55 protein-coding genes (1 of these 55 running past the window's edge) are annotated in these 54695 nt (G+C 63.5%); 30 read left to right on the plus strand and 25 right to left on the minus strand.

All coding sequences use genetic code 11. The annotated features are described in order from the left end of the window. Nucleotides 1-343: 343 nt before the first annotated feature. Nucleotides 344-1006 (minus strand): haloacid dehalogenase type II, encoded by a 663-nt coding sequence (locus NKI06_RS20870; protein WP_023673689.1) that lies wholly within the window; start codon nucleotides 1004-1006, stop codon nucleotides 344-346. 168 nt (nucleotides 1007-1174) lie between these two features. Here NKI06_RS20870 and NKI06_RS20875 point away from each other — a divergent pair, with 168 nt between their 5' ends. From NKI06_RS20875 to NKI06_RS20890, 4 genes are all read left to right on the plus strand, one after another. Continuing rightward, nucleotides 1175-2053 (plus strand): branched-chain amino acid aminotransferase, encoded by an 879-nt coding sequence (locus NKI06_RS20875; RefSeq protein WP_023732041.1) that lies wholly within the window; start codon nucleotides 1175-1177, stop codon nucleotides 2051-2053. Nucleotides 2054-2158: 105 nt separating this feature from the next. Then, nucleotides 2159-2761, plus strand: a complete 603-nt coding sequence (locus NKI06_RS20880; RefSeq protein ID WP_023673687.1) for a superoxide dismutase — start codon at nucleotides 2159-2161, stop codon at nucleotides 2759-2761. A 159-nt stretch (nucleotides 2762-2920) separates the two neighbouring features. Beyond that, complete coding sequence (locus tag NKI06_RS20885) at nucleotides 2921-3358, plus strand: c-type cytochrome (RefSeq protein WP_023684552.1); 438 nt, start codon at nucleotides 2921-2923, stop codon at nucleotides 3356-3358. A gap of 9 nt (nucleotides 3359-3367) precedes the next feature. Then, entirely contained in the window at nucleotides 3368-4318 is a 951-nt protein-coding gene (locus NKI06_RS20890) for a cytochrome c (RefSeq protein WP_352986931.1), read from the plus strand. Between the two features lie 6 nt (nucleotides 4319-4324). Here the strand turns inward: NKI06_RS20890 and NKI06_RS20895 are convergent, their stop codons facing one another. The 3 genes from NKI06_RS20895 to NKI06_RS20905 all read right to left on the minus strand — a co-directional run bounded on the left by NKI06_RS20895 (nucleotide 4325) and on the right by NKI06_RS20905 (nucleotide 7630). Further along, on the minus strand, nucleotides 4325-4714 hold the full coding sequence (locus tag NKI06_RS20895; protein ID WP_023673684.1) for an SET domain-containing protein: 390 nt from the start codon (nucleotides 4712-4714) through the stop codon (nucleotides 4325-4327). 145 nt (nucleotides 4715-4859) lie between these two features. Continuing rightward, nucleotides 4860-5486, minus strand: coding sequence for a LysE family translocator (locus NKI06_RS20900; protein ID WP_352986932.1), 627 nt, complete (start codon nucleotides 5484-5486; stop codon nucleotides 4860-4862). Beyond that, entirely contained in the window at nucleotides 5483-7630 is a 2148-nt protein-coding gene (locus tag NKI06_RS20905) for a S9 family peptidase (protein WP_352986933.1), read from the minus strand. The genes NKI06_RS20900 and NKI06_RS20905 overlap by 4 nt, the downstream gene beginning before the upstream one ends. 117 nt (nucleotides 7631-7747) lie before the next feature. On the opposite strand from NKI06_RS20905, the gene NKI06_RS20910 reads away from it, so the two are divergent. Together NKI06_RS20910 and NKI06_RS20915 are read left to right on the plus strand one after the other, a co-directional pair. Beyond that, nucleotides 7748-8119 carry a hypothetical protein gene (locus tag NKI06_RS20910; RefSeq protein ID WP_081732468.1) on the plus strand — a complete coding sequence of 124 codons (372 nt, stop codon included), beginning with the start codon at nucleotides 7748-7750 and terminating at the stop codon, nucleotides 8117-8119. Nucleotides 8120-8531: 412 nt separating this feature from the next. Beyond that, complete coding sequence (locus tag NKI06_RS20915; protein ID WP_023673680.1) at nucleotides 8532-8957, plus strand: Ros/MucR family transcriptional regulator; 426 nt, start codon at nucleotides 8532-8534, stop codon at nucleotides 8955-8957. A gap of 127 nt (nucleotides 8958-9084) precedes the next feature. Here NKI06_RS20915 and NKI06_RS20920 read toward each other — a convergent pair whose 3' ends face one another. Then, on the minus strand, nucleotides 9085-9513 hold the full coding sequence (locus NKI06_RS20920) for a SufE family protein (RefSeq protein WP_023673679.1): 429 nt from the start codon (nucleotides 9511-9513) through the stop codon (nucleotides 9085-9087). A gap of 116 nt (nucleotides 9514-9629) precedes the next feature. Continuing rightward, complete coding sequence (locus tag NKI06_RS20925; protein WP_023684546.1) at nucleotides 9630-9998, minus strand: DUF5330 domain-containing protein; 369 nt, start codon at nucleotides 9996-9998, stop codon at nucleotides 9630-9632. A 531-nt stretch (nucleotides 9999-10529) separates the two neighbouring features. On the opposite strand from NKI06_RS20925, the gene NKI06_RS20930 reads away from it, so the two are divergent. The 3 genes from NKI06_RS20930 to NKI06_RS20940 all read left to right on the plus strand — a co-directional run bounded on the left by NKI06_RS20930 (nucleotide 10530) and on the right by NKI06_RS20940 (nucleotide 13459). Further along, nucleotides 10530-12275 carry a sensor histidine kinase gene (locus NKI06_RS20930; RefSeq protein ID WP_352986959.1) on the plus strand — a complete coding sequence of 582 codons (1746 nt, stop codon included), beginning with the start codon at nucleotides 10530-10532 and terminating at the stop codon, nucleotides 12273-12275. Further along, nucleotides 12250-13038: a peptidoglycan-binding domain-containing protein gene (locus tag NKI06_RS20935; protein ID WP_023727647.1), complete on the plus strand. Its 789-nt coding sequence runs from the start codon at nucleotides 12250-12252 to the stop codon at nucleotides 13036-13038. The genes NKI06_RS20930 and NKI06_RS20935 overlap by 26 nt, the downstream gene beginning before the upstream one ends. Before the next feature lie 73 nt (nucleotides 13039-13111). Beyond that, on the plus strand, nucleotides 13112-13459 hold the full coding sequence (locus tag NKI06_RS20940; protein ID WP_023698568.1) for a DUF1491 family protein: 348 nt from the start codon (nucleotides 13112-13114) through the stop codon (nucleotides 13457-13459). Here the strand turns inward: NKI06_RS20940 and NKI06_RS20945 are convergent. From NKI06_RS20945 to NKI06_RS20960, 4 genes are all read right to left on the minus strand, one after another. Further along, nucleotides 13446-14456, minus strand: coding sequence for a DUF2336 domain-containing protein (locus tag NKI06_RS20945; RefSeq protein ID WP_023687233.1), 1011 nt, complete (start codon nucleotides 14454-14456; stop codon nucleotides 13446-13448). The two genes, NKI06_RS20940 and NKI06_RS20945, sit on opposite strands and share 14 nt — an antisense overlap. 396 nt (nucleotides 14457-14852) lie before the next feature. Then, the gene (locus NKI06_RS20950; RefSeq protein WP_023705443.1) at nucleotides 14853-15401 is read right to left on the minus strand and encodes a DUF1254 domain-containing protein; all 549 of its coding nucleotides are present in this window, start codon (nucleotides 15399-15401) and stop codon (nucleotides 14853-14855) included. Beyond that, nucleotides 15394-15978, minus strand: coding sequence for a DUF1214 domain-containing protein (locus tag NKI06_RS20955; RefSeq protein ID WP_352986934.1), 585 nt, complete (start codon nucleotides 15976-15978; stop codon nucleotides 15394-15396). Before NKI06_RS20955 ends, NKI06_RS20950 begins: the two co-directional genes overlap by 8 nt. 73 nt (nucleotides 15979-16051) lie before the next feature. Continuing rightward, nucleotides 16052-18211 (minus strand): transglycosylase domain-containing protein, encoded by a 2160-nt coding sequence (locus NKI06_RS20960; RefSeq protein WP_352986935.1) that lies wholly within the window; start codon nucleotides 18209-18211, stop codon nucleotides 16052-16054. Nucleotides 18212-18338: 127 nt separating this feature from the next. Between NKI06_RS20960 and NKI06_RS20965 the strand changes: the two genes are divergently transcribed. After that, nucleotides 18339-18644 (plus strand): glycine cleavage T C-terminal barrel domain-containing protein, encoded by a 306-nt coding sequence (locus tag NKI06_RS20965; protein ID WP_023727644.1) that lies wholly within the window; start codon nucleotides 18339-18341, stop codon nucleotides 18642-18644. Further along, entirely contained in the window at nucleotides 18626-20179 is a 1554-nt protein-coding gene (locus NKI06_RS20970; RefSeq protein ID WP_352512368.1) for a trimethylamine methyltransferase family protein, read from the plus strand. The genes NKI06_RS20965 and NKI06_RS20970 overlap by 19 nt, the downstream gene beginning before the upstream one ends. Nucleotides 20180-20191: 12 nt before the next feature. Here NKI06_RS20970 and NKI06_RS20975 read toward each other — a convergent pair whose 3' ends face one another. The 3 genes from NKI06_RS20975 to NKI06_RS20985 form a co-directional block, all read right to left on the minus strand. Beyond that, nucleotides 20192-20356 carry a hypothetical protein gene (locus NKI06_RS20975; protein ID WP_023705441.1) on the minus strand — a complete coding sequence of 55 codons (165 nt, stop codon included), beginning with the start codon at nucleotides 20354-20356 and terminating at the stop codon, nucleotides 20192-20194. A gap of 135 nt (nucleotides 20357-20491) precedes the next feature. After that, nucleotides 20492-22120: a chaperonin GroEL gene (gene groL / locus NKI06_RS20980; protein ID WP_023687238.1), complete on the minus strand. Its 1629-nt coding sequence runs from the start codon at nucleotides 22118-22120 to the stop codon at nucleotides 20492-20494. A gap of 64 nt (nucleotides 22121-22184) precedes the next feature. Beyond that, nucleotides 22185-22547, minus strand: coding sequence for a co-chaperone GroES (locus NKI06_RS20985; RefSeq protein WP_023698577.1), 363 nt, complete (start codon nucleotides 22545-22547; stop codon nucleotides 22185-22187). A 246-nt stretch (nucleotides 22548-22793) separates the two neighbouring features. Between NKI06_RS20985 and NKI06_RS20990 the strand changes: the two genes are divergently transcribed. Both NKI06_RS20990 and NKI06_RS20995 read left to right on the plus strand, forming a co-directional pair. Then, entirely contained in the window at nucleotides 22794-23057 is a 264-nt protein-coding gene (locus tag NKI06_RS20990) for a hypothetical protein (protein ID WP_023670169.1), read from the plus strand. After that, a complete protein-coding gene (locus NKI06_RS20995) occupies nucleotides 23054-23320 on the plus strand; it encodes a DUF1488 family protein (RefSeq protein ID WP_023698579.1) in 267 nt (88 codons plus the stop codon). The genes NKI06_RS20990 and NKI06_RS20995 overlap by 4 nt, the downstream gene beginning before the upstream one ends. Nucleotides 23321-23362: 42 nt before the next feature. Here NKI06_RS20995 and NKI06_RS21000 read toward each other — a convergent pair whose 3' ends face one another. Both NKI06_RS21000 and NKI06_RS21005 read right to left on the minus strand, forming a co-directional pair. Next, entirely contained in the window at nucleotides 23363-23554 is a 192-nt protein-coding gene (locus tag NKI06_RS21000; protein WP_023670171.1) for a hypothetical protein, read from the minus strand. A 7-nt stretch (nucleotides 23555-23561) separates the two neighbouring features. Continuing rightward, entirely contained in the window at nucleotides 23562-23771 is a 210-nt protein-coding gene (locus NKI06_RS21005; protein WP_023692810.1) for a hypothetical protein, read from the minus strand. 217 nt (nucleotides 23772-23988) lie between these two features. Here NKI06_RS21005 and NKI06_RS21010 point away from each other — a divergent pair, with 217 nt between their 5' ends. Beyond that, nucleotides 23989-24396, plus strand: coding sequence for a DUF3168 domain-containing protein (locus tag NKI06_RS21010; RefSeq protein ID WP_023670173.1), 408 nt, complete (start codon nucleotides 23989-23991; stop codon nucleotides 24394-24396). Between the two features lie 6 nt (nucleotides 24397-24402). Here NKI06_RS21010 and NKI06_RS21015 read toward each other — a convergent pair whose 3' ends face one another. After that, complete coding sequence (locus NKI06_RS21015) at nucleotides 24403-24789, minus strand: ester cyclase (protein ID WP_023684533.1); 387 nt, start codon at nucleotides 24787-24789, stop codon at nucleotides 24403-24405. Nucleotides 24790-25068: 279 nt separating this feature from the next. Here NKI06_RS21015 and NKI06_RS21020 point away from each other — a divergent pair, with 279 nt between their 5' ends. From NKI06_RS21020 to NKI06_RS21055, 8 genes are all read left to right on the plus strand, one after another. After that, complete coding sequence (locus NKI06_RS21020) at nucleotides 25069-25329, plus strand: hypothetical protein (protein ID WP_023670174.1); 261 nt, start codon at nucleotides 25069-25071, stop codon at nucleotides 25327-25329. An 82-nt stretch (nucleotides 25330-25411) separates the two neighbouring features. Next, nucleotides 25412-26077 (plus strand): response regulator transcription factor, encoded by a 666-nt coding sequence (locus NKI06_RS21025; protein WP_023670175.1) that lies wholly within the window; start codon nucleotides 25412-25414, stop codon nucleotides 26075-26077. Next, the gene (locus NKI06_RS21030) at nucleotides 26061-27479 is read left to right on the plus strand and encodes an ATP-binding protein (protein ID WP_023702189.1); all 1419 of its coding nucleotides are present in this window, start codon (nucleotides 26061-26063) and stop codon (nucleotides 27477-27479) included. The genes NKI06_RS21025 and NKI06_RS21030 overlap by 17 nt, the downstream gene beginning before the upstream one ends. Nucleotides 27480-27653: 174 nt before the next feature. Further along, nucleotides 27654-28097, plus strand: a complete 444-nt coding sequence (locus tag NKI06_RS21035) for an RT0821/Lpp0805 family surface protein (RefSeq protein WP_023687241.1) — start codon at nucleotides 27654-27656, stop codon at nucleotides 28095-28097. Between the two features lie 85 nt (nucleotides 28098-28182). Continuing rightward, nucleotides 28183-29334: a c-type cytochrome biogenesis protein CcmI gene (gene ccmI / locus NKI06_RS21040; protein WP_352986937.1), complete on the plus strand. Its 1152-nt coding sequence runs from the start codon at nucleotides 28183-28185 to the stop codon at nucleotides 29332-29334. Between the two features lie 3 nt (nucleotides 29335-29337). After that, nucleotides 29338-29781, plus strand: a complete 444-nt coding sequence (gene ccmE / locus NKI06_RS21045; protein ID WP_023670179.1) for a cytochrome c maturation protein CcmE — start codon at nucleotides 29338-29340, stop codon at nucleotides 29779-29781. Beyond that, nucleotides 29781-31772, plus strand: a complete 1992-nt coding sequence (locus NKI06_RS21050) for a heme lyase CcmF/NrfE family subunit (RefSeq protein WP_023742649.1) — start codon at nucleotides 29781-29783, stop codon at nucleotides 31770-31772. Before ccmE ends, NKI06_RS21050 begins: the two co-directional genes overlap by 1 nt. Further along, the gene (locus tag NKI06_RS21055) at nucleotides 31769-32233 is read left to right on the plus strand and encodes a cytochrome c-type biogenesis protein (protein ID WP_352861056.1); all 465 of its coding nucleotides are present in this window, start codon (nucleotides 31769-31771) and stop codon (nucleotides 32231-32233) included. The genes NKI06_RS21050 and NKI06_RS21055 overlap by 4 nt, the downstream gene beginning before the upstream one ends. On the opposite strand, the gene NKI06_RS21060 is transcribed toward NKI06_RS21055, so the two are convergent. Both NKI06_RS21060 and NKI06_RS21065 read right to left on the minus strand, forming a co-directional pair. Further along, nucleotides 32230-32538, minus strand: coding sequence for a type II toxin-antitoxin system RelE/ParE family toxin (locus tag NKI06_RS21060; RefSeq protein ID WP_023742647.1), 309 nt, complete (start codon nucleotides 32536-32538; stop codon nucleotides 32230-32232). The genes NKI06_RS21055 and NKI06_RS21060 overlap by 4 nt on opposite strands. After that, the gene (locus tag NKI06_RS21065) at nucleotides 32535-32804 is read right to left on the minus strand and encodes a CopG family ribbon-helix-helix protein (RefSeq protein ID WP_023684527.1); all 270 of its coding nucleotides are present in this window, start codon (nucleotides 32802-32804) and stop codon (nucleotides 32535-32537) included. The genes NKI06_RS21060 and NKI06_RS21065 overlap by 4 nt, the downstream gene beginning before the upstream one ends. Nucleotides 32805-32995: 191 nt before the next feature. On the opposite strand from NKI06_RS21065, the gene NKI06_RS21070 reads away from it, so the two are divergent. From NKI06_RS21070 to NKI06_RS21090, 5 genes are all read left to right on the plus strand, one after another. Then, the gene (locus NKI06_RS21070; protein WP_023754800.1) at nucleotides 32996-34549 is read left to right on the plus strand and encodes a Do family serine endopeptidase; all 1554 of its coding nucleotides are present in this window, start codon (nucleotides 32996-32998) and stop codon (nucleotides 34547-34549) included. Between the two features lie 254 nt (nucleotides 34550-34803). Beyond that, entirely contained in the window at nucleotides 34804-35478 is a 675-nt protein-coding gene (locus NKI06_RS21075; RefSeq protein ID WP_352986939.1) for a response regulator transcription factor, read from the plus strand. 107 nt (nucleotides 35479-35585) lie between these two features. After that, nucleotides 35586-37061: a sensor histidine kinase gene (locus tag NKI06_RS21080; RefSeq protein WP_352986941.1), complete on the plus strand. Its 1476-nt coding sequence runs from the start codon at nucleotides 35586-35588 to the stop codon at nucleotides 37059-37061. A gap of 11 nt (nucleotides 37062-37072) precedes the next feature. Then, nucleotides 37073-40027, plus strand: a complete 2955-nt coding sequence (locus NKI06_RS21085) for a bifunctional [glutamine synthetase] adenylyltransferase/[glutamine synthetase]-adenylyl-L-tyrosine phosphorylase (protein WP_502900604.1) — start codon at nucleotides 37073-37075, stop codon at nucleotides 40025-40027. Between the two features lie 64 nt (nucleotides 40028-40091). Next, complete coding sequence (locus NKI06_RS21090; RefSeq protein WP_023732018.1) at nucleotides 40092-40565, plus strand: EF-hand domain-containing protein; 474 nt, start codon at nucleotides 40092-40094, stop codon at nucleotides 40563-40565. 104 nt (nucleotides 40566-40669) lie between these two features. Here NKI06_RS21090 and NKI06_RS21095 read toward each other — a convergent pair whose 3' ends face one another. Continuing rightward, nucleotides 40670-42991 (minus strand): PAS domain-containing sensor histidine kinase, encoded by a 2322-nt coding sequence (locus tag NKI06_RS21095; RefSeq protein ID WP_352986944.1) that lies wholly within the window; start codon nucleotides 42989-42991, stop codon nucleotides 40670-40672. A 311-nt stretch (nucleotides 42992-43302) separates the two neighbouring features. After that, entirely contained in the window at nucleotides 43303-45942 is a 2640-nt protein-coding gene (pepN, locus tag NKI06_RS21100) for an aminopeptidase N (RefSeq protein WP_352986945.1), read from the minus strand. Between the two features lie 419 nt (nucleotides 45943-46361). On the opposite strand from pepN, the gene NKI06_RS21105 reads away from it, so the two are divergent. Next, a complete protein-coding gene (locus NKI06_RS21105; protein ID WP_023687251.1) occupies nucleotides 46362-47264 on the plus strand; it encodes a DMT family transporter in 903 nt (300 codons plus the stop codon). 19 nt (nucleotides 47265-47283) lie between these two features. Here NKI06_RS21105 and NKI06_RS21110 read toward each other — a convergent pair whose 3' ends face one another. The 3 genes from NKI06_RS21110 to NKI06_RS21120 form a co-directional block, all read right to left on the minus strand. Next, nucleotides 47284-48096: a helix-turn-helix domain-containing protein gene (locus NKI06_RS21110; RefSeq protein ID WP_352986946.1), complete on the minus strand. Its 813-nt coding sequence runs from the start codon at nucleotides 48094-48096 to the stop codon at nucleotides 47284-47286. A 232-nt stretch (nucleotides 48097-48328) separates the two neighbouring features. Beyond that, a complete protein-coding gene (locus tag NKI06_RS21115; RefSeq protein WP_352986948.1) occupies nucleotides 48329-49207 on the minus strand; it encodes a uracil-DNA glycosylase in 879 nt (292 codons plus the stop codon). Between the two features lie 141 nt (nucleotides 49208-49348). Next, the gene (locus NKI06_RS21120) at nucleotides 49349-49903 is read right to left on the minus strand and encodes a hypothetical protein (RefSeq protein WP_023698594.1); all 555 of its coding nucleotides are present in this window, start codon (nucleotides 49901-49903) and stop codon (nucleotides 49349-49351) included. 302 nt (nucleotides 49904-50205) lie between these two features. On the opposite strand from NKI06_RS21120, the gene NKI06_RS21125 reads away from it, so the two are divergent. After that, nucleotides 50206-51885, plus strand: a complete 1680-nt coding sequence (locus NKI06_RS21125) for an electron transfer flavoprotein-ubiquinone oxidoreductase (protein WP_023805715.1) — start codon at nucleotides 50206-50208, stop codon at nucleotides 51883-51885. Continuing rightward, nucleotides 51882-52628: a DUF922 domain-containing protein gene (locus tag NKI06_RS21130; RefSeq protein WP_348524362.1), complete on the plus strand. Its 747-nt coding sequence runs from the start codon at nucleotides 51882-51884 to the stop codon at nucleotides 52626-52628. Before NKI06_RS21125 ends, NKI06_RS21130 begins: the two co-directional genes overlap by 4 nt. A gap of 25 nt (nucleotides 52629-52653) precedes the next feature. Here the strand turns inward: NKI06_RS21130 and NKI06_RS21135 are convergent, their stop codons facing one another. After that, nucleotides 52654-53667, minus strand: coding sequence for an endonuclease/exonuclease/phosphatase family protein (locus NKI06_RS21135; RefSeq protein WP_155922474.1), 1014 nt, complete (start codon nucleotides 53665-53667; stop codon nucleotides 52654-52656). Nucleotides 53668-53807: 140 nt separating this feature from the next. Then, a protein-coding gene (locus NKI06_RS21140; protein WP_023731828.1) for an AMP nucleosidase crosses the window boundary here: on the minus strand, nucleotides 53808-54695 show its 3' portion. The gene runs 573 nt beyond the window's last position; only the last 888 of its 1461 coding nucleotides appear in the window; its start codon lies off the right edge, out of view; it ends in the stop codon at nucleotides 53808-53810.

The following is a 54695-nucleotide window of genomic DNA, read 5'->3' on the forward strand; positions in this document are numbered from 1 at the left end:
GGTTCCTCCGCCGCCCGCCGGCGCGCGCCCGCCCCCCCCGCCGGTCCGGTGGTGGTGCAGGCGGAGACCGCAATCGAAGCGGCGCCAAGGGCTGCAGCATTCAGAAAGCCGCGACGGCTCAGGCGATAGGGGTCGATTTCGGTCTTCAACATGGTTGCCTTTTTTAATGGTTGCCTTTTTTAAGTCTCGAATCGCAAGAAAGCGTGAATGCCTTCAAGCGGCGCAGTGGTCGGCCTCCCCCAATGCCTGACGCGATAGGCGGTTCCGATTCTGGCCTGAGGGTGGACAAACAAAGGCGAAGCTGTGACCGCCCTGCCACTGTTGCTCGAAGGCAACAGAGTGATCAGCCGCCGGTCAGCAGGCCTTCAAGCGACGGCAGGATCAGCGCCGGCGGGAAATCCCGGTATTCCTCGGGCTGGTTGGCGCGGTTGATCCATACGGTGCGAAAGCCGAATTTGGTGGCGCCGGCGACGTCCCAGCGGTTGGACGACTGGAACGAGACGGCGCCCGGATAGAGTCGCCAGCCCGTCGCCACCATGTCGTAGGTCGACGGGTCGGTCTTGAAGCGCCTGACGGCGTCGACCGAAAAGATATCGTCCAGCACCTGGTCGAGGGCGGCCGACTTGACCGCCGCTTCCAGCATCTCGGGCGAGCCGTTGGACAGGATTGCGAGCTTGGCGCCGGATGCTTTCAGCGCCTTGAGCACGGCCGGCACTTCCGGATAGCAGTCGAGCCGCCAATAGGCTTCGAGCAGCTTGGCCTTCAGTCCCTTGTCGGCGGAGGGAACCTTGAGCAGGGCGAAATCGAGCGCCTGTTCGGTGAGCTGCCAGAAATCGGCATAGCCGCCCATCAGCGTGCGCACCCAGGAATATTCCAGCTGCTTGGCGCGCCAGATTTCCGAAAGCAGCGGGCCGTCGGGGCCGATCTCGCCGTCATGACGGCGCACGGCTGCGTGCACGTCGAACAACGTGCCATAGGCGTCGAAAACGTAAGCCGCGTAATGCATGGCGACAGTTTTGAGGGCAGGCGGCGCAAGGTGCAAGCATCGATTGTAGTCTTGATCGCTTTCTTGGGGCGCTCTGGCCTCAACAAAAACCGCTCCATGCCGGTTGACGGCGCCGGTCAAAGCATCTTCCAATGCTTGGCACAGGCAGCTTTGAAGCGGAACCGAACAATGACACTGGCGACTGCGGCGCTATCGGCGACATGGACCTTCGTCGACGGCGACTGGTACGAAGGCAACGTCGCCATCCTTGGGCCGCGCAGCCACGCCATGTGGCTCGGCACCAGCGTCTTCGACGGCGCCCGCTGGTTCGAAGGCGTCGCCCCCGATCTCGAACTGCATGCCGCCAGAGTGAACGCCTCGGCGATCGCGCTCGGCCTCACGCCATCGATGAACGTCGACCAGATCGTCGGCCTGACCTGGGACGGGCTGAAGAAGTTCGACGGCAAGACAGCGGTCTACATCAGGCCGATGTACTGGGCCGAGCATGGCGGCTATATGGGCGTGCCGGCCGATCCGGCCTCGACCCGTTTCTGCCTCTGCCTTTACGAATCGCCGATGATCTCGCCGACCGGCTTTTCGATCACCGTGTCGCCGTTCCGGCGGCCGACCATCGAGACCATGCCGACCAATGCCAAGGCCGGCTGCCTCTATCCCAACAATGGCCGCGCCATTCTCGAAGCCAAGGGACGCGGCTTCGACAATGCGCTGGTGCTGGACATGCTGGGCAATGTCGCCGAGACCGGAACCTCGAACATCTTCCTGGTCAAGGACAGCCACGTGTTGACGCCGGCGCCCAACGGCACCTTCCTGTCCGGCATCACCCGCTCGCGCACCATGACGCTGCTTGGCGATTACGGCTTCAAGACCACGGAGAAGATGCTGTCGGTGCGCGACTTTCTCGAAGCCGATGAGATCTTTTCGACCGGAAATCATTCCAAGGTCGTGCCGATCACCCGCATCGAGGACCGCGATCTGCAGCCCGGGCCGGTGGCCAAGAAAGCGCGCGACCTTTATTGGGAATGGGCGCATTCGACTTCCGCCGGTTGAGCCGCTAAAAGGCAATTGGCGCTTCATTCCGGAGTTGTTCCAGATCAATGCAGCCCTATCTTAATCCGGTATCCGCACCGGATTTTTCCATGAGGAGTATGACCGATGGCTTTTGAATTGCCCGCCTTGCCCTACGACTACGAGGCCTTGCAGCCTTACATGTCGAAGGAGACGCTGGAGTATCACCACGACAAGCACCACAAGGCCTATGTCGACAACGGCAACAAGCTGGCCGCCGAAGCGGGCCTTGGCGATCTGTCGGTCGAAGAGGTGGTCAAACAGTCGTTCGGCAAGAATGCCGGCCTCTTCAACAACGCAGCCCAGCACTACAACCACATCCATTTCTGGAAGTGGATGAAGAAGGGCGGCGGCGGCAACAAGCTTCCGGGCGCCCTGCAGAAGGCTTTCGACGCCGACCTCGGCGGCTACGACAAGTTCAAGGCGGACTTCATCGCCGCCGGCACCACGCAGTTCGGTTCGGGCTGGGCCTGGGTCTCGGTCAAGGACGGCAAGCTGGCGATATCCAAGACGCCGAACGGCGAGAACCCGCTCGTCCATGGCGCATCGCCGATCCTCGGCGTCGATGTCTGGGAACATTCCTATTACATCGACTACCGCAACGCGCGGCCGAAATATCTCGAGGCCTTCGTCGACAGCCTCATCAACTGGGACCATGTCCTTGAAATGTACGAAGAGGCGAAAGCCTGATCGACCCAGAGAAGCCCCGGTACTCCGGGGCTTTTCTTTCTCAGCTGAAGCAGCAGGCACACAAAATTCGGCAGAATCCGGCCGGCGGACAGGGAATAATCCCGGCCCGCGCTCCGTTAACGTTAGGTCGCGACCCCTCATCATCCTGGAGCCAATTGAATGAGAAAGCTTGTTATCGCCATCTCTATGCTCAGCCTCGCCGCCTCGGCGGCTTTTGCCGACCCGATCCTCGACCGACAGGGACTGATGAAGGAACGAGGCAAGATCGTCGGCGGCCTGTCAAAAATCGCCAAGGGCGAGGCAGACTTCGATGCCGCCGCCGTGCTGACGGCGCTGCAGGCGCTGCAAGTCAATGCCGAGAAGTTCGATGTCGACACGCTGTTCCCGGCCGGCAGCGACAGCGGTGATACCACCGCCTCGCCCAAAATCTGGAAAGACATGGCGGGCTTCAAATCGACCGAAGACAAGTACCTCGCCGACGTCAAGGCCGCAGTCGCCGCCGCACCCGCCGATGTCGATGCGCTGAAGGCGCAGATCGATACGCTCGGCAGTGATTGCGGCACCTGCCACAAGACCTATCGGGTGAAGAAGAGCTGATCCCGGGCAATGCCCTTGTGGAAAAAATTTGTCGGCGTCGCCCTTGTCCTGGGCGTCGTCGGTGCGGGCGCCGGCTGGCTGTTGTCGGCGCCGGTCAAGCTCGACACTGGCACCCTGGCGCAGCTCGGCCCCGGCGACGCCGCCAGGGGCAAGCGCATTTTCAATGCCGGCGGCTGCACCTCCTGTCACGCCAAGTCGGGCTCGCAAGGCGACGCCCGTTTGCAACTGGTCGGCGGCCTCGAGCTCAAGACGCCGTTCGGCACCTTCGTGCCGCCCAACATCTCGCAGGATCCCAAGGACGGCATCGGCGCCTGGACGGTCGAGGACCTTGCCAACGCCATGCTGAAGGGCGTGTCGCCGTCGGGCGAGCATTTCTATCCGGCCTTTCCCTACGTGTCCTACGCCCGCATGAAGCCGGCTGATATTGCCGATCTCTATGCGTTCCTGAAGACGCTGCCGGCGGTCGCCGGCAAGGCGCCCGACAATTCCCTGACTTTCCCCTTCAACATCCGCCGCGGCCTCGGCCTGTGGAAGCGGCTCTATCTCAGCAAAGAGCCGGTGATTGCCTTTGCCGATGGCACGCCTGATCCGGTACTCGCCGGCCGCTATCTGGTCGAGGGGCCCGGCCATTGCGGCGAATGCCACACGCCGCGCGATGTCACCGGCGGCACCAGGAAGAGCCAGTGGCTGGCTGGCGCGGCGGCCGCCGAAGGCAGCGGCATCGTGCCGAACATCACATCGGGCGAAGGCGGGCTCGGTGACTGGTCGGAAGCCGACATCGCCAACTATCTCGAAACCGGTTTTACCCCTGATTTCGATTCGGTCGGCGGCGCCATGGTCGACGTGCAGCGCAACATGGCCGAACTGCCGCCGGAAGATCGCGCGGCAATAGCCGCCTATCTCAAGGCGGTGCCGCCGCATCCCAACGGCTACCCGGTGCGCAGCAAGCCGGCCAAGTGATCCCGGCTACAGGTGGCGATCGCCGAGGAAGTCGAAGCCCGTCTCGAAGAAATGGCTGTAATTGCAGGTCAGTTCCTCGCCGGGTGCGATGTCGCGCAAGGCATAGGTTTCCTCGGGCGAGGAGACATCGCAATTCGGTTCGTCGTCATGGTTCATGTAGCGGGCGTCGTCGGCTTCGAAGACGATGTAGTTCGGATCCCGGCGGTCTGGATAGGAATAACGGTCGAGATAGTTCTTCACCGGGCCGCTCTCGCCTTCATAGGTCTCGACGTCGATGATCCGGTCGAATCTGGGGTCGAGCTTCCAGACCAGCGTGCCCTTGGCAATGTGGTTCCTGGCGAAAACCCCGATGCCCTGGATCGGTGATTTCTCGAGATAGGTGTCGACGAGCAACATAGTGGCCCCTTTGCGTATGTCATGGTCTGGAAGTGGCGCGCATTGGGTAGCGCGCAGCCATTGCAAATGCGAGTGAAAATGAGCAGCCTGGAATTCAAAAAGTGACGACCGGCGCGCCTCGACGGGCGCGCCTTTCGCATCGACATCAGCGCTGCTGCAAGGCCAGACGGACGCCTAACGCGCAGTAGATGCCGCCAACCACCTTGCCTTGCCATTTCACCACCGACGGATTGCGGCGCAGGAACGTGCCGAGCCGGCCCGCACTCACGGCAAAGACGACTGTGCTGAAAAGGCCGAGCAGAACAAAGATTATGCCCAGCGTCATCAGCTGGAGCATCACCGATCCGTTTTCAGGCCGCACGAACTGGGGCAGGAAGGCGAGGAAGAAAAGCGCCGTCTTTGGATTAAGCACTTCGGTCAGGACAGCTTGACGAAACGCCTTGCTGGCGGAGAGCGCGAGTGCGCCGGCAGTAGGGTCGGCCGGTATTCTCTCGATGATTGCGCGGATGCCGAGGTAAACGAGATACGCCGCGCCGATGTATTTTAAGACGCTGAACAGCGTTGCCGAAGTGGCGATGATCGCCGAAATGCCGACCATCGCCATGATGGTATGGAACACATCGCCAGCCGCGACGCCCGCGCCCGTCGCGACGCCAACCCTGGTTCCGGAACTCGTCGCTCGCGCGACCGTCAAAAGCGTGGCTGGGCCTGGAATAAACACAAAGCCAAGCACAACCGCTATGTAAGCCGTCAAGGTGGATAGATCGATCATTGCGACGCCTCCGTTGCATTCTCAGCCTTGCCCGTAACCTCGGGTTCGGGCTTGGCCGTAACCTTGAGCGCGAAGGAGTAGGTATAGGCGATCTCCTCCAGCCTTGAAAAGCGGCCGGAGGCGCCGGCATGGCCGGAATCCATGTTGATCTTGAACAGCACCGGATTGTCGCCGCTCTTGCGCTCGCGCAGCCGCGCCACCCATTTGGCCGGCTCCCAATAGGTGACGCGCGGATCGGTGAGGCCGGCCAGCGCCAGTATCGGCGGGTAGTCGTGATCGGCGACATTGTCATAGGGTGAGTAGGCGGCGATCGTTTGGTAATCTTCCGCCGACGCGATCGGGTTGCCCCATTCCGGCCACTCCGGCGGCGTCAGCGGCAAGCTTGCGTCGAGCATCGTGGTCAGCACGTCGACAAAGGGGACCTCGGCAACGATGGCGCCGAAATTTTGCGGCGCCATGTTGGCGATCGCACCCATCAGCATGCCGCCGGCCGAGCCGCCTTGCGCGACGATGCGGTCGTGGTGGGTGTAACGCTCGGCGACGAGATGCTGCGCGACGGCGATGAAATCGGTGAACGTGTTCATCTTGTGCGCCCGCTTGCCGTCGTCATACCAGCCATAGCCCTTGTCCTTGCCGCCGCGGACATGGGCGATGGCAAAGACAAAGCCACGGTCGACCAGCGAGAACCAGTTGGTGTTGAACGCCGCCGGGATGGCAATGCCGTAAGAGCCGTAGCCGTAAAGCAGGCACGGTGCGGAGCCATCGAGCGGCGTGTCGCGGTGATGCAGCAGCGAGACCGGCACCAGTTCGCCATCGGCGGCCGGCGCCATCAGCCGGCGCGTGACATAATGATCCGGATTGTGACCGGACGGCACTTCCTGGGTCTTCAGCAGCACACGCTCGCGGCTGCGCATATTGTAGTCGAAGACCTGCGCCGGGGTCGTCATCGACGAATAGGTGAAGCGCATGATCTCGGTGTCGTATTCATAGGACCCCGACAGGCCGAGCGAGAACGCCTCTTCGTCGAACGAGATCAGATGCTCCTCGCCGCTGCGGCGATCGCGCACGACGATGCGCGGCAGCCCTTCCTTGCGTTCGAGCCTGACCATATGATCCCTGAAGCCGACCACCGACAGGATCAGCCGGCCTGGCTCGTGCGCCACCAGCTCTTCCCAGTTGGCGCGAACCGGGTCATCAGCCGGCGCCGTCATGATCTTGAAGTCCTTGGCGCCGTCGGCATTGGTGAGGATGAAGAAGATGTCGCCGCCTTCTTCCAGATCATATTGCAGGCCGGTCTCGCGCTTTGCCACCAGCTTTGGCTCGGCGAAAGGCTCATCGGCGCGCATCAGGTGATATTCCGAGGTTTCGTGATCGTTGATCCCGATCATGATCCATTCGTTGGAGCGCGTGCCGCCGACATCCATGAAGAAGCCGGGATCGGTTTCCTCATAGATCAGCCGGTCATTAAGGGGGCTGCCGCCGAGCGCGTGGAACAGCACCTTGGACGGACGATGATTGTCGTCGAGCCTTGTGTAGAAGAAACCGTCATCGGCGGCATTCCAGACGCCGCCACCACTGGTGGCCTCGATCTGGTCGCTCAGTTCCTTGCCGCTGGTGAGATCGCGCACGCGAAGTGTGAAGAATTCAGAGCCCTTGTCGTCGAACGCCCACAACAGCTTGCGGTGATCGGCCGAATGGTCGACGCCGCCGAGGCGGAAATAGGGCTTGCCCTCGGCTTCCGCGTCGCCATCGAGCAGGATCTGCTCATCGCCGCCATCGCGCGGCATGCGGAAATAGCGGGGCTGTTCGCCGCCAAGCTTGAAGGATGAGCCGTAAGCATAGGGGCCATCCTTCATCGGCACCGTCGAATCATCTTCCTTGATGCGCCCCTTCATCTCGCCGAACAGCTGCTTCCGAAGCTCTAGCGTATCGGCCATAAGCACTGCTTGATGGGCGTTTTCGGCTTCGAGATGGGCGCGGATGCGGCCCTCAAGCAGGGAAGGGTCCCTGAACATCGCCTGCCAGTTCTCGGCCCTCAGCCAGGCATAGTCATCTGTGCGGGTAATGCCGTGATGCGTGTCGAAGACGGGGTGTTTCTCGGGGCTCGGCGGGCTCGCGGTCGGAAAAGCTGAGGTCTTGGTCATTGCGTCTCACTGAAGAAATTACTTGAATGGCAAATGAACACGCCGATCAGCGCGGGTTCAAGGGCCGGGATGTATTGGTTGCGGCGGGCTCGGGAGATGAGCCAAAAGGAGAGGATGATGAATTTCCATATCAACATCGCTGCGGCTCTCGCCGTCGTCGCTTCGACCGTTCTGGCTTTCACCGGCCAGTCTCATGCAACCGCGTTCGCCGCTTGGCAAGTGGCTGGCGTGCCGTTCGGCGACACGCTCAACGTTCGCAAATATCCGTCCGGCACCTCGCAGAAGCAGGCCGCCTATCCCAACGGGACGATCCTGCAGATGACCGGCAAGTGCACCAGCGGCTTGAATCTTCTGGAGATCGCCGGCCAGCCGCACTGGAAACAGAAACAGGCAATTCGCTATCAATGGTGTCAAGTTTGGCACGACCCGGCGCAAAATGGTGCTTTTGTTAGTGGCTGGGTCTATGGAAAATACCTCACGCCGTATTGAATCCGGTCAGACCGAAGATCTTCTTCGGCGGGTTTCGCCAACGCTTTGCAACTTGCGGTTTGGTACGAATCCGACAATCAGCTGCCCAAACCTTGAAGCATAGACCAAGCATCGCTGCCCATTTTATGAGTCCCTGCTGATTTAGCGATGGCGTGACCTTACGTCATGCTAGTCCTGGTCCGACCAGAAAATATCGCGAAGTTACAGAGTGCACGAAAGATTGAAGCTGAAGAGCGACTATTCGATGAATATCGTTGAATATAGCGCAAGATGCGAATTGACTTACTTTGTCTGTGGGCTCATTAAGATGCCCGGACGCGAATCCATGAAGCTCTTCCCGCGTGAAATTCGCGCCATGCCCGATCTTCCAAAAAGGGCGCAAACAGAAACATCCTTCGTTGGGGCCTAAACCATGGATATCGTCGAAACACCTTCCAGAAATAGCGATGCGCTGATCGAGCTGACCGCCGATGTGGTGGCAGCCTATGTCAGCAACAATCCCGTGCCGGTCGGCGAATTGCCGAACCTTATCGCTGATGTCCATGCCGCTCTCGGGCGCGTGGGCGGAGCAAGCGAACAGCCTCCGGCCGACAAGCAGAAGCCTGCGGTAAACCCGAAGCGCTCTGTTCATGACGATTACATCGTCTGCCTTGAAGATGGCAAGAAGTTCAAGTCGCTGAAGCGCCACCTGATGACCCATTACGGTCTGACGCCCGATGAATACCGCGAGAAGTGGAATCTCGACGCCAGCTATCCGATGGTTGCCCCCAACTATGCCGCTGCCCGTTCGCAGCTGGCCAAGAAGATGGGCCTCGGCCGCAAGCGCAAGGGGCGGTAACACCGGCTCCAATGGACAAGATCAACGGCGCCCCTTACGGCGCCGTTTTTGTTTCTAGAACAATTCCAGGAAAACTGCCGAGCGCTTTCTCTTGGGAATTGCGTCGAAAGAAGAGAAGATAGAGCAATCAAGCAGTCTGCTTGAGAGCCATCTCGGCGTCGCGCTTGACGCGCTTGACCATCGAGCGCAGGCCATTGGCCCGCTGCGGCGACAGATGTTCGTCGAGGCCAAGCGACCTCAGCGTCGCCTCTGCGTCCGTTTCAAGGATCTGGCTGGCAGTCCGTCCCGAAAACAGCGCCAGCATGATGGCGACCAGACCGCGCACGATATGAGCGTCTGAATCGCCTGTGAAGGTGATGACCGGATCGGCGCCCGGCGCTCGGCTCGTGGTCAGCCAGACCTGGCTGACGCAGCCCGGCACCTTGTTGGCGGCGTTGCGTTCGGCGTCGGGAAATGGCGGCAGCGCTTCGCCGAGCTCGATGACATAGCGATAGCGGTCTTCCCACTCGTCGAGCAGGGAGAAGTCGTCGCGGATCGTCTGGATCGTCGTGGCCATTGCTCGGGATATAGTCATCCGCGGCTGCGGCGTCACGGAAAAATAAGAAAAGCACCGCAGGCATCGAGAGGTCCGACCGGCCTGCGGTGTCGCTGTAGATACAGCTGAAACGGTGTTTAGTTCTTCGCCACCAGCTTGGCAGGTATGTTGACTGTCGCCGGCAGCACGATGTCCTTGGCGACGCTGCCGGTGGCCAGCGATGTATCGGGCGAGGTCTCGGCGCTCTTGTCGTCCAGCATGGCGGCGGCGATCTTGGCGGTTTCCTTGGCCCGGGCGCTGATCGTATGCATCGCCGACTTGCCGGTTTCGCAGACGTCCGGCTTACGCTCGCAAATGCCGGCGATGTCGCCGACCGCTTCGCGCGCCGCAAAAAGCGCCTGGAACGGCCCGACGCTCTCGCGGCCATCCTCGTCGGGGCCGACGGTCAGCGGCAGCGCCAGCAACACCAGCGAAAACCAGAACGCCATTCTTATCAAAAAGCCCATCGATCTGCCCTCTCGTCCAATGACCGGATCATGCGTCCATGCGCAATGACCTCTTTATATCAGCGACAATGGCACATGAGGCGCAAAGGACGGCTTTCCTGCTCAGCGAAAATTTTCCTCAAATTTTAGGCAAATTCGAAGCGAGGCGTTTTGCAGTGCATTAGCCTCAAATGCCGACAATTTTCTTAACCTTGCAGTAACCATCTAAGCGATTGTTGCGCATGGATATCTTCAGAAGAGCAGGCATGCCGGCTCAGGGTTTCGCAGCCACGGGCACGCCCTTTGCACATAACGCTCCGTTTACTATGGCTACAAATGGCGGTGCATTCCGGTGCCGGCGCTCCAATTTTTGCCGCAGCGCGCTCGTTGTTCCGGTCAGCCTTATTCATTCCTTAAACGCTGGATGCGAGTTTCAAACAAGCAAAAGCGACCTGCAAAGCAGGGCAGTCACGACCGGGTGCGAGTGCGTTGAGTTTGACAACTGCCAGATATATTGAACTGCCTGGCGCGCTGGCGGCCGGTTGCGAACGCATGGTCCATCCGGCCATCATCGGCCAGGGCGATCGCCTGCGCCAGCGCCGGTTCATCGGCATCATGCTTGCCGCTCCGTTCTTCGCCGCCGGTGCGGCGGTGACACTGGTCACCTCGGGCATGGGCGCCGCCGTCACCGTCGCAACCATTTTCGCCGCCTTCGGTCTTTGCTGGTTCGCCGCCTTGCTGGTGGCGGCGTCAGGCAAGATGACGCTGGCAGCCCAGGTTGCCCTTGCCGCCGGCGGTCTTGCGCTTGCCGGCGCCGTCGCGGCAGCAGGCGGCCTAGCGTCGCCGGTTGCGCTGCTGGCCCTGGCACTGCCATTCGAGGCCTGGTGGATCGGCGGTTCAAAGCGCGCGGCACTTTGGGGCGGCCTCTCGGCCTTGGCCGCAATGCTGCTGCAGCCCTTTGTCGCCTCTGTCGTCCCGCTCGGCGGGGCGCAAGTCGCGGCGTGGCACTGGCTGCTGCCGCTCGCCTGGGGCCTGACGCTGGTTCCCCGGCTCGCAGCCCTAGGCGATGCCGCACGCGCGCAGCCCGCGCTGCTTCCAAACGACCGCCTTGAAGACATGATCGACGCCGTTGTCCTGCATGTCGCCCGGCATGGCGAGGTCCTGGATGCCTCGGCCAAGGCGCGCACCATCCTGAAGCTGCCCCCGGAACTGCTTTTCGGCGCCGGGCTGTTCGACCGCATCCACCTGTCCGATCGCGTCGCTTATCTCAGCGCGCTTGCCGACATGCGCGATGGCGCCCTGGCGCGCCGGCTCGATCTTCGGGTAAGGCTGCCGCAGGACGGCAGCGCCTCGACGGCCGACAATTACCGGCCATTTCAGCTCGAACTGATGCGCGCCGAAGAGCAGCAGGAGACCTTCACTCTGCTGCTGCGCGAGAACGACGAAACTGCCGAATTGCGCGACGAGCTTGCTGCCGCCAATGAGGCCGCAGCGTCGGCCGAGGTGGCAAAGGGCCGCTTCCTGGCGGTCGTCAGCCATGAGCTTCGGACGCCGCTCAACGCCATCATCGGTTTTTCCGACATGCTGCTGCATGAGATGTTCGGCGGCTTCAAGGACCCGCGCCAGAAGGAGTATGTCAGCCTGGTGAAGGAGTCGGGCCAGCATCTGCTTGCCGTCGTCACCTCCATCCTTGATGTCTCGAGGATCGAGGCCGGCGCCTACGCGACCGAGCCCGAACCGTTCCGATTCATCGAAGCGGTCGAGATGTGCCAGTCGATGATGCAGCTGCAGGCGAATGCCAAGAACATCGGTCTCCAGGCGCAGATTGCGCCGGACGCCGGGGAGATCAATGCCGACCGTCGTGCCGTGCAGCAGATCCTGATCAACCTCGTCTCCAATGCGGTCAAGTTCACGCCCGATGGCGGCAATGTCGTCGTCGGCGCCAAGCGGATCGGCTCGCGGCTGCATTTCTGGGTCAGGGACACCGGCATCGGCATCGCCGAGGAAGATTTTGTCAATCTCGGCAAGCCGTTCATGCAGATCCAGAACGACTATACGCGCCGCTTCGAGGGCACCGGGCTCGGCCTGTCGCTGGTCAAGGGCCTGGTGGCGCTGCACGACGGCACGATGTCGATCGAAAGCATGCCGGGCGAGGGGACGACGGTCACGATCAGCCTGCCGGTGAACGGGCCGAAGAGGAGCGCGACCGACAGGAACGGCGTGCTGCCGATGCCTGCGACCAGGACGAAAGGCGACGCGAAAGGGGACAGGAATGGCTCGCTCCGCAAAACAGCCTAAGGCGGTCAAGCGCCGCAGCGGCGCGTTCGAGGCCGGCGCGATTGCGCTCGGCGGCGCGATCTCGCGCAATCCGGTCCTGGTCGGCGGGTCGACCGCCTTCCTGGTGACGCTGTTCTACGTTTCCGCCAACGCGCTGTGGTACCAGCCGTTTCCGCATGCCGGCGCCTTCTTCGCCACCCGCAGCATCGAGGGTTTTCCGCACCCCGGCGCGGACGAACCCGAAACCACCATCAACATCCTGCGGCCCGGCCCGGCACCGGTCAAAAGCGACCCGACCGTCGAGCAGGTCCAGGGCATCCTGAAGGATCTCGATTTCTACACGGGAACGGTCGACGGCATTTCCGGGCCGAATACCCAAAAGGCGATCCAGGCCTACCAGCAGAAAGTTGGCCTGCCGGCCTCCGGTGAGATCGACGCCGTGCTGCTCGACCAGCTCGGCGCCAAGCAGACCACGGCTGGCATCCCGCATCCGCTGCCGCGGCCCGTGGATATGGCCGCCGCTCGAGTTGCCGCGCCCGAGGCCGCGCCTGCGCCCATCCCGGTTTCCGCGCCGGTATCCGCCCAGGCGCCCGATGCCCGCATCGTCAAGATCCAGGCCGGCCTGAAGGCATTCGGCAATGACGACATGCAACTCGACGGCGTCGTCGGCGCCCGCACCAAGGCGGCGATCAAGGAATTCCAGTCGCTGTTCGGCCTGCCGGAAACGGGCGAGCCCGACGAGGTCGTCTACGTCAAGATGCGCGAGATCGGCCTGACCAATTGAGTGGTCAAGACGACCGCTCGCGGATAGCCGAAAATCCGGCTAAGACGCCGCGCATGTCCTCCGGAGCCTCGTCATGCGCGTAACCACCGAGTTTTGGGTGTCGGCCCTGCTGCGCCGTGTTTTCGGCGCCGGCGGCTTTGCGGCCGTCGTCAAGCGCGGCGCGACCGAGGCCGGCGCTGTCTTCGTGCTCTCCCGCGGCAGGCTGGGCGACGTCTCCCTGTTCGGCCCGGCGCCGCAGACGAGCTACGATTCGGACAAACCGGATGATCGCTTTTTCACGCTGCTCGGCGCCGGCGACGATGCCGCCGCGCTTGACGCCAGGCTTGAGCGGGAGAAAAAATTCGATCCCGACATCTGGGTGGTCGAGATCGAGGCCGGAACGGTTTCCGTCGAGGAGCTTCTCTCCGTCAAGACGCCTTGAGGCTGGCCCCTAGGCTGGCTTTGTCGACGTCCGGCGCTTGGTCGCCATTCGCGGCGACAGGGGTGTTGCCGCGCACCGCTCGCGACAATGTTTCGGCCTTCCAGCCGCGCACCTTGTCGAGCGCCGCCTCGTGGTGCAGCAGCCGGTAGCGGTCGAGGAAGATGCGGATCGCCTGCGGGTGCGGAAACTCCCGGGGGTACACCGCGACCACGATCAGGAATGCCCTGTCCTCACTGAGGTCGAGCGCCCGCAGCGCGGCGAGCAGCGAGACATAGCTCGAATGCTTGGTCAGCGACCGCGCCGTCGAGAAGTCGATATCGAGCGCGTCGGCAAGCGCGGTCTGGAAGAAGGCGGCGTTGCCGGTCAGCGCCGTCTCGCGCAGCTTGCTGTAAGTTGCTGAGCCGGCGAAGGGATTGACCGATGTCGCCTCGCCCTCGGCGAGCATCATCGAGCGCAGGCGGCGCCTGGCGGTTTCGGCGGCGCTGCCGGGCAGTTTTGGTGCGCTGGGAGCGGCGGCAGCGGCTTCGGCGTCGGCGCCCGCCACGTCGGCGATCGGCTCGGGCTGCCGCACGCGCACCAGGGTCGGCTTTTCCAGCGCCTTGATCAACTGCGCGATGGTCGGGTTCAAATCCTTGCGGCGGGCAATGGCGCGCGCATGCGGCAGGCCGTGGCGGCCGATCAACGCGATCAGGTCGATGTCGCCCAGCGCCCGCGAACGGACCAGCAAGGGCGCGCAGACATCGACCGGCTCCTCGCAAAGCCGCCGCACCAGGGCGGCCGGCGCATATTCGCATTCGGACAGGGCGGCGGCGACATAGCGGCGCGATTCGACCGGCACGCTGTCGAACAGCGGCAGCGTCAGATCCTCGAGCTGGGCGATCTCGCGGCGCGATGGGCGGGTCAGCGAGCAGAACGCCGACACGGCGGCGCGAAACAGCCTTTCGGCTTTTCCCGATTCCGTCCGTATGGCGATTTGCCTGAAATCCGAAGCTGACACGGAAGATACGCCCGACACTCGACACAACCCGGACCATGCTCAACCGCAACTGTGTCGGTTTCGCGCAAGGCCCGGAACAAACATCAAATTAGCGGCGATCCGTTAGCGCTCCGTTAACCCTCTGCCTGCCTTAATCACATTTGGAGGCGTTGCGTTGTGCTCCGGGGCAACCGAGAGGAATACGCGAACCATGGGCATGGTACTGTCTTTCGTGCCGCGATCGGCACCAGTCAATCGAGCAGTTCAGGACACCGGTACGCCGGCGGCGGTGATCATTTTTCCCGGCGTCCGCTACGAGCATCCGCCATTGGCGGGTCAGGCGCGGCCGGCGGACAAGCCGGGCACACCACGGACGCCTGTTCCGCACCACTGAGTTTGCTGGTCATCGGGCTGAGGTCAGTAGTCCTGCAGTTCGCAGGAGCTCTGGTCCAGGAACTGCGACACTACCGGCTTCCAGCTGTCGTCAGGCACGAAGGCGCGGATGACGAAGATGCCTTCCTCGATCGGCGCCTCGACGAAGATCGCCCCTTGCAGGTCTTCGGGAAGCTCCCTGCGCACGTCGATCATCTGTGCCGGCGTCAGCACCACGGTGTCCAGCTTGTTGCCGGTCGCCGTGCGGTCGTTAAATGAATAGAAATTGTGGCCGTTGCGGTCATAGACCGACACCGACCAGAACGGCACGCTGCCCGGCGCCTTGATCCGCACCATGCCTTCGGCAAGGTCGAAGCGGCAGGCGGCGGCGTAAAACAGCGGATCCACCGACTTCACCACCGGCGCGCCGCCCGCCTCGGCATCCAGCCTGGTCATCTTGTAGAGGTCGGACGCCATCGCCAGCCGTGACCAGGCATCGCGCTCGGTAAATTCCGGCACCAGCAAAAGCACCACGATGTGGATGATGCCGGCGCCGACCAGGCCGAGCAGGATGGCGTGCAGCAGCCTACGCATTGCAGCCAGCCTTGACGATCCGGGGCAGCGACACGTCGGAAAGGCCGGTGCTTGAGGCAATCGGCGTGTCGTAGAAGGTGAGCACGAAATACATCCGGCCAAAACCTTCGGTCAGAAGCCAGTTGCCGGGGGCCGGACGGTTGCCGACGGCGATGATCACCGAATTGTCGGGCTGACGCAGCACCTGGTAGGATTGCAGCGCCGCCAACCTTGGCTTGCCGGTGTCGACCACGCCGAGCGATTGATCCGCGGCATAGAGCGTCCAGAACCGGGCGGTGGGGAAACTGCCCTCGATCCTGTAGTCGCATTGCCGCTGAAGCTCATCGCCGGCCGCATCGCGCTCGGCGATGAAGGACAAGCCCTCGGCCTTGCCGAGCGCCAGCACGCCTTCACGCGCCACGCGCGCCTTGGAATAGGGGTCGGCATCTTGCGTGCCGATCTCGGGAAAGGCGGTCCATTCGCCGATGCTGATCGCGCCGACGCCGCTCTGCGCCTGCAGCGCATACCAGACGCTGCCGCCGCCGAGGCCGATGGCCATGGCAAGCGAAAGCAGCGTGAAAAAGGCGGTCTTGAGCATGAAGAACCGGGACGAGTGAATTATCGTTGGGGGATATAGCGGGGCAGGCCGCAGAGCAAGCAGCGCCGTGGAATCAAAGCGCCGACAGGGTCTCCGGTGTCTGCGGCGAGCCGAGCACGGGCGCGGCCTGGAACACCTTGGTCATCTCGCGCAGCGTCTGTGTCGTGCGGCTGGACAGCACCGCCGGGCGCTCGGCCGCGGCCTCCGCTGCTGCCCGATCGGCATTTTTCTTCTCCGCTTCCTCGGCCTTGGCCGCGATCTCTTCGTCGACGAAGGGTTTGTCTAGGCCGGGGATCGGCTTCAGGTCGATATTCTGGTGCGCATAGACCATCAGCCGCTGCCACACCATCGCCGGCAGCGTGCCGCCGGTCATGTTGCGGGTCGGGGTGAAGTCGTCATTGCCGAGCCAGACGGCAGCCGTGTAATTGCCGGTGAAGCCGACAAACCAGGCGTCGCGGTAGGATTGCGTCGTCCCCGTCTTGCCGGCGACGACGATGTTGGGCAGTTGCGCGCGCCGCGCCGTGCCGATCGCCGGCACCGCAGCCAGCATGGTGTTCATGTATTTCAGAGCCTGTTCCGACAAAACCCGATGCGGCGCCGGCGCATCCTTGGCAAAGTCGTAGACGACATCGCCGGTGCGGGTGACGAGCTGGGTGATGCCGTGCCGCGAGCCGGCGAAGCCGTTCTGCGCGAACACGCTGTAGCCCGTCGCCTGGTCCATGACCGTCATGCCCGATGTGCCGAGCACCATGGTCTTGTGCGACTCCAGCGGCGATTCCACGCCGAATGATTCGGCCATCGCCTTGATCGGGCCGATGCCGAGATAGTCCTTGGCCAGCCGTACCGGCACGGTGTTGATCGATTTGGCGATCGCCGTGATCAGCGTCACATTGCCGGCCGAGCCGCCATTGTAATTGTGCGGTGACCAGCCGCCCCAGCTGATCGGCCCGCCTGAGACGACGGAGTCCGGGGTGAACCCGTGCTCCATGGCGGTGGCGTAGACGTAAGGTTTGAACGAGGAGCCGGTCTGGCGCAGCGCCTTGGTGGCGCGGTTGAACTGGCTTGCGCCATAGTCGCGGCCGCCGACAATGGCGCGCACCGCGCCATTGGTCTCGATCACCACAACGGCGCCCTCGGTGACGTTGTACTCCTTGCCGAACTGGCGCAGGTGAAATTCGACGGATTCTTCCGCCGCTTTCTGGATGTTGGCGTCGAAAGTGGTGTGGGCGACCAGCGAATGCTGGCCGGGCTTGGCGATTTTCTTGACCTCATCGAAGGCCCAGTCGAGGTAATAATCCGGGCTCTTCTGCTCGCCGCGGTCGACGATCTCGGCTGGATGCAGCCTTGCCTGCAGCACCTGGCCTTCGGTCATGAAACCGGAATCGACGAGGTTCGACAGCACCACATTGGCGCGAGCACGGGCGGCGGGCAGGTTGATGTGCGGGGCGTATTTGGTCGGCGCCTTGAACAGGCCGGCCAGCATCGCCGCCTCGGCGAGGTTCAGATCCTTGACGCTCTTGCCGAAATAAAAATCCGCCGCCGCCTCGATGCCGAACGTGCCGCCGCCCATATAGGCGCGGTCGAGATAGAGCTGCAGGATCTCCTTCTTCGACAGATTGGCCTCCAGCCACAGCGACAGGAAGGCTTCCTTGATCTTGCGCTGGAAGGTACGCTCATTCGACAGGAACAGGTTCTTGGCCAGCTGCTGGGTGATGCTGGAGCCGCCCTGGACGACGGAATTGGCCCGCACATTCTCGAAGATGGCGCGCGACAGGCCGAGCACGTCGATGCCGTAGTGCTCGAAGAAGCGTCGGTCCTCGGTCGCCAGCACCGCTTTGATGACATGGTCCGGCATCTCGTCGACAGGCACGGAATCGCGCTGGATGATGCCGCGCTGGCCAATCTCATTGCCGTAGCGGTCGAGGAAGGTGACGGCGAAATCGCCCTGACTGCGCCAGTCGCCAGTGGTGATCTGGAAGGCCGGCATCGCGAGTGCGAGCAGCACGACGACGCCGCCGGCGCCCATCGTAAAACCTTCGCTCAGCACCTCGATGATGCCGCGTCGCCAGCCGGTGACTCGGAAGCGCCGCGAAAAAATGGTCGCCGATTCCCAGAACTGGCCGGCCTTGAAGCCGATTTCGTAGAGCGAGGAATCGATCCACGCGTCCACCGCCAGCAGTGCGGCGGCGATCGGACCTCTTCGTCTTGGACGTCGTTCTAAAGGACTGGCCATTCCCGAAACTCACCCAACCCACCTGAGAACCGCAAGCGGGCAATTTCAGGGCGGGCATACCCGGCGAAGACTATTCTTCCATTTCAGCCCGGCTCACAAGGGCAGCCAGGCCACACCACACGGTTTGTTGAGCGCCGCCCGGATCGTGACGCTGGAGGTCGACGCCGTCGATGCCGACGCCAGTGGCTTCGAGCCAGTCTGGCACAAGGGCCGGCGCGTCGGCTTCGTCGCCTCAGCCGGCTATGGCTACACAATAGGCAAAAGCGTCGCGCTGACGTTGCTGGGCGACGAATTCGCCGGGGAGGGGACCGCGCTTTGGGTGCACATTGTCGGCGTCGAGCGGCCGGCGCGAATTATTCCGGCCTCGCCATACGACCCCGAGGGCAGGCGATGCGGCAATGAGGAGTTTTGGCCATGGTCGATGACATTATAAGGGAGACCAGGCGCGAGCGCCGGCGCGGGCACACCGGCGAGGCCGGCAGCGGGTCAAGCCGCCACCCGAACTATCGCTCGCTCAAGAACCCGTTCCTGCCGCAGCCGGTGTTTTCGGACGACCGGGTTGCGGCCATCCACGACACGGCGTTGCGCGTGCTGGAAGAGCTCGGCATCAAGGTGCTGCTGCCGGAGGCGCGCACCATCTTCGCCCGCTCCGGCGCGATGGTCGACGAGGACAGCCAGATGGTGCGCATCGGCCGCGATATCGTCACCGCCGCACTGGCCTCGGCGCCAAAATCCATCCGGGCGCTGGCCGGCAATCGCAGCCGCGACCTCACGCTCGAACTCGGCTCGATGACGTTCCTCGCCGGGGCCGGGGCGCCCAACGTCACCGATCTCGAACGCGGACGGCGTCCGGGCACGCTCGCCGCTTTCGAAGAACTGACCAAGCTTGTTCAGAATTTCGACGTGCTGCATATGCTCGGCCCCTGGATCGAGGCGCAGGATGTCGACAACCATTTGCGCCACTATGCCGTCAACCGTGCGCAACTGACCCTGTCGGACAAGTTCCCCTTCGTCTTCGCGCGCGGCATGCCGCAGGTCGAGGATGGGTTCGAGATGATCAGGCTGGCGCGCGGGCTCTCGCAGGACGAGTTCCTGGCCGGCGTCCATTGCTACACCGTGATCAACACCAATTCGCCGCGCCAGCTCGATATCCCGATGGCGCAGGGCATCATCGACTTTGCCAAGGCCGGCCAGGTCTCTGTCATCACGCCCTTCTGCCTGGCCGGCGCCATGGCGCCGATCACCGTCGCCGGCGCATTGACGCTGCAGCATGCCGAGGCGCTGGCTGGTCTCGCGCTGGCGCAGATGGTGCGGCCGGGCGCACCGGTGGTTTACGGATCCTTCTCCTCCAATGTGGACATGAAGTCCGGCGCACCGGCCTTCGGCACGCCCGAGCACGTCAAGGCGACGCTGGGCGCCGGTCAGTTGGCCCGCTTCACCGGCCTGCCTTGGCGGTCCGGCGGCGGCAGTGCGGCCAACATTTCCGATGTGCAGGCGGCGCACGAGACGCAGTTCGCGCTCTGGGGCTCGGTGCTTGCCGGCGCCACCGTCTGCATCCATGCCGCGGGCTGGCTGGAGGGTGGCCTCAGCGTCTCCTACGAGAAGCTGATCACCGATATCGAGGCATTGCAGACGGTTGCCGAACTCTGTGCTACGACCCCCGGCGACAAGGATTCGATCGGCTTCGAGGCGATCGCCGAAGTCCAGCCGGGCGGGCATTTCTTCTCCGCCGGCCACACCATGACGCGCTACCGCACCGCCTTCTACGAGCCGCTGGTCGCCGACTGGTCGAATTTCGGCAGCTGGACGCAGTCCGGTTCGAAGTCGGCCACCGAGCGCGCCACCGGCATCTGGAAGCGGACGCTGGCCGACTTCCAGCCGCCGGCGTCGGCCGTTGCCACATCCGATGTGCTCGACGAGTTCATTGCCCGCCGCACCGAAGAGGGCGGAGCGTTGCCGATGTCGTGAGGTTGGCAGCCGTCACATCGGCCGCTTGTCGCCGGTCTTCGACGGCTCGCGGCGAATCGGCCCGGCATCGGCCTGCCTGTGCTTGTCGGCGGCAATCCGGCGGATGCGATCGAAGCGGCTCTCCTCCGCCGGCTTGGTCGCGGATACAGCGTTTGGCTTCGGGGCAAATGTGATCATCTGTCGATCTCCCTGTCGTTGCTGACTGGTCTTGACTGACTGACGGAAATTCCTGGCTCGCCGGGGAAATGTCCCCGGCAGCCTGTTCTGATTTATGCCCGCCCAGATTCCCAGCGGGCAATTTTCGGGCGATGGTCAGTAGCCGCCCATGCCGCCACCGCCGCCCGCAGGCGCCGCATCCTTGGCCGGAACGTCGGTGATCATCGCTTCGGCGGTGATCAGAAGGGCGGCGATCGAGCCGGCGTCCTGCAACGCGGTGCGCACCACTTTCGCCGGGTCGACGATGCCGGCCTTGATCATGTCGACATAGACCTCGTTCTGGGCGTCAAAGCCCTGATTCTGGTCCTTGCTGTCGGACAGCTTGCCGACGACGATCGAGCCTTCGACGCCGGAATTCTCGGCGATCTGGCGGATCGGCGCTTCCAGTGCCCTGAGCACGATCGAAATGCCTGCCGTCACATCGTCATTGGCGCCAGTCAGCCCGGCCAGCGCCGATCTGGCGCGCAGAAGCGCCACGCCGCCGCCGGGCACGATGCCTTCTTCCACCGCCGCGCGCGTCGCATTCAGCGCGTCGTCGATGCGGTCCTTCTTTTCCTTCACTTCAGACTCGGTGACGCCGCCGACGCGGATGACGGCAACGCCGCCGGCGAGCTTGGCCAGCCGCTCCTGCAGCTTCTCCTTGTCATAGTCGGACGTGGTCTCCTCGATCTGGCCCTTGATCTGCGCGATGCGCGCCTGGATGGTCGCCTTGGTGCCGGCGCCGTCGATGATCGTGGTGGTGTCCTTCTCGATCAGTACGCGCTTGGCGCGGCCAAGCATCTCGATGGTGACGTTTTCGAGCTTGATGCCGAGATCCTCGGAAATCATCTGGCCCGATGTCAGCACGGCGATGTCTTCCAGCATCGCCTTGCGGCGATCGCCGAAGCCCGGCGCCTTGACGGCCGCGACCTTGAGGCCGCCGCGCAGCTTGTTGACGACCAGCGTCGCCAGTGCTTCGCCTTCGACGTCTTCCGAGATGATCAGCAGCGGCCTGCCGCTCTGCACCACTGCTTCGAGGATCGGCAGCATCGCCTGCAGATTGCCGAGCTTCTTCTCGTGGATAAGCACGTAAGGCTCTTCCAGTTCGACGCGCATCTTGTCGGCATTGGTGACGAAATAGGGTGAGAGATAGCCGCGGTCGAACTGCATGCCTTCGACGACGTCGAGTTCGGTGTCGGCGGTCTTGGCCTCCTCGACTGTGATGACGCCGTCATTGCCGACCTTGTCCATCGCCTTGGCGATCATGGCGCCGACGCTGGCATCGCCATTGGCGGCGATGGTGCCGACCTGGGCGATCTCGGCCGACGACTTGACCTTCTTGGCCTTCGCCTTGATGTCTTTGACCACGGCGGCGACAGCCTGGTCGATGCCACGCTTGAGGTCCATCGGGTTCATGCCGGCGGCAACCAGCTTGGCGCCTTCGCGCAGGATCGATGCGGCCAGCACCGTGGCGGTGGTGGTGCCGTCACCGGCGAGGTCGTTGGTCTTCGAAGCCACTTCGCGCACCATCTGCGCGCCCATGTTCTCGAACTTGTCGGCAAGCTCGATTTCCTTGGCCACCGTCACACCGTCCTTGGTGATGCGCGGCGCGCCATAGGCCTTGTCGATGATGACGTTGCGGCCCTTGGGGCCGAGCGTGACCTTCACCGCATTGGTGAGGATCTCGACGCCGCGCAGCATGCGGTCGCGCGCGTCGGTGGCGAATTTGATTTCCTTGGCAGACATTTTTTTCAATCCCGTTGGTGTGGTGAAGCAAGCGGCTCGCCGGAGCCTGGCAAAGCCAGGCCGGTCAGGCAGCCTTCTTGGCTTTGACGCTCTTCTCGGTGACGACCGTCCCGCTCTTGCCGATAGCGGCCGTCTCGCTCTTGTCGATGACGCCCATAATGTCGGCTTCCTTCATGATCAGCAGGTCCTCGCCGTCGATCTTGACCTCGGTGCCCGACCATTTGCCGAACAGGATGAAGTCGCCGGCCTTGACGTCGAGCGGAACAAGCGCGCCGTTTTCGTCGCGTGCGCCCGGCCCAACGGCGATGACTTCGCCTTCCTGCGGCTTTTCCTTGGCATTGTCGGGAATGATGATGCCGCCCTTGGATTTGACATCGCCTTCGGCGCGCCGGATGACGACGCGGTCGTGGAGTGGCCGAAACTTCATGAGAACTTCTTTCTGGGGCCGGCATAGGCGACCGCGCCTTTCTTATAGGCGTGTTGGCACTCGATAGATAGGAGTGCCAAAAATTATTCGTGGCCAAAATTAAATATTAAAAAGTATTATGATGTCTGCCGGGTTCGAAACGTCGCGAGGCGCCTAGATATTTCGAAAAATTGAATTTCGAGGCCAAAGCGACTATTTATATCGTAAGTTCGATTTCACAATTTCAGGCACGAGGAGATTTATGCGATGGCCGAAGGCAATCAGAGCATCATGGAAAAAGCTGAAGCCCGCTTCATGGACAAGCAGAAGAAGACGGCCGAGCGCAACAAGGCAACCTCCGACTACATGTCCGAAGCGAGGGCCAGGGAGATCAAGACGGCAAGGCTCAGGGAATTGCGCCTGGCCAAGGAAGAGGCCGACCGCGTCGCGGAAGCCTTGAACCCGACACCGAAGAAGAAGCGGGCTACCGTCAAGAAAGCCGCCGCCGCGCCGAAGGGGGGCACGTCATGAGCCTGACATTCCCCAATCCAAGCCGCTTCTATGACGAGGCCGGCAAGCGCATCCGCTTTGTCGGCCATGACGGCATGTTCCAGATTTCCTTCTCCGTCGCAGCCGATGCCCTCTCGAAGGTGCCATCAGGGACGGCGACCGCGGAAGCCACCTATCTGGCGGCCTTCGACACCGCGTCCAGCTCCATCCATGACATTGCCAGCAAGGCCTACGCCCGCACCCGCAAGAGCATTTATGTGCTCACAGCCGCGGATTTCGGCTAGCGCGCGTTCGTCTTGCATCAGGGCGGCTGAGATCAGCGTGCGTCAGGACTTGCGGTCGGCTTTTGCCCGCCGCTTGACGTCCCGGCTGTTCAGGCGGTCGGCCATCGCTTCCGCATCCCGCAAATTCATGGCCACCATTACCTGTTGCTTAAGCTCGACAGGCTGGCCGGTGAAGATGTCGAAGATAGTCCAGCTCTCGGGCTCGTCCATGCGCAACGCGTAGCGGTTTGCCATATCGGCATCAGGCCCTTGACATGAAAAATGCCGCCGCCAGGATCAGGATTGTCCAGGCCACCACCGACAGCTTCAAGGCCAGGCCGCCATGCATTGAAAGTATCTCGCGCATGCGCAGGGCCACGGTGCTCTTCGACAGGGCGGGTGCTGCCGCAATCGCGACCGGGGGCTTGACGCCGAGCTTTCCAAAAGCCGGCAGCAGCGGTGGCGTTCGCATGAAATGACCTCGAATTGCCGGAGAAAACAGGGCTCCTCATAACACCCTTCTTGAAACTCCCCGCATGCCAAATAGAACCCGGTCCGTGAAAGGGCCATGCCGCCCGATTCGCCGCCTTCCATCAGGCGGATCGTCATCTGGCGAAATCCGTGCAACGCGGTTAGGTTGCGCGCGAAACTGAGGTTGTTCAAAGCGTGACAGGCGAACGGAGACGACGATGACGGCGCCCGGCGATTTGCTGCAAGCCTTGTTCATGAGATTGAAGAGCGATGCCTCGCTGACGGCGCTGCTCGGCGGCGCCGGGTTGCGCGAGCAGGCGGCCGACAGTGCCGCCTTCCCTTATGTGACCTATGGCAGGACCAGCGCATTCGATCTGGACACCGGCGCCGACAATGATGACGACCAGCTCATCACGCTGCATGTCTGGTCGAAGGCGCAAGGCGAGGCCGAGACGCGTCTGATCATGGACAGCATCCGGGCGCGCCTTGACGGCGCCGCTTTCGCCACCGGCTCGCGCGACCAGACCCGCCTGTCCCTGGAGTTCGCCGAGGCCCGCTACGACGAGGACCTGGCGCTCTACCACGGGGTGCTGCGGATACGCGCTCTCACCGAGCAAAGTGATTGAAGCAACCTAGATTTGCGCCTGAATCTCGGCCTTGTCGATGACTGACCACACCTCGCGGATGCGACCCTCTCCGAATTCGTAGAAAACATTCTCAGCGAACGACACGCGCTTGCCGTTCACCGGCAGGCCGAACAGCACGCCCTTGGGATGACAGTCGAAATGCAGGCGCGCCGCCACGCGCGGCGGCTGGCAGACCAGCAGTTCGATGTTGAAGCGGAGGTCGGGAATCGCCTCGAAATCGCCTTCGAGCATACGGCGATAACCCGACAGGCCGAGCATTTCGCCATTGTGCTGCACCTCGTCGCCGACAAAGTCTCCAAGTTTCGCCCAGTCCTGGGCATTCAGGCAAGCGATATAGCCCCGGTAAAGGTCGGCAAGGTCTTTATCCGTCATGGCGCCCTCCGATGATTTGGCGTTTCCCGCGCTATTTAGGGCGGCCTTCAGAATGGTCTCGCCTTGACCTGTTCCCAATCTGGCTGCGAATTGAGAACCTGCGCGCAAAAACCATAGCCGCGCAGCCGGTTTTCCGGTTATGAATCCATTGCCCGGTCTGAGGGACTGGGCGGTAGGATCGCATTCATTCGTTGCGCGCGCAGGGGGTATTGCGGGGATGGATTTTCACCCGTTCACCGTTCATTTCACGTTCAGCACAGTTGCGTTACAACGCCGACCATGAAAACGCTTCGCTCTCATGTCAGAACCGCGATACTGGCGCTCACAGCGGCCGGCCTGTTGGCGTCGCAAGCGACGCCGGCAGCCGCGGCGGATTGCTACGCGATCGGCCAGCAGGTTGCCGAGCAGAATGGCGGCACGCTGGCCAAGGCTTCGCAGACGACGCGTGGCGGCCAGGAGGTCTGCGTCATCGTCGTGCTTGTGCCGGGCAAGGACGGCCAGCGTCCGCGCCGTTCCGAGATCGTCGTCCCGGCGAACTGATCCAATCTTCCCTCTTGCAGGGCTCGTTTCCCAGACCACCGGAATCGGCCTATAGCTGACACATCAACAGGCCTGACCGATCATGCGCGTACTCGTCGTAGAAGATGACAAGGATCTCAACCGGCAGCTGGCCGACGCGCTGGTCGATGCCGGCTATGTCGTCGACCGCTCCTATGACGGCGAGGAGGGGCATTTCCTCGGCGACACGGAGCCCTACGATGCCGTCGTGCTCGACATCGGCCTGCCGCAGATGGACGGCATCAGCGTCGTCGAGCGCTGGCGCCGCAACGGCCGCAAGATGCCGGTGCTGATCCTGACAGCGCGCGACCGCTGGAGCGACAAGGTGTCGGGCATCGATGCCGGCGCCGACGACTATGTCACCAAGCCGTTCCACATCGAGGAGGTGCTGGCCAGGGTGAGGGCGCTGATCCGCCGCGCCGCCGGCCATGCCTCGTCCGAGCTCACTTGCGGGCCGCTGCGCCTCGACACCAAGGCCTCCAAGGCCGATGTCAACGGCGTGCCGCTGAAGCTGACCTCGCATGAGTTCCGCCTGCTGGCCTATCTGATGCACCATATGGGCGAGGTGGTGTCGCGCACCGAGCTGGTCGAGCATCTTTACGACCAGGATTTCGACCGCGATTCCAACACCATCGAGGTCTTTGTCGGCCGGCTGCGCAAGAAGATGGGCATCGACATGATCGAAACCGTGCGCGGCATGGGCTATCGCATGCGTGAGCCGGAGGCGTAAGGCGGAACCGCTCCCCATACCAGCAAGGAAGCCTTTTTCGGCGCGGCTCTGGCCGCGCTCGCTGGCCTTCCGCGTCATCGGCTTTTCCACGATCTGGGCGATCCTCACCCTGATCGTCATCTTCACTCTGATCACCACGCTCTACCGCCAGGCCAGCGAGCGCGGCTTCGACAGCCTGCTGTCGGCGCATCTGTTCAATCTGATCGGCTCGGTCGGCGTTTCCGAATCCGGCCAGCTCACCGGTGCTCCCGACCTTGGCGACCTGCGCTTCTCGGAGCCGAATTCGGGCTGGTACTGGTCGGTGGAGCCGGCTTCCGAAGGTGTGCACGGCAACCTTCATTCGTCCTCGATGACCACGACGATCCCGTCGCCGACCGTCGCCGAGGTGCCGTTCAATTCGAGCTTCCAGCGCAGCTACTCCACCGACGGTATCGGCGACGAGCAGCTCGAAGTGTTCGAGAGCGAATTCGTGCTCGATGCCAAGAACCGCGCCGCGCGCTTCCGCGTGATGGGCAACAAGACCGAGCTCGAACAGGAGATCGCCACCTTCCAGGGCCGATTGCTGACCTATCTCAGCCTGTTCGGCGTCGGCATGATCGCCATCAATGCGATTGCTATCCTGCTCGGCCTCCAGCCCTTGCGCCGGGTTCGCAACGCGCTTGCCCAGGTGCGCGAAGGCACGGCGCAGCGGCTCGATGGCCGGTTTCCCGCCGAGATCGAGCCGCTCGCCAACGAGACCAATGCGCTGATCGAAAACAACAAGCGCATCGTCGAGCGCTCGCGCACGCAGGTCGGCAACCTCGCCCATTCGCTGAAGACGCCGCTCGCAGTTTTGATCAACGAGGGCCGGGCGCTCGGCGGCGCCAAGGGCCAGCTCATCGCCGACCAGGCCGCCTCGATGCAGAAGCAGGTCGACCATTATCTGCAGCGGGCTCGGGTCGCCGCGCAGCGCGACAGCGTCGTCTACCGCACGCCGGTGACCCCGCTGGTGCAGCGCATGGTGCGCGTGCTGCAAAAACTCAAGCCTGATGTCAGCCTGTCGCTTACGCTGCCGGCGGCCGACATCGTCTTTGCTGGCGAGCGCGAGGATTTGGAGGAACTGCTCGGCAACCTTCTCGACAATGCGATGAAATGGGCGAAGAGCACTGTTGCCGTATCCGTCACGCCGGCCGCAGCCGGCCTGTTCGAGCTATCGATCGAGGATGACGGTCCCGGCATCCCCGAGGACAAGGCCCGCGATGTCTTGAAACGCGGCCGGCGCCTCGACGAGACAAAGCCGGGAACCGGGCTCGGACTTGCCATCGTTGCCGACCTCGTCAACGAGTATGGCGGGGCGCTGGCGCTGGAACGCTCCACAATGGGCGGGCTGAAGGCGGTTGTGCGCTTGCGGAGCTTGCAATGATGTACTGCCCAAGGCCAATCGACACGGCCGAATGCCTGTGTTATGGCGGCCCCTCGATTGCGCAAAAGCCGTTAAGAACGGCCAAATTTCCGACAAATATCAATAGTATGACGTCCTGACGCCCCCGATGACGCGGCCCCCAGCGCATCCCGTTCAAGAAAACCGGTTGTTGGCATGAAGATTCGCGTTGCGCTCGTTTCCGCACTGCTCGCTCTTTCCGGCTGCGGAACGCTGGGCAAGGGCAGTGGCCCGGATATCTCCATCACCAACCCGCCCGCGTCGCCTCCTTCAGGGGCCAAAGTCGCGACGACGATCATCTCGGCCATGGCCGGCGGGCTCGTCGGCGGATCGATCGGCAGCGGCCTGAACAGCACCGAGAAGCGCAAGGCGCTCGAGGCGGAATACAAGGCGCTCGAATATACGGCGAGCGGCCAGAAGGTGACGTGGAAGAGCGACAGTTCGGCTCATTCCGGCGAAGTCGTCGCGGCCCAGCCCTACCGCGTCGGCTCGCAGGATTGCCGCCAGTACACCCATACGGTGTTTACCGGCACGGCCGGCCAGACCGCGCGGGGCACCGCATGCCGCAACGCCGACGGCAGCTGGACGCCGCTGACCTGAACATTGGGCCGGGGTCGGAATCCCGTCAAAGCGTCGCAGCACCCTCATGTTGTGAGAGCAGGGCTCTCGCTCTATTGGAAGAACCATGCTGTTCTGGGTCATAGCCGCAATCCTCACGCTAGGCGCAAGCCTGACGGTGCTGCTGCCGCTGACCAGTGGCGGCAAGGACGCTCCGACCAGCAGCGACCACGACCTCGAAGTCTATCGCGACCAACTGGCCGAGCTTGAGCGTGACGCCGCGCGCGGGCTGATCCAGCCGGCGGAAGCCGAGGAGGCGCGCGCCGAAATCGCCCGCCGCATCCTTCGCCTGGGAGATGTTGGTCAAGCCAATGTCGGTCAAGCCGATGCGCCTGGCACGCGGCAGCCGTCAAAGGCGGCAAGGCTGGTGGCAACGGCTGCGGTACTGGCGGTCCCTCTGCTCAGCTGGGGCCTTTACAGCCAGCTCGGCTCGCCGGATCTGCCGTCGCAGCCGCTTGCCGAACGGCTGGCCAAGAATCCGGCCGATAGTTCGGTCGACGAGTTGGTGGCGCGCGCCGAGGCCCATCTTGCCGCCAACCCTGGCGATGGACGCGGCTGGGACGTGCTCGCCCCGATCTATCTGCGCCTGCAGCGCTTTCCCGATGCCGTGACCGCCTATCGCAATGCCATCCGCCTCGATGGCGACACGGCCGCCCGCGAGGCCGGCCTCGGCGAAGCGATTGCCAATGCGGCCGGCGGCATCGTTTCGGCCGATGCGCAATCCGCTTTCGAACAGGCGCTAAAACTCGACCCGGGAAACGCGAAAGCCTCGTTCTATTTGGCGATGGCGCTGGCCCAGGAAGGCCGCATACCCGAGGCAACCACGGCTTGGCAGAAAATGCTCGATTTCCTGCCGCAGGATTCGCCATGGCGCGGAGCTGTCCAACAGGCACTGGCCGAGGCCGCCAACCGCAGCGTCGCGTCAGGAGAGCCCGCCAAAGGCCCCGATGCCGCAGCCGTCGATGCCTCGTCGATGGCGCCGCAGGACAGGCAGGCCATGATCGAAACCATGGTCGCCGGCCTCGACGAAAAACTGCGGCAAAATCCGCGCGACGCGGAAGGATGGATGCGGCTCATTCGTTCCTATGTTGTGCTGGGCAAGGCTGACCAGGCGCGCGACGCGCTGCATCGCGGTATCGCCGTGTTTGGCGCCGACAGTGAGGAAGCGAAGAAATTCACCGCCTTTGCCGCCTCGCTCGGCCTGACGGCGACGGAGTAGGACATGACGCGCAAGCAGAAGCGATTGTCGGTGATTGTCGGAGGTCTTGCCTTCCTCGGCGCCGCCACCGGGCTGACCTTCTATGCGTTGGGCCAGAAGGCCTCCTATTTCTATATGCCCGCCGATCTGACCACCGCCAGCTTGCAGCCGGGACAGCGCATCAGGCTCGGCGGCCTCGTCGAAAAGGGCACGGTCGTGCGCGGGCAGGGCGCGACGGTTGCGTTCTCGGTCACCGACACGCACAAATCGGTCAAGGTCAGCTATACCGGCATCCTGCCCGATCTGTTCCGCGAGGAGCAGGGCGTCATCACCGAAGGCAGCTTTGGCGCCGACGGCGTTTTCGTCGCCGACAGCGTGCTGGCCAAGCATGACGAGCGCTACATGCCCAAGGAAGTCGCTGACGGGCTGAAGGCCAAGGGCGTGTGGCAAGAGAGCAAGAGCCAGTAATGGTTGAGACCGGACACTTCGCGCTCGTCCTCGCCTTTGTGCTGTCGCTGGTGCAGACGCTGGTGCCGCTGATCGGCGCCCGTACCGGCAACCAGAGGCTGATGGCTGTCGGCGGTCCCGTCACGGTCACAGGCTTCGCGCTCACGGCGCTATCGTTCGCAGCACTCGCCGGCGCCTATGCAAGTTCCGATTTCTCGGTGGCGAGCGTGTGGGAAAACTCGCATTCGCTGCAGCCGCTGATCTACAAGATCACCGGAACCTGGGGCAATCACGAAGGCTCGATGCTGCTCTGGGTGCTGATCCTGACCTTCTTCGGTGCGCTGGTCGCTGTCTTCGGCTCCAACCTTCCGGCGACGCTGCGCGCCAATGTGCTGACCGTGCAGGGGGCTATCGGCGCCACCTTCTTCCTGTTCATCCTGGCGACATCCAATCCGTTCACCCGGCTCAATCCGGCGCCGATCGAGGGCCGCGATCTCAACCCGGTCCTGCAGGATCTTGGCCTCGCCATCCATCCGCCGCTGCTCTATCTCGGCTATGTCGGGTTCTCTATCTGCTTTTCCTTCTCGGTCGCCGCCCTCATCGAAGGCCGCATCGATGCCTCCTGGGCGCGCTGGGTGCGGCCGTGGACGCTGGTCGCCTGGATGTTCCTCACCGGCGGCATCGCGATGGGCTCCTACTGGGCCTACTACGAGCTCGGCTGGGGCGGCTTCTGGTTCTGGGATCCGGTCGAAAACGCCTCCTTTATGCCGTGGCTGGCCGGCACGGCTCTTCTGCATTCGGCGATCGTCATGGAGAAGCGTTCGGCGCTCAAGATCTGGACGCTGCTGCTTGCCATCCTCACCTTCTCGCTGTCGCTGCTCGGCACCTTCCTGGTGCGCTCCGGCGTGCTGACCTCGGTGCATGCTTTCGCCACCGATCCGACCCGCGGCATCTTCATCCTGTGCATTTTGACGCTGTTCATCGGCGGCTCGCTGGCCCTGTTTGCGCTGCGCGCCTCGCGGCTGACGGCCGGCGGCCTGTTCCACCCGATCTCGCGCGAAGGCGCACTCGTCCTCAACAATCTGTTCCTGACCACGGCCACGGCCACCGTGCTGGTCGGCACGCTCTATCCGCTGGCGGTCGAAGCGCTTTCGGCCGGCAAGATCTCAGTCGGCGCCCCCTTCTTCAACCTGACATTCGGCCCGCTGATGGTGCCGCTGCTGGTCGTGGTTCCTTTCGGACCATTGCTCGCCTGGAAGCGCGGTGACCTCTATGCCGTCGCCCAGCGCCTGATGGCGGCTTTCGGCGCCGCTCTCCTGGCGATGCTGGTCACCGGGCTGTTCATCGACGGCGCGTCGGTGTTCGCCGCCCTTGGTGTCGGCCTCGCCTGCTGGCTGGTCTGCGGCGCGCTCACCGACCTCGCCGTCAAGTCCGGCTTTGGCAATGTGTCGCCCGCCATCATGCTGCGCCGTTTCGCCGGCCTGCCGCGTTCGGTGTTCGGCACTGCACTTGCCCATCTCGGCCTCGGGCTGACGACGCTCGGCATTGTCGGCACGCTGTGCTTCGGCACCGAAAGGATACTGTCGATGCATGCCGGCGAGAGCGTCGAACTCTCCGGCCACACGCTGCGTTTCGACGGCCTCTTCCCGGCGCAGGGTCCGAACTACAGCGAGCAGCGCGGCCGCTTTTCCCTGATCGGCGCCGATGGCGGCGTTTCAGCCGAAATCACCTCGGCCAAGCGCTTCTTTCCGGTGCGGCAGACGACGACGACCGAATCCGGCATCGAGACGATCGGCTTCAGCCAGCTCTATCTGTCGCTGGGCGATGAAGGCACCGATGGATCCGTCGTGGTGCGCCTGTGGTGGAAGCCGCTGGTGACGCTGATCTGGGGCGGAGCTCTGGTGATGATGGCGGGAGCCGCAATGTCGCTGCTCGACCGTCGCCTGCGGGTTGGCGCACCCTCGCGCCGCCGCAAGCAGGCAGCCTCCATGCCGTCGGCAGGCGCGCCGTGAGCACCAGGTTCTCGTTGGCCTCGCTCACCCTGCTTCTGGCGCTGCTGTTTGCCGGCGCGGCGCAAGCGGTGAAACCGGACGAGGTTCTCACCGATCCGGCGCTCGAGGCGAGGGCGCGGCTACTGTCGGAAGGCCTGCGCTGCATGGTCTGCCAGAACCAGTCCATCGACGAATCCGATGCAGACCTCGCCCGCGACCTGCGCATCCTGGTGCGCCAGCGCCTGGTTGCCGGCGATACCGACCAGCAGGTGATGGACTATATCGTGTCGCGCTACGGCGAGTTCGTGCTGTTGAAGCCACGCTTCAGCCCGCGCAACGCCTTGCTTTGGGGCACGCCGGTGCTTCTGCTTCTAGTCGGCGGCATTTTCATTGTGCTGACCACACGCTCCCGCCGCTCGTTGGCAACCAAGGCGCTGAGCGCCGAGGAACAGGCGGCGCTGGACAAGGTGCTGAGCGACTAGCTCGGCCATTCCTCCAAAGGCCAGTCCCGCGACGTGTGGATGGCGCGCAGGATAACAATGCTCTGACGGCCGGCGATCAGGCGCAATTCATAGGCAATGATGTAGGGCAGGCGGCCGATGGGCTTCTCATAAGTGCCTGTTACCCGGCCAGGTCGGCCCGTCGCCATATCACCAAGGCCCCGGCCCATTTCACGGATACGGTCCGCGAGGCGTCGGGCGGCGGCAGGATTGTCCTGAGCGATAAAGGCAACTTGCTGCGTGAGATCGTCCAGCGCTTCTCGCGACCAGGTGACGAACAGCTTCACGCCTTGCCTGCGCGCCTGGCTTTCGCTGCTTCGATCACCGCGTCGAGCTCCGCCATGGCGTCGTCGTGGGGCACGACACGGCCAGCCTCTGCGTCGGCCATGCCACGTTTTATGCCTTCGATGATATCCAGCTCGCGATCGACATAGGCTGAGACCGCCTCGGCGGCGAGGAACGATTTACTACGCCTGGTATCGGTAGCGATCTGCTCCAGCTTCAGCTTGGTCTCGGACGAGACTCGAATGGTCATGGTGGTGCTTGCTGTCATTGTGAAAGCCTTGTGCTGAGTTGTGTACACCATAGGGCAGCAGGCGAGCGCAACCAAGCGATTTGTGCGTCCGCCCAACATTACAAAACTTTCATGCTCCGGAAATGGCGCGGTAATGTGCGCCTCTCTATTTCTCTTGTCCGAGGATGCTCTGCCTGAGCCGCATCCAGTGAAAAGAGGATACGAGACCCATGACTATCGCCCCCAACCCATATTCCCGCACCCGCAAGCGCCTGTTGGCCGCCGCCGCTTCGCTGGCCATTGCCGGCGGCATCGGTTTCGGCGCCGTTGCCACTGGTACAGCTCCCGTTCTGGCCGACGCCGTGCGGGTCGAAGCGCCCCAGGTGCCGGGCTTTGCCGATGTCGTCGAGCGCGTTTCGCCGGCCGTGGTCAGCGTCAAGGTCAAGGCCAAGATCGAGCCTGCCGCCGATGACGGCTCCGACCAGTCCGACGATCCGGACGGCATGAACAACCTGCCCGACAATCCGCAGCTGCGCCAGTTCTTCAAGCAATTCCGGGGCTTTGGCGATCAGAACGGCCAGGGCGGCGGCAATCGTCGCTTCAGCCACCGCGACCATAACAACGACCAGCCGCGTCCGGTGGCGCAGGGTTCTGGCTTCTTCATCTCCGATGACGGCTATCTCGTCACCAACAACCATGTCGTCGAGGAAGGCTCCGCCTTCACAGTGGTGATGAATGACGGCAAGGAACTTGACGCCAAGCTGATCGGCACCGATCCGCGCACCGATCTGGCGGTGCTCAAGGTCGATGGCGTCGGCAAGTTCACCTATGTCGATTTCGCCGACGATTCCAAGGTTCGCGTCGGCGACTGGGTGGTGGCCGTCGGCAATCCGTTCGGCCTCGGCGGCACCGTCACCGCCGGCATCGTCTCGGCCCGTGGCCGTGATATCGGCGCCGGTCCCTATGATGACTTCATCCAGATCGACGCCTCGGTCAACCGCGGCAATTCGGGCGGCCCGACCTTCAACCTCAACGGCCAGGTCGTCGGCATCAACACCGCGATCTTCTCGCCGTCGGGCGGAAGCGTCGGCATCGCCTTCGACATTCCGGCCTCGACCGCCAAGCAGGTGGTGCAGGATCTGATGAAGAGCGGCTCGGTGCAGCGTGGCTGGCTCGGCGTCGAAATCCAGCCGGTTACATCGGACATCGCCGAATCGCTGGGCCTGAAGTCGCAGAACGGGGCTCTGGTTTCGGGCGCCCAGGACGGTGGCCCCGGCAAGAAGGCCGGCATCACCGCCGGTGACGTGATCACCCAGGTCGAAGGCAAGGACGTCGCATCGCCGAAGGAACTGGCTCGTCTGATCGGCGCCTACCCACCCGGCAAGTCGGTCGACGTCACGGTGTGGCGCGGCGGCAAGAGCCAGACCATCAAGGTCGATCTCGGCACGCTGCCATCCACCGACAAGCAGGCCTCGGCCGACCCGCAGCAGCCCGCGGCACCGGCAAAGCCCGCCGCGCTGGCCGATCTCGGCCTCACCGTCACCAAGTCGGAAAACGGCAAGGGCCTGGTGGTGACCGATGTCGATCCCGACAGCGATGCCGCCGACCGCGGCATCCAGCCCGGCGATGTCATCACCTCGGTCAATTCGACGGAGGTGAACGGCACCGAAGACGTCGCCAAGGCGATGGCCGATGCGGTCAAGTCCGGCCGCAAGGCGGTGCTGATGCAGATCACCCGCGACGATTCAAACCGCTTCGTCGCGCTGCCAGTCGCCAAAGGCTGACATCACACAGTTTCCAGTGCGGCGGTTTCAACACCCCCGAGCCGCCGCACGGGAAGCAAGGGGCCGAACGCGTTAGTCAGTCATCGTGTTCTGCCCCCGGCGGCAGCGGGCCCCCATCGCCCGCTGCCGCTCTAACATCGAAGCATGTCGCCCAAAAGTGCACGGCGGTTTTGGCAAAACGACATGCTTGAACGAAAGCTTTTGCGCTCATGGCCGCCCCTCAATCTTCCGGCGAAATCGCGTATAACGGCTCTATGAAGATTCTCGTCATAGAAGACGATCGCGAGGCGGCCGACTATATGCAGAAGGCCTTTGCCGAGGCTGGGCACACCGCCCATGTCGCCGGCGACGGCGAAACCGGCTTTGCGCTGGCCGATGCCGGCGACTATGACGTGATGGTCGTCGACCGCATGATGCCACGCCGCGACGGGCTCTCCGTCATTGCCGGCCTGCGCTCGCGCGGCAACACCACGCCGGTGCTGATCCTGTCGGCGCTGGGCGAAGTCGATGACCGCGTCACCGGTCTGCGCGCCGGCGGGGACGACTATCTGACCAAGCCCTATGCCTTTTCCGAATTGCTCGCCCGCGTCGAGGTGCTGAACCGCCGCGCCAGCGCCAGGGAGGCCGAAACCGTCTACCGGGTCGGCGATCTCGAGCTTGACCGGCTGTCCCATTCGGTCAAGCGCGCGGCGCGCGAGATCATGCTGCAGCCGCGCGAATTCCGCCTGCTCGAATATCTGATGCGCCATGCCGGCCAGGTGGTGACGCGCACCATGCTGCTCGAAAATGTCTGGGACTATCATTTCGATCCGCAGACCAACGTGATCGACGTTCACGTCTCGCGCCTGCGTGGCAAGATCGAGAAGGGTTTCGACAAGCCGATCCTGCATACGGTTCGCGGCGCCGGCTATATGCTGAAGAGCGGCTAGAGCATGATCCCAAAAAGTAGGTACCGGTTTTTGGAGAAGATCGTGCTCCAACAAAGGGGTAGGTCATGATGAGATTTCAGCCAAATCTCATCATGAGCTAGAACTCGATGGCCCTTTCCCTGCCGGCCATCATGAGGACGACGGCGGCGCGGCTTTCAGCGCTTTATTTCCTGCTTTTCGCGCTATGTGCCGTGTTGCTGGTCTTCTACATGACGTCGTTGTCGGCCCGCATGCTGACCGGCCAGACCCAGCAGACCATCAATGACGAGGTGCTCGGCCTCGCCCGTGCCTATCAGAGCGGCGGCCTGCCGCGGCTGGTGCGCGTCGTCGAGCAGCGCTCGCGCCAGCCCGGCGCCAACCTCTATCTCATTGCCGACGTCAACGGCCAGATCCTCACCGGCAACGTGCAGAGCCTGGCACCGGGGGTGCTCGAGACCGATGGCTGGACGACCGAACCCTTCTCCTATCGCCGTTTCGGCGAAGGTGAGCTCGAACGGCAGCGCAACCAGGCTTCTGACCCGAATGGCGCGCAGCCCGGCGAGACCGAAATTCAGCCCGAGGGCGAGAAGGGCCACAACGCCATCGCGCTGGTGCTGCGGCTGCCCAACCACATGATCATGCTGGTCGGCCGCGATCTCGGCGAGCCCGAGCGCTTCCGCGCCGTCGTCCGCCGCGCCCTGATGCTGGCGCTGGGCATGATGGGCCTGGGCGGGCTGCTGATCTGGTTCCTTGTCGGCCGCGCCGCGCTGAAGCGCATCGACAGCGTCTCGGAGGCAAGCCGCCGCATCATGGGCGGCGATCTCACGGGACGGCTGCCGGTGACCGGCGCCGGCGATGAGTTCGACCGCCTGTCGGAAAACCTCAACACCATGCTGGCCAGGATAGCGACGCTCAACGAAGGGCTGAAGCAGGTCTCCGACAACATCGCCCATGATTTGAAGACGCCGCTGACCAGACTGCGCAACCGCGCTGAGGCGACACTTTCGGGCAAGCACAAGACCACCGACTACCGGCAGGCGCTGGAAGGCACCATCGCCGAATCCGACCAGCTGATAAAAACCTTCAACGCCATCCTGATGATCTCCAGGCTGGAGGCCGGCTATTCCTCGGAGAGCACCAGCAAGGTCGATCTCGCCGCCGCGGTGCATGACGTTGTCGAGCTTTATGAGCCGGTGGCGGAGGAGGCTGGCGTGGTGCTTGAAACTGCCGCGGACGGGAATTTTTCCGTCGATGGCAACCGCGAGCTGATCGGCCAGGCACTGTCGAACATCGTCGACAACGCCATCAAATACTCGACCGATGCGACGGAAAAGCCTGCCGTGCGCGTAGCCCTGCAGCGCGTCGGTCACGAAATCCGCCTTTCCGTTTCCGACAATGGCCATGGCATCCCCGACGATGCCGACCGCGCCAGGGCGACCGAGCGCTTCGTGCGGCTGGAAAAGAGCCGCTCGCAGCCGGGATCCGGTCTTGGCCTCAGCCTCGCCAAGGCGATCATGACTTTTCACAATGGCCGGCTTGAAGTTCTGCCTGCCAATCCCGGATTGTCCGTTATCATGAGCTTCCCGGCGCGGGAGGACCATTGATGGCGGTGAGGATGGCTGCGAAACGGATCGAGACCGAATGGCGCCTGCAACTGGCGGCGCAGCTCGCGCCGCTGGATGAGGCCCGCGCCCGGCGTGAACTGTCGGAGATCGCTGGCGATGCCAAGGACGAGAACCTGCCGAGGCTGGCGAAATTCCTAGGAGGCAAGGGCACCGCACAGGAGTTTCTCGCTGCCGTCTTCGATCTCTCGCCCTTCCTCCGCGATGTTGCGCGCCGCCGGCCGCAAATCCTCGACGCGCTGTTCGATGGCAGTGTCGAGGCTCGGCTGCTCGCCATCGCCGAAGCGATCGGCAAGGCCGCCTTTTCCGAGACCGTTTCCGAATCCAGCCTGATGATGGAACTCAGGCAGTGGAAGGGTGAAGCTCACTTCCTGATCGCACTTGCAGACCTCTCCGGCGAGGCCGATGCCGCGCTGACGGTAAGGCGCCTCAGCAATCTCGCCGATGCCTGCACCTGCGCGGCGGTCGACTTCCTGCTGCGCGAGGCGCACAGCCAAGGCAAGCTCAAATTGGCCGATCCCGAAAATCCGTCACGGCAATCCGGCTGGATCGTGCTCGGCATGGGCAAGCTTGGCGCGCATGAACTGAATTTCTCCTCCGATATCGACCTCGTCGTCTTCTTCGATCCGGATGCGCCGGCAATCGTCGATCCGCTCGAGGCCACAGAGCTGTTTGCGCGCCTGACCCGCAGGCTGGTCCGCATCCTGCAGGACCGCACCGGGCACGGCTATGTCTTCCGCACCGATTTGAGGCTTCGTCCCGATCCAGGCTCGACGCCGCTGGCGATCCCGGTCGAGGCAGCACTTCGCTACTATGAGGCGCGCGGCCAGAACTGGGAGCGCGCCGCCATGATCAAGGCGCGTCCCGTGGCCGGCGATCTCGATGCCGGGGACGCGTTCCTGCGGGAATTGCAGCCCTATGTCTGGCGCAAATACATGGACTATGCGGCGATCGCCGACGTTCATTCGATCAAGCGCCAGATCCATGCCCACAAGGGTCATGGCGAGATCGCGGTCAAAGGACACAACGTCAAGCTCGGCCGCGGCGGCATTCGCGAAATCGAATTCTTCGTCCAGACCCAGCAACTGATCGCCGGCGGCCGTTTTCCGGAGCTGCGCGGGCGCGAGACGGTGCCGATGCTGGGTGCGCTGGCGGCGCGCAACTGGATCACCGCCGATGCACGCGACGCGCTCACGCAGCAATATTGGTTTCTGCGCCGCGTCGAACACGCCATCCAGATGGTCGCCGACGAGCAGACGCATATTCTGCCCGACGATGATGAAGGGCTGGAACGCATCGCCCATATGCTGGGCTTTGCCGATGCCGCCAGATTTGCCGAAACCTTTCGCGCGGCTTTGCATGAGGTCGAGCGCCATTACGCCGCGCTGTTCGAGACCGCGCCTGAATTGTCGGCCGGCGTCGGCAATCTGGTCTTCACCGGCGATGTCGACGATCCCGACACGCTGCAGACCTTGCACGGCCTTGGCTTCCAGCGGCCAAGCGACATCTGCCGCGTGATTCGAGGCTGGCATTTCGGCCGCTACCGCGTCACCCAGTCTGCGGAAGCGCGCGAGCGGCTGACCGAACTGACGCCGGCGCTGCTCAAAGCCTTCGGCCAGACGCGCCGGGCCGACGAGGCGCTGGTTCGCTTCGACGAATTCCTCGCCGGCCTGCCCGCCGGCATCCAGCTGTTTTCGCTGCTGCAGTCGAATCCCGCCCTGCTGAAACTAATGGCGACGATCATGGGCGCCGCGCCTCGGCTGGCGGCAATCATCACAAGGCGCCCGCATGTCTTCGACGGTCTGCTCGACCCGGCGCTGCTCGCCGAACTGCCCAACCGAGCCTATCTCTCAGCGCGGTTGGCCGCTTTCATCGAAGGCGACCGGGCTTATGAGGACGTGCTCGACCGTTTGCGCATCTTTGCCTCCGAGCAGAAATTCCTGATCGGTGTCAGGCTGCTCGCCGGCTCGATCGACCCGGCGCGCGCCGGCCGCGCCTTTTCCGATCTCGCCGACCTCACCATCGACGCCGCATTGCAGGCGGTGACCACCGAATTCGCGCTGCGTCATGGCCGCATCGCCGGCGGCACCGTGTCGCTGCTCGGCATGGGCAAACTCGGCAGCCGCGAGCTCACCGCCGGCTCCGACGTCGACCTCATTCTGCTCTACGACCACGACCCGGATGCCGACGAGTCCGACGGCGACAAGCCGCTCGCACCATCGCACTACTATACCAGGATGACGCAGCGGCTGATCGCGGCTGTCTCGGCGCCGACCGCCGAAGGCGTTCTCTACGAGCTCGACCTGCGCTTGCGGCCATCCGGCAACAAGGGGCCGGTGGCCACCCACATCGATGCCTTCAAGAAATACCAGCGCCAGGAGGCCTGGACCTGGGAGCACATGGCGCTGGCCCGGGGGCGCGCCATCGGCGGCGACGCGGCCCTTTGCGCCGAGGTCGAGGCCGAGGTGGCGGCACTTCTGGCCTTGCCGCGCGACGCCGCCAAGGTGAGGGCGGAGGCATCCGAGATGCGCGCGCTGATCGAGAAGGAAAAATCGCCGCGCGATCTCTGGGACATCAAGCTCATCTCCGGCGGCCTCATCGACCTCGAATTCATCGCGCAGGTGGCGGTTATAACCGGGCAGGTCGAAGCCGGCCGCAGGGTGACCGCGACCGGCGCAATCCTGGCGCATCTGTCGCCGGATTTCGCCGAGGCCGACGTCAGGCAGCAGCTTTGCGAAGCCTACCAGCTCTATCTGGCGCTGACCCAGATGACGCGGCTTTGCCTCACCGGCGCATTCGAACGCGATGACGTTCCGCCGGGATTGTCGGATCTGCTTCTGGCGGTGACTGACCTGCCGGATTTCGGTGTGCTGGAAGCACATCTCAAGGAGACGTCGCAAAAGGTCAGAAAGGATTTCGACCTTTTGCTTCGTACGAAACGGTTGTGAGGGCGTGAAGCGCTGGCGGCTGTTTCGGATCGCATCGGGGGTGACGATGCAACAGGAGATACCCATGAGAAAGACAACCGGACTTGCCCTTGCCTTCATCGCGCTTGCCGGCGCCGTCGGCACCACCGCCTATGCCGAGAACAATGCCAGCGCCAGAATGCGCGAGGGCACCATGATGCGCCTCGACAAGGCGATGAAGGATTCCAACGGCACCATCAGCTTCGACCAGTTTTCCGACGCCATGAACGCGCGGCTGAAGAAGCTGGTCGCCGATAATGGCGGCAAGCTGACAGTCGCCCAGCTCGCTGACGCGCTGGAGAAGGCGCGGTTCGAGGAAATGGCCAAGCGCATCGTTGCCCGCTACGACAGCAAGGGCGACGGCACGCTGACCACGGACGACATCACCGGGCGCGAGAAGAAGGTGTTCGCCATGCTCGACCGCAACAATGACGGCAAGATCGAGCGCAACGAACTCCCAAAGAAAGGCCGCATGGGCCGCCACCACCAATGGGACGGCGGCGACGACAGCATGGAGTGAAATGGCGATATGTCTCCGGCGGCGAAAGCCGCCGGAGCCCTTACATGACCGGGGCTACTCAGTCCTTGAACGCGGCGGAGAGCACCGCTCGCATTGGCGGGCCGTCAGGCCGCCGCCTTCACCGCCGGTTGCGCCTTCTTCACCGGGATGCGCACCGACACGATCGTGCCGACGCCTTCGGTCGAGCGGATTTTCAGCGCTCCTCCTTGCAACTCGGCCAGCGAGCGCGAGATGGCAAGGCCGAGGCCGGAACCGGCGTGGTTCTTCGAAAACTGGTTCTGCACCTGTTCGAAGGGGCGGCCAAGCTTGCTCAGTGCCTCCTTCGGAATGCCGCAGCCATTGTCCTCGATGGTCAGCACCAGCGCGCCTGACGTGTTGCGGGCGCGCACCGAGATATGGCCGCCCTGGCCGGTGAACTTCACCGCATTCGACAGCAGATTGATGGCGATCTGCTTGATCGCCCGGCGGTCGGCGAACAGCGTCATCGTATCGGCGATGCGGGTTTCGACCGTGATCGATTTCTCCGCCGCCTGCAGCGAGATCACCCGCACCGTCTCGCGGATCAGCGGGCAGAGATCGATTTCCTCGCGGTCCACCGAGAATTGGCCGGCTTCGATCTTCGACATATCGAGTATGTCGTTGATGACGCCGAGCAGATATTTGCCGCTGCCGTTGATGTCGTTGGCATATTCCTCGTAGCGCGGCGAACCGAGCGGCCCGAACAGGCCTTGTTCCATCAGTTCGGAGAACCCGATGATGGCGTTGAGCGGCGTGCGCAGCTCGTGCGACATGTTGGCCAGGAATTCGGATTTGGCCCGATTGGCGGCCTCGGCGCGCTCGGTTTCCTTCATATATTCGCGGTTGAGCTCGACCAGTTCCTTGGCGCGCTCTTCCTCGGCCCGGCGGGCGAGGCTGAGGTCGTGGATGGTCGCCATCAGCCGGCGCTCGCTGTCGACCAGCTTTTCCTGGTGCAGCTTGATCTGGGTGATGTCGGAGCCGACGGAGACCGTGCCGCCGTCCCGGGTCCTCAGTTCGTTGACCTGCAGCCAGCGGCCGTCGGAGAGCTGCCGCTCGAAGGTTGCGCCCCCTTGCGGCCCGTTGGTGTTGGCCAGCCGCCGTTCAGAGGCGAAGGCCAGCATGCGCTCTTCAAGCACGGCGCGCGCAGCGCCCGGCATGACGTCGCGGTCCGACAGGCCGTTGTCCTTCTGGTATTTGGAATTGCACATGATCAGGCGCTGGGCGGCATCCCACAGCACGAAGGATTCGTTGATGTTTTCGATCGCGGTCCGCAGGCGCAGGTCGGCCGCCTCCGAGCGCAGCGCCAGATGCCGCTGCTCGGTGACGTCGACGGCAATGCCGATCAGCTGGATCTCAGGCGCTTCCGGGTCGATCACCTGGGCCCTGGCGCGCATCCACACCCACTGGCCGTCGGCGTGACGCATCCGGAACACCTGGTCGATATGGTCGATCTCGCGCTCGACGATTTTGTTGGCCAGCTCGAACAGGTCGCCGTCCTCGGGGTGGATGATGTCGTCGACCTCGCCGAACGACAGCATCGAGTTGCAGGGCTCGTAGCCCAGCATGTCGTACATCGAGCGCGACCAGTACATCTTGCCGCGCACCATGTCCCAGTCCCACAGGCCGCAGCGACCGCGAACCAGCGCCATGTCGATGCGCTGATGGGCTTCGAGATAGATGCGGTCGGCTGTCTGGGCGCGCGATGCCTGGCCGAAATAGGCGTAGAGGATGATGATCAGCACGCCGGCTGTCAGCACAAACAGCGTGACGTTGAGCGAGACGGTCTTGCGCCAGTTGTCGAACGCCGCTTCCTGCGGCACCAGCACGGCGGCGGCGTTCTTGCGGTCCCGGGTCAGGCTCACCGCCGCGTACCAGTCCTGGCCGCCGATGCTGACATCCATGACCCCGGCGCGGTCGCCGAACATGAACAGCGGCTGGCCGTCCAGCACCAGGCTGTCCAGCGATCGCCCTTGCCAGCCGGTCGACAGCGGCGACACGGCAATGATCTTGAAGGCGCTGTCGGTGATCACAAGCACATGGCTTCTGCCCATGGCGCCCTGGCGGCTCGTGCTTTCCAGAAGATCAATTGCACCGCTGGATGCCGCGGTCGGGTCGGCCGAGATTGCGTTCGCCATCTGGCCGGCGGCGAGACCCAGCACCGCCTTGACGTCGCGCTCGGCCTCGTCGCGCTCGTTCATCAGCGACAGCACGCGCAGTGCGGCGATGACGATCAGGAAGATGATGATGAGAGCCGGTATCGAACGGCGCAGAAGGGGTTCGGCAGCCAGGAGCCGCCGGTAGGCTGGTTCAGCGATGAGCCGCGTATTGCCGGCGAGGCCGTCGCCTCGCGCCTTGCGGCGCTCAAAAGCCGTCCCTTCGGGCGCGCCCCACGCGTCCGCCTTGGCCATAAATGGCACTCCCCGAATTTCCGTACGCTTGACGATCCGGCAACACCGCACGTCCGAATCGTCTGTAAAGAATCAAAGGTGATTCGCCTTGTCCAGAGGCGCGGCCGAAAAACATTAAAAATTGATTGAAATAACGCTGAAATCCCTCCCCCTTGAGGGGAGGGTGGCCCGAAGGGCCGGGTGGGGTCCTCGGCGAAGCGCTCGACTCTCTCAATCACGGTCCAAGTTGGTCGAGGTCGCGCACTGCCGCAACGACCCCACCCGTCCATCCGCCTTCGGCGGCTGTCCACCGTCCCCTCAAGGGGGAGGGATCAGGCTAGCGTTCGCTCCACAATGTCCCGCAAATCCGCCGACAGGTTCTCGGCACCGGCGATGGCCAGCAGCGCTTCCCTGGCCTTGGCTTGCCTGCCCGGCTCCAGCGAGCGCCACGAGCGCAGCGCTGTCGCCAGCCTGGCCGCCACTTGCGGATTGCGTTTTTCAACCTCGAGTACGGTCTGGGTAAAAAACCGGTAGCCTTCGCCATCGGCGCGGTGGAAGCCGGTCTGGTTGGCGCTGGCGAATGTGCCGACCAGCGAGCGCACCCGGTTCGGATTGGCCATCGAGAAAGCTGCGTGACCAGTCAGCTCGCGTACCGTGTCGACTGTCCGGCGTCCCGGCACGCTGGCCTGGATCTGGAACCATTTGTCCATGACCAGCGGATCGGCGCCATAACGCGCCTCGAAATCGGCCAGCGCCTTGATCGCCTCCGGCGAACCGTCATGGCGGTGCGCAAGGACGGTCAGCGCTGCGGCGCGGTCGGTCATGTTGGTCGCGGTTTCGAAATGCCGGGCGGCGAGCGCAGCACCTTCCGGCAGCAGCGAGAGGTAGTCGAGCAGGATGTTGCGCAGCGCGCGGCGTCCCGCACTTGCCGCGTCGGGGCTGAACGGCCCGTCGCCGGCGAGGCGGCCGTATAGGTCGGTGAACGTTTGCTGATTGGCGCGCGCGATTGCCAGCGCCAACGCCTCGCGAGCGGCAAAGATGGCGTCGGGATCGATGTTCGTGCCGATGTCGCGGGCAATGTCGGCCTCGCCCGGAAGTGACAGCGCCAGCGCCCGGTAGGCAGGTTCCAGGGTCTCGTCGCCGGCGATCTTGCCGGCAAGTCCGGTCAGCCTGGCGGTGAAAGCCGGCTTCGCGCCGCCGAGGATCTGGCGGAAGGCCGCTATCAGCTCATCGGTGAGCAGCGTGTTGAACGCCTGCCAGCGCGCGAAGGCATCGCTGTCATGGCCGGCGAGGAAGAACTGGTCGTCGGCCTTCTGCTCGACCGAAAGTGTGATCGGCGCCGAAAAGCCGCGATTGAGCGACACCGCCGGCCGCTCGGCGACGCCTGAGAAGCGCACCATATGTCGGCGCTTGCGGATATGGATGACACCGTCTTCGACGGTGGCGCCTTCGACGCCGCCATAGGCGACCGGTTCGCCGCCGGCGCCGACCAAGCCGAAGGCGAGCGGAATGTGCATCAGGCGCTTGCGGCTCTCCGACGGTGTCGGCGGCACCGACTGCTCGATCTCGAGGGTAAACTCGCGCGTCGCCGGATTGTGCGTCGAACTGACGGTCAGGTTCGGCGTGCCCGCCTGGTGATACCAGAGCGCGAACTGAGACAGGTCGCGCCCGGAGGCGTCCTCGAACACCTTCAGGAAGTCCTCGATCGTCGCGGCCTCGCCATCATGGCGCTCGAAATAGAGGTCCATGCCGGCGCGGAAAGCCTCGGCCCCGAGGATAGTGCGGATCATGCGCACGACTTCCGAGCCTTTTTCGTAGACCGTCGCCGTGTAGAAATTGTTGATCTCGCGGTAGCGGCGCGGCCGTACCGGATGCGCCAGCGGTCCCTGGTCCTCGGGGAACTGGTGCGCCCTGAGCGTGCGCACTTCGGCGATGCGCTTGACCGCACGCGAGCGCTGGTCGGCGGAGAATTCATGGTCGCGAAAGACCGTCAGCCCTTCCTTAAGGCAGAGCTGGAACCAGTCGCGGCAGGTGATCCTGTTGCCGGTCCAGTTGTGGAAATACTCATGCGCGATGATCGCCTCGATATTGGCGAAATCGGCATCGGTGGCGGTTTCCCGGTCGGCCAGCACATACTTGTCGTTGAAGATATTGAGGCCCTTGTTCTCCATGGCCCCCATGTTGAAGTCGGAAACGGCGACGATGTTGAAGACGTCGAGGTCGTATTCGCGGCCGAAGGCCTGCTCGTCCCATTGCATCGAGCGCTTCAGCGCATCCATGGCGTAGCCGGCAAGCCCCTCCTTGCCTGGCTCGACATAGATGCCGAGTTCGACCTCGCGCCCGGACATGGTGACGAAACTGTCCGCAACCTTGCCGAGATTGCCGGCCACGAGCGCAAACAGATAGGACGGCTTGGGGAAGGGGTCGTGCCAGACTGCAAAGTGCCAGCCGTCGGCAAGCGCGCCGCTTTCGACCGGATTGCCGTTTGAAAGCAACAGCGGCGCTTCGTCCAACCTTGCCTCGATACGCACGGTATAGACCGACAGGATGTCGGGGCGGTCGAGGAAATAGGTGATGCGGCGAAAGCCCTCGGCCTCGCATTGCGTGCAATAGACATTGCTGGAGCGGTAGAGGCCCATCAGCGCCTCATTGCTGGCCGGCGCGATCTCGGTCTCAAGCAGCAGCTGGAAACGGGCCGGCGGCCTCAAAATGGTCAGCTGGTCCGGCGTGGCGAGATACTCGGCCGGGGCAAGCTCGCGACCGTCGATGGCAATGCGCTTGAGCACCAGCCCGTCGCCGTCCAGCACCAGCGACGTCGAGGCGGCGGCGCCATCGCGGCGTTCGATCGTCAGCACTGCGGTGACACGCGTTGCGTCTGGCGAAAGGCGGAAGGTGAGGCCGGTTTGCGGGATGGAAAAGTCGTTGGGGCGGTAGTCTTCGAGCTTGAAGACCTGGCCGGTATCGGTTCGCATTCCCTTGGGTTTCCCTGTCGCTATCGGAGCCGCTGACGTGTCCTGGCCCATTAATCTAAAGTTGCGCGCTCTTTACACGAAACGGTCACTCGACAAAACTGCGCCAATGCCTATTTCGGGGCGTTCCCCTTCCGCCATCATCGTGAGGCCTTGATGACCGTCGTCAGATCGAAGTTCGGCATGGGCGCCTGTGTACCGCGTCGTTCGACGCGCATCTCAGCGGAGATCCGGGAAGCAACAGAACAGTGAAAGCCGGACCTGGAGACGAAGCGGGCGGGAAACTGTCCCATCATCCCGGCGCGCATCGGCCCAATAATCGATGTCGATTTTTGGAAAGCACGATGCGCAGATTTAAAGTGTCAGAGCGTCCTTTGCGCGTCGAAGACGACGCGCGGCGCTCTAATGTTCTCACCGGGATCATGCTCAAGGTCATGTCGGTGGCGGTCTTTGTCGGCATGCAAACCTGCATCAAGGCCGCCGGCACTTTGCCGGCCGGCCAGATCGTCTTCTTCCGCTCTTTCTTCGCCATCTTCCCGATCATCGCCTTCCTGGCCTTCAAGAGAAAACTCGGTACGGCGTTCGCCACCAAACGCCCGCTGAACCACATTGCGCGCGGTGTCGTCGGCGTTTGCGCCATGGGGCTCGGCTTCTTTGCGCTGACCCGGCTGCCGCTGCCTGAGGCGATCACGCTGAACTATGCCCAGCCTTTGCTGGTGGTGGTGTTCTCCTCGCTATTCCTCGGCGAAGCCATTCGCGTCTATCGCTGGAGCGCGGTTGCGGTCGGTCTGGTCGGCGTGCTGATCATCTCCTGGCCGGAGCTGACGCTGCTCACGTCGGGCGTCGCGCTCGGCGACCAAGAGGTGCTGGGCGTCATCGCTGCTCTTGTTTCTGCAGCAATCTCCGCCAATGCCATCCTGCTCGTGCGCAATCTTGTCCAGACTGAACGAACAGCGACCATCGTGTTGTGGTTCTCGGCGACGGCGAGTGTCATGGCGCTGCTTACGCTGCCCTTCGGCTGGCAGGCGCTGACGCCGCTGCAGGCCGGTCTGCTGGTCGCAGCAGGGTTCTGTGGCGGGCTGGCGCAGATTTTGATGACGGCGGCGTACCGCCATGCCGAAGCTTCGGTGGTGGCGCCGTTCGAATACACCTCGATGATCCTCGGCGTGGTCGTCGGCTATTTCGCCTTTGGCGATATCGCCACCATCAACACGCTCGTCGGCGGTGTGATCGTCGTTGCCGCCGGCATGTTCATCATCTGGCGCGAGCGCCAACTCGGCCTGGAACGCACCCGAACGCGCAAGGCAGCGCCACCACAGGGGTGAGGAGGTCCGCGGGGTTGGCTCAGTTAGCTTCCGCACGTTCCTTCGCCAGCCGCACCAGCACCGCTCGCGTCTGCTCGTCGGCCGGGAAGAAAGACTCGATCGCCAGTTCCGACAGCGTCACGTCAAGCGGCGTGCCGAAGACGGTGATGGTGCTGATGAAGGACAGCACCTGGTCGCCATGCGCCAGCCGCAGCGGATGGACGATGCCGTTGGGCTCGACCGGCACCGGCCGCGCACCCTTGAGCCCGGACGGATAGGTTCGCAATTCGCGCTCCAGCTTGACCAGGACGGGATCGCCGGCGGCATCGTTCTGGTGTTTCAGCCGCTCCAGCAGATGCGCCCGCCATTCCGCGAGATTGACGATGCGCGGTGCGATGCCGTTCGGGTGCAGGCTGAGGCGCAGCACATTGACCGGCGGCTGGAGCAGCGACGGCTCGGCAACATCGGCCAGAAACGGGCCGATGGCGGCATTGGCGGAAATCAGGTTCCAGTGCCGGTCGACGGCGAGGGCGGGGAACGGCTCATGCCCTTTGAGCACGCTCTCGACCGCGGCAAGCGCCGGCGCCAGCGTCGTATCTGTGAGTGGCCGCTCGCTGAAGCTCGGGGCAAAGCCGGCAGCCAGCAACAGCTGATTACGCTGCCGCAGCGGAATCTCAAGCTGCTCGGCCAGATGCAGCACCATCTCACGCGACGGCGCGGCGCGGCCGCTTTCGACGAAGGAGAGATGACGCTGGGAAATCTCAGCCTCCATTGCGAGATCAAGCTGGCTCATGCGCCGGCGCGTGCGCCATTCGCGGATCAGGCTGCCGGCGGAGGTTTGGGCTGTTGTCATCGGGCAGGATTAAGGCGGCGGGAGAGGGATTTCAATTACGTCGGAGGTTAAGCGGAGGCCGAGGCGAAATCTTCTCCCCCTTTGAGGGGGAGATGGCCGGCAGGCCAGAAGGGGTTCGACGGGATGCGACCTTCTTACGGAAATGGACGTTGGCGCTCCACGCGCAACGACCCCACAGTCGCCTTCGGCGACATCTCCCCCTCCAAGGGCCCTCAAGGGGGAGATCAGCTAGCTAGCCCACCTCTCGCAACTTCGCTTTCACCTCGAGAAAATCCCGCCACGCCAGTTTCTTGTGCGCCGGCGTCCGCAAGAGATAGGCCGGGTGCAACGTCGGCATGGCCGGAATGGCAGTGCCCGACACCGTCGTGTGCACCTGCCAATTGCCGCGCAGGCGCAGGATGCCCTCGGTCGTGTTGAGCAAGGTTTTGGCTGATGGGCCGCCGAGATTGACCAGCACCCTCGGATTGACCAGCTCGATCTGCCGCTCGATGAACGGACGGCAGATCTCGGTCTCGTGCGGCGTCGGCGTTCGGTTGCCGGGCGGCCGCCAGGGAATGACGTTGGCGATATAGACCGAGGTGCGATCAAGCCCGATCGCCGCCAGCATGCGGTCGAGCAGTCTGCCGGAGCGGCCGACGAAGGGAAGGCCCTCAATGTCCTCGTCGCGGCCGGGCGCCTCGCCGACCAGCATCACCGACGCTTCCGGATTGCCGTCGGCAAAGACCAGGTTCTTGGCGGTGAATTTGAGGTTGCAGCCGTCGAAGGACGCCATGTGCTGGCGCAGCGCGTCGAGCGTCGAGGCGCTTGCCGCCATTTGCCTGGCAAGAGCCGCCTGCGCCTCGTCTGGCACGGTCGCCATGGCAGGCACGGAGCGGGCCGGCGCGTCCGGCACCCGGCTTGCGTCCAGCCCGGGGCTGGCGGCGGCTTGTTCCGGAAACTTGTTTTCGCGAGGCGGCGCGGCAGGCGCCGTTGTGCGCTCGGGGCGCTTCGGTGCTGCCCCGGCAAACCGGTTCACCGGCGCGTCCTCCAACGCTTCGTCGACACCGGCAGAGGCGTAGAAGGCGAGCAACTCGGCCAGGTCGGATCGGTTGTTGGGGGAGGCGGCAGTCATACCGGGCACATTCGTCCGCCGAGAGACGATTTGCAAGGTTGGGCGGTTAGTAATCTCCCCCTCAAGGAGGGAGATTACGCGCTCGTCGGCTTTCGCCAATCACGAAGGGCATTTCGTGGCGATTTTCACGGCGTCTGCCGCTTACCCCGTCGGTATCCGCGGATCCTGCACCAGATAGAACGTCCAGCGCGGCGTGTAGTCGGTGATCAGAAACTCGAAGCGTCCCCTCTTCAGCGGGTCGATCTGTCCACTCTTGAACAAGAGCCGGTCATAGGGTTCGAAATCGCGGTCGAAATCGGCGTACGCGCTCGACAGGATGTTGTCGGGCGTCTTGTTGCGCTGGTCGAAGGACAGGCCGTCGCCGAACACGCTCGGCTGGTTGAGTATCTCCTGCAGCTCGAACTGGAATTCGACCCAGGCCTGGCCGCTGTTGTTGAGCACCTCGATACGCATGTACAGGATGCCGTTGGCGAATTCGCCGTTGGTGCTGAACGGCTGGATCGGTTTGGTGGTGCGGATGGTGAGCGTCACCGGCGTCGACGAATTCAGCTCCTCGGAGATGACCAACGGATCTTCCTTGGTGCCGGTGCCCGAGGCGCCGGTGATGTGGAAACCGCCAAGCTCGTCGGAAAAGGAATAGGCGCCGGTCGCCCACACCTTCACCGGCTCGGCCTGAGCGCGAACCGGCGTAAGCATTGAAAGGGCGAGAAGGATCGCTCGGCAGGTCCGGCCGGGCGGAAGGGGGAAGCGCGTCAATGAATAGCCGGACGGCGTGCGCATGGAAATAAGTATGGCCGATAAGAGAGCCGTCGAACAATTAAAATATGGGACGCTGAGCGCGGCCGCGCGCAAAACGCTTGCGGCAGAGTTGTCATCCGCGACTTTTTGTCGAAATCGGCATTGTCACGTCAGCGCCGGTTTCCTGTCGCGGATTGATGCGCTATGCAGCGCAGGAGCCAGCAAAATGCCGGAAACGGTTGGCCAGAGCGGAGGGGTTGATGAGCGAGATCGAACGCGAGAGCATGGAATTCGACGTGGTCATCGTCGGGGCCGGCCCGGCGGGCCTTGCCGCAGCGATCCGTCTCAAGCAGGTCAATCCCGAGCTTTCCGTCGTGGTGTTGGAAAAGGGCGGCGAGGTTGGTGCCCACATTCTGTCAGGCGCCGTCGTCGATCCCATAGGCGTCGACCGCCTGTTGCCGGGCTGGCGCGAGGAAGATGGCCACCCCTTCAAGACGCCGGTTACGGCCGACGATTTCCTGGTGCTCGGCCCCGCCGGCTCGTTCCGTCTGCCCAATATCCTGATGCCGCCGCTGATGAACAATCACGGCAACTACATCGTCTCGCTCGGCAATGTCTGCCGCTGGCTGGCAACCAAGGCTGAAGCGCTAGGCGTCGAAATCTATCCGGGCTTTGCTGCCGCCAGCCTCGTCTACAACGATGCCGGCGCGGTCACGGGCGTCGTCACCGGCGACATGGGCGTCGAAAAAGACGGCACACATGGCCCGGGCTTTGCGCCGGGCATGGCGCTGATGGGCAAATACGTGCTGATCGGCGAGGGCGCGCGCGGTTCGCTGTCCAAGCAGCTGATCGCAAAATACAAACTGTCCGACGGCCGTGAGCCCGGCAAGTACGGCATCGGCCTCAAGGAGCTGTGGCAGGTCAAGCCCGAGAACCACCGGCCGGGCCTGGTGCAGCACTCCTTCGGCTGGCCGCTCGACCTGAAGACAGGCGGCGGCTCCTTCCTCTACCACCTCGAGGATAACCAGGTCGCGGTCGGCTTCGTCCTGCATCTCAACTACAAGAACCCTTGGCTGTCGCCCTTCGAGGAATTCCAGCGCTTCAAGACGCATCCGGCGATATCGCGCACCTTCGAGGGCGCCAAGCGCATCGGCTACGGCGCGCGCGCCATTACCGAAGGCGGCTGGCAGTCGGTGCCGAAACTCTCCTTCCCCGGCGGCGTGCTGATGGGGTGTGCGGCGGGCTTCGTCAACGTGCCGCGCATTAAGGGTTCGCACAATGCGGTGCTGTCCGGCATGCTGGCGGCCGAGCATGTCGCGCAAGCGATCGGCTCCGGCCGCGCCAATGACGAACTGTCGTCTTATGAGGACGCCTGGCGCGCGACCGATATCGGCAAGGATTTGAAGAAGGTCCGCAACGTCAAGCCGCTCTGGTCGCGCTTCGGCACCATTATCGGCGTCGGCCTCGGTGGTCTCGACATGTGGCTGAACACGCTGTTCGGCTTCTCGCCCTTCGGCACGCTGAAACATGGCAAGGCCGATTATGCCACGCTTGAGCCCGCGGCCAAGCACAAGAAGATCGCCTATCCCAAAGCGGACGGCGTGCTGACCTTCGACCGCCTGTCCTCGGTGTTCCTGTCCAACACCAATCACGAGGAAAACGAGCCGGTGCATCTCATCGTCGGCGACATGGAGTTGCAGAAGCGTTCCGAGCATGATGTCTTTGCCGGGCCTTCGACCCGCTATTGCCCGGCCGGTGTTTACGAATGGGTCGACAAGGACGGCAACGCCGCCGCCGATCCGTCTGCCAAGGATGTGCGCTTCGTCATCAACGCGCAGAACTGCGTGCACTGCAAGACCTGCGACATCAAGGATCCCAACCAGAACATCAACTGGGTGCCGCCACAAGGCGGCGAAGGCCCGGTCTATCAGAGCATGTGAGCCTCACCGACCGGGGCCGTCTCAACCAGCAAAAATGGCGGCGATGGCCGGGTTTACCAAGGCATGTAAGGCGCTCGGCGCCAAAGATTGTTGAAACCGTCGTCTGCTTGTGGTCTCATTGCCGCGTCCATGGGGAAAATGGCATGCGCGTGTTGGTCTTGTTTTGCGTCGCCGTCATAAGCGCGGCCTGCGGCGTCGTCGGGACGGCGTCGGCGGGGGTGAAAACCGTCGTCAAGACGCGAACCTATGACATCACCGGCATGACAGGTGCCGGTCTGGTTATCGCCATGAACCGCAGGGGCCCCAAGCACGGTTTCATGACCCACGCCATCGCGCAGACAAGCTACACCGCCGACTGGAGCCTGGACGTGGGTCAGGTCAACGGCGTCTGCCGCCTGCGCCAGGCCAATGGAACGCTCAACATCGCCTACACCTACCCGCGCGTCGCCTCGGCCGTCACGCCGGCGCTACGCAAACGCTGGAACCGGTTTTTCACAGGCGTTCTCGCTCATGAAGGAACCCATGGCCGTATCGCCGGGCAGATGATGCAGGCTGCCGAGCGGTCGGTTCGCGGCTTGAAATTTGCCAACGATCCACAATGCAACAAAACGCGCGTCGAAGCCACGCGGCGCTTGCAAGCCACTTCCAAGCTCTATGAGGCAAAACAGATCGCCTTCGACGCGCGCGAGCACAGTGAAGGCGGCCATGTCGAGCGCATCATCGAGGCCTTGGTAGGCTTGTGAAACCGTAAGCCCCGTGGCGTACGATCTAGCCGCCCATGCTGGGCTGGATCAGCGACACAGTCGCGGTAGAATCCTCGTCGACCGGCTTGGTCTCGTCGCGCATCAATGAAAATTCCACCATCACCGGCAGATGGTCGGAGCCGGTCTCTTCCATCTGCGTCGACGACAGGATGGTCACCCCGCCCTTCGAAAACACCTGGTCGATCGGCAGGCCCGCATAGCGCCGCAGGAAATCGGGCAGGGTCCGGTGGATCCAGGTCGGTCCGGCCGACGGCATCACGGTCAGTCCGCCGAGCGAGGCAACGCGCCGTACCGCGGCGCTCCACGGCACGGCGTTGCAGTCGCCGGCCATGATCGCCGTCTCGCCGAGCGAGGTGAGCGTCTCGGTCAACTCGCCGATCTGCCAGTATTGTTCCTTCGGCCACGGCCAGCTCAAATGGATCGCCGCGACATCGACCGGAGTGCCGCCGAAATCGACGGTGGCGGCCGCCATCGCGCCGCGCGGTTCGCAATGCGGCTCGGTGCCGGCCGCAAAAGGTCGCCGGGACAAAAGCGCCACGCCCCACACGCCGTCGGGATGGGCGCACAGGATGCGATAGGGATAGGCGTTCTGGATATAGCCGAGTTCGGTCGCCCACATGGCCGATACTTCATCGAGCGTGATCACGTCTGGGTTGGTCCTGGCGATCAGCGAAAGAACCTTCTTGGGTGTCGGATTGTTGAAACGCAGGTTCATCTGCAGCAGCCGGTAGACCGGTTCGTTGCCGGGCGCGGCGTCATTGGCGGCCTGCACCGGCCACAGGCGCGGCAAGGTGCTCAACGTGCTGGCGAAGGCGGCCACGGCCAGCAGCAGGCCCACGCCCGCCTGCAGGCGAAACGAGGTGGCGAGCAGCGGCAGCGCAATCAGCCCCATCAGCACGGCAAAATGGATGCGGAAATGGGCAAAGGAATCGAAGGCCGGATGCAGTGCGCCAAAGAACCCGGCTACAAGCGCGGCCGAGAGGCCGAGCATTGCCAGGAACGCCATTGAAGCCATCATCTTTCGCACGCGTGCCATCAGACCGGGTTTTGCCCATAGACCGGGTAATACATTGCCGAGGTATCAGGCCTTTATCGGCTGAAATGCGGCCCAATCAAGATGACGAAACGCCTCGCGGCAAACATTTACGGCAAGCCGGTCTACTGAAAGGCCGTCTCCGAAAAGCTTCTCAGCTTGCGCGAATGCAACCGTTCCATCGGCATTTCCGCCAGCTTCTCCATCGCCTTGATGCCGATGGTCAGATGCTGCGCCACTTGCCGCTTGTAGAATTCGGTCGCCATGCCGGGCAGCTTCAACTCGCCATGAAGCGGCTTGTCGGAGACGCAAAGCAGCGTGCCGTAGGGCACGCGGAAGCGGAAGCCATTGGCGGCGATCGTGGCCGATTCCATATCGAGCGCGATGGCGCGCGACTGCGACAGCCGCTGCACCGGTCCGCGCTGGTCGCGCAGTTCCCAGTTGCGGTTGTCGATGGTGGCGACGGTGCCGGTGCGCATGATGCGCTTGAGATCGTAGCCGGAAAGTCCGGTGACTTCGGCGACCGCCTCCTGCAGCGCCACCTGGATCTCGGCCAGCGGCGGTATCGGCACCCACACCGGCAGGTCATCGTCCAGCACATGGTCTTCCCGGACATAGGCATGCGCCAGCACATAGTCGCCCAGCGCCTGAGTGTTGCGCAGGCCGGCGCAATGGCCGAGCATCAGCCATGCATGTGGCCGCAGCACCGCGACATGGTCGGTGATCGTCTTGGCGTTGGACGGGCCGACGCCGATGTTGACCATGGTGATGCCGCCATGGTTCGGCTTCTTCAGATGATAGGCTGGCATCTGAGGCAGGCGCGGCGCCGCCACGCCTTCGCTGGGTGCGTTTTGCCCTGCCTTGGTGATGACATTGCCCGGTTCGACGAATTCGGTATAGCCGTGGCCGCCTTCAGCCATCTGGGCCCGCGCGCGGGCGACGAACTCGTCGATGTAGAACTGGTAGTTGGTGAACAGCACGAAGTTCTGGAAATGCTGCGGGCTGGTCGCCGT

The sequence above is a fragment of the Mesorhizobium sp. M0772 genome, assembly GCF_040320135.1.
GTDB lineage: Bacteria > Pseudomonadota > Alphaproteobacteria > Rhizobiales > Rhizobiaceae > Mesorhizobium.

Bases quoted from the DNA above. Each gene is read 5' to 3' on its own strand.
- NKI06_RS20870 (WP_023673689.1), bottom strand. From the start codon at position 1,006: ATGCATTACGCGGCTTACGTTTTCGACGCCTATGGCACGTTGTTCGAC.
- NKI06_RS20875 (WP_023732041.1), top strand. From the start codon at position 1,175: ATGACACTGGCGACTGCGGCGCTATCGGCGACATGGACCTTCGTCGAC.
- NKI06_RS20880 (WP_023673687.1), top strand. From the start codon at position 2,159: ATGGCTTTTGAATTGCCCGCCTTGCCCTACGACTACGAGGCCTTGCAG.
- NKI06_RS20885 (WP_023684552.1), top strand. From the start codon at position 2,921: ATGAGAAAGCTTGTTATCGCCATCTCTATGCTCAGCCTCGCCGCCTCG.
- NKI06_RS20890 (WP_352986931.1), top strand. From the start codon at position 3,368: ATGCCCTTGTGGAAAAAATTTGTCGGCGTCGCCCTTGTCCTGGGCGTC.
- NKI06_RS20895 (WP_023673684.1), bottom strand. From the start codon at position 4,714: ATGTTGCTCGTCGACACCTATCTCGAGAAATCACCGATCCAGGGCATC.
- NKI06_RS20900 (WP_352986932.1), bottom strand. From the start codon at position 5,486: ATGATCGATCTATCCACCTTGACGGCTTACATAGCGGTTGTGCTTGGC.
- NKI06_RS20905 (WP_352986933.1), bottom strand. From the start codon at position 7,630: ATGACCAAGACCTCAGCTTTTCCGACCGCGAGCCCGCCGAGCCCCGAG.
- NKI06_RS20910 (WP_081732468.1), top strand. From the start codon at position 7,748: ATGAATTTCCATATCAACATCGCTGCGGCTCTCGCCGTCGTCGCTTCG.
- NKI06_RS20915 (WP_023673680.1), top strand. From the start codon at position 8,532: ATGGATATCGTCGAAACACCTTCCAGAAATAGCGATGCGCTGATCGAG.
- NKI06_RS20920 (WP_023673679.1), bottom strand. From the start codon at position 9,513: ATGGCCACGACGATCCAGACGATCCGCGACGACTTCTCCCTGCTCGAC.
- NKI06_RS20925 (WP_023684546.1), bottom strand. From the start codon at position 9,998: ATGGGCTTTTTGATAAGAATGGCGTTCTGGTTTTCGCTGGTGTTGCTG.
- NKI06_RS20930 (WP_352986959.1), top strand. From the start codon at position 10,530: ATGGTCCATCCGGCCATCATCGGCCAGGGCGATCGCCTGCGCCAGCGC.
- NKI06_RS20935 (WP_023727647.1), top strand. From the start codon at position 12,250: ATGGCTCGCTCCGCAAAACAGCCTAAGGCGGTCAAGCGCCGCAGCGGC.
- NKI06_RS20940 (WP_023698568.1), top strand. From the start codon at position 13,112: ATGCGCGTAACCACCGAGTTTTGGGTGTCGGCCCTGCTGCGCCGTGTT.
- NKI06_RS20950 (WP_023705443.1), bottom strand. From the start codon at position 15,401: ATGCGTAGGCTGCTGCACGCCATCCTGCTCGGCCTGGTCGGCGCCGGC.
- NKI06_RS20955 (WP_352986934.1), bottom strand. From the start codon at position 15,978: ATGCTCAAGACCGCCTTTTTCACGCTGCTTTCGCTTGCCATGGCCATC.
- NKI06_RS20960 (WP_352986935.1), bottom strand. From the start codon at position 18,211: ATGGCCAGTCCTTTAGAACGACGTCCAAGACGAAGAGGTCCGATCGCC.
- NKI06_RS20970 (WP_352512368.1), top strand. From the start codon at position 18,626: ATGGTCGATGACATTATAAGGGAGACCAGGCGCGAGCGCCGGCGCGGG.
- NKI06_RS20975 (WP_023705441.1), bottom strand. From the start codon at position 20,356: ATGATCACATTTGCCCCGAAGCCAAACGCTGTATCCGCGACCAAGCCG.
- groL (WP_023687238.1), bottom strand. From the start codon at position 22,120: ATGTCTGCCAAGGAAATCAAATTCGCCACCGACGCGCGCGACCGCATG.
- NKI06_RS20985 (WP_023698577.1), bottom strand. From the start codon at position 22,547: ATGAAGTTTCGGCCACTCCACGACCGCGTCGTCATCCGGCGCGCCGAA.
- NKI06_RS20990 (WP_023670169.1), top strand. From the start codon at position 22,794: ATGGCCGAAGGCAATCAGAGCATCATGGAAAAAGCTGAAGCCCGCTTC.
- NKI06_RS20995 (WP_023698579.1), top strand. From the start codon at position 23,054: ATGAGCCTGACATTCCCCAATCCAAGCCGCTTCTATGACGAGGCCGGC.
- NKI06_RS21000 (WP_023670171.1), bottom strand. From the start codon at position 23,554: ATGGCAAACCGCTACGCGTTGCGCATGGACGAGCCCGAGAGCTGGACT.
- NKI06_RS21005 (WP_023692810.1), bottom strand. From the start codon at position 23,771: ATGCGAACGCCACCGCTGCTGCCGGCTTTTGGAAAGCTCGGCGTCAAG.
- NKI06_RS21010 (WP_023670173.1), top strand. From the start codon at position 23,989: ATGACGGCGCCCGGCGATTTGCTGCAAGCCTTGTTCATGAGATTGAAG.
- NKI06_RS21015 (WP_023684533.1), bottom strand. From the start codon at position 24,789: ATGACGGATAAAGACCTTGCCGACCTTTACCGGGGCTATATCGCTTGC.
- NKI06_RS21020 (WP_023670174.1), top strand. From the start codon at position 25,069: ATGAAAACGCTTCGCTCTCATGTCAGAACCGCGATACTGGCGCTCACA.
- NKI06_RS21025 (WP_023670175.1), top strand. From the start codon at position 25,412: ATGCGCGTACTCGTCGTAGAAGATGACAAGGATCTCAACCGGCAGCTG.
- NKI06_RS21035 (WP_023687241.1), top strand. From the start codon at position 27,654: ATGAAGATTCGCGTTGCGCTCGTTTCCGCACTGCTCGCTCTTTCCGGC.
- ccmI (WP_352986937.1), top strand. From the start codon at position 28,183: ATGCTGTTCTGGGTCATAGCCGCAATCCTCACGCTAGGCGCAAGCCTG.
- ccmE (WP_023670179.1), top strand. From the start codon at position 29,338: ATGACGCGCAAGCAGAAGCGATTGTCGGTGATTGTCGGAGGTCTTGCC.
- NKI06_RS21050 (WP_023742649.1), top strand. From the start codon at position 29,781: ATGGTTGAGACCGGACACTTCGCGCTCGTCCTCGCCTTTGTGCTGTCG.
- NKI06_RS21065 (WP_023684527.1), bottom strand. From the start codon at position 32,804: ATGACAGCAAGCACCACCATGACCATTCGAGTCTCGTCCGAGACCAAG.
- NKI06_RS21070 (WP_023754800.1), top strand. From the start codon at position 32,996: ATGACTATCGCCCCCAACCCATATTCCCGCACCCGCAAGCGCCTGTTG.
- NKI06_RS21075 (WP_352986939.1), top strand. From the start codon at position 34,804: ATGAAGATTCTCGTCATAGAAGACGATCGCGAGGCGGCCGACTATATG.
- NKI06_RS21080 (WP_352986941.1), top strand. From the start codon at position 35,586: ATGGCCCTTTCCCTGCCGGCCATCATGAGGACGACGGCGGCGCGGCTT.
- NKI06_RS21085 (WP_502900604.1), top strand. From the start codon at position 37,073: ATGGCTGCGAAACGGATCGAGACCGAATGGCGCCTGCAACTGGCGGCG.
- NKI06_RS21090 (WP_023732018.1), top strand. From the start codon at position 40,092: ATGAGAAAGACAACCGGACTTGCCCTTGCCTTCATCGCGCTTGCCGGC.
- NKI06_RS21095 (WP_352986944.1), bottom strand. From the start codon at position 42,991: ATGGCCAAGGCGGACGCGTGGGGCGCGCCCGAAGGGACGGCTTTTGAG.
- pepN (WP_352986945.1), bottom strand. From the start codon at position 45,942: ATGCGAACCGATACCGGCCAGGTCTTCAAGCTCGAAGACTACCGCCCC.
- NKI06_RS21105 (WP_023687251.1), top strand. From the start codon at position 46,362: ATGCTCAAGGTCATGTCGGTGGCGGTCTTTGTCGGCATGCAAACCTGC.
- NKI06_RS21110 (WP_352986946.1), bottom strand. From the start codon at position 48,096: ATGACAACAGCCCAAACCTCCGCCGGCAGCCTGATCCGCGAATGGCGC.
- NKI06_RS21115 (WP_352986948.1), bottom strand. From the start codon at position 49,207: ATGACTGCCGCCTCCCCCAACAACCGATCCGACCTGGCCGAGTTGCTC.
- NKI06_RS21120 (WP_023698594.1), bottom strand. From the start codon at position 49,903: ATGCTTACGCCGGTTCGCGCTCAGGCCGAGCCGGTGAAGGTGTGGGCG.
- NKI06_RS21125 (WP_023805715.1), top strand. From the start codon at position 50,206: ATGAGCGAGATCGAACGCGAGAGCATGGAATTCGACGTGGTCATCGTC.
- NKI06_RS21135 (WP_155922474.1), bottom strand. From the start codon at position 53,667: ATGATGGCTTCAATGGCGTTCCTGGCAATGCTCGGCCTCTCGGCCGCG.